Origin of the sequence: Aeromicrobium senzhongii (assembly GCF_014334735.1) — a bacterium.
Lineage (GTDB): Bacteria > Actinomycetota > Actinomycetes > Propionibacteriales > Nocardioidaceae > Aeromicrobium > Aeromicrobium senzhongii.
The window spans coordinates 1014247-1069656 of record NZ_CP060587.1; the positions used below are offsets into that span (position 1 = coordinate 1014247).

56 protein-coding genes and 3 tRNA genes (2 of these 59 cut by a window edge) are annotated in these 55410 nt (G+C 71.0%); 46 read left to right on the top strand and 13 right to left on the bottom strand.

All coding sequences use genetic code 11. From position 1 onward, the window contains the following. The 6 genes in view from H9L21_RS05155 to H9L21_RS05180 are tightly spaced (at most 20 nt apart) and all read left to right on the top strand, a layout consistent with a single transcriptional unit that may run on beyond the window. Positions 1 to 677 carry the 3' portion of an ABC transporter substrate-binding protein gene (locus H9L21_RS05155; RefSeq protein WP_154595402.1) on the top strand. It extends 355 nt beyond the left edge of the window, so 677 of the gene's 1032 nt are visible here — the last part of the coding sequence; its start codon lies beyond the left edge, outside the window; the stop codon is at positions 675 to 677. 10 nt (positions 678 to 687) lie between these two features. Continuing rightward, positions 688 to 1506, top strand: a complete 819-nt coding sequence (locus H9L21_RS05160; protein WP_154595401.1) for an ABC transporter ATP-binding protein — start codon at positions 688 to 690, stop codon at positions 1504 to 1506. After that, entirely contained in the window at positions 1499 to 2341 is an 843-nt protein-coding gene (locus H9L21_RS05165; RefSeq protein WP_154595400.1) for an ABC transporter permease, read from the top strand. Before H9L21_RS05160 ends, H9L21_RS05165 begins: the two co-directional genes overlap by 8 nt. Positions 2342 to 2361: 20 nt before the next feature. Further along, positions 2362 to 3714, top strand: coding sequence for an LLM class flavin-dependent oxidoreductase (locus H9L21_RS05170; RefSeq protein WP_154595399.1), 1353 nt, complete (start codon positions 2362 to 2364; stop codon positions 3712 to 3714). Then, positions 3707 to 4231, top strand: a complete 525-nt coding sequence (locus H9L21_RS05175) for an NAD(P)H-dependent oxidoreductase (RefSeq protein ID WP_154595398.1) — start codon at positions 3707 to 3709, stop codon at positions 4229 to 4231. The genes H9L21_RS05170 and H9L21_RS05175 overlap by 8 nt, the downstream gene beginning before the upstream one ends. Continuing rightward, positions 4228 to 4734, top strand: coding sequence for a flavin reductase family protein (locus H9L21_RS05180; protein ID WP_154595397.1), 507 nt, complete (start codon positions 4228 to 4230; stop codon positions 4732 to 4734). The genes H9L21_RS05175 and H9L21_RS05180 overlap by 4 nt, the downstream gene beginning before the upstream one ends. A gap of 55 nt (positions 4735 to 4789) precedes the next feature. On the opposite strand, the gene H9L21_RS05185 is transcribed toward H9L21_RS05180, so the two are convergent. Together H9L21_RS05185 and H9L21_RS05190 are read right to left on the bottom strand one after the other, a co-directional pair. Then, positions 4790 to 5395 (bottom strand): MBL fold metallo-hydrolase, encoded by a 606-nt coding sequence (locus H9L21_RS05185; RefSeq protein WP_154595396.1) that lies wholly within the window; start codon positions 5393 to 5395, stop codon positions 4790 to 4792. Beyond that, entirely contained in the window at positions 5395 to 6495 is a 1101-nt protein-coding gene (locus H9L21_RS05190) for an S-(hydroxymethyl)mycothiol dehydrogenase (protein ID WP_187411814.1), read from the bottom strand. The genes H9L21_RS05185 and H9L21_RS05190 overlap by 1 nt, the downstream gene beginning before the upstream one ends. A 165-nt stretch (positions 6496 to 6660) precedes the next feature. Here H9L21_RS05190 and H9L21_RS05195 point away from each other — a divergent pair, with 165 nt between their 5' ends. The 3 genes from H9L21_RS05195 to H9L21_RS05205 all read left to right on the top strand — a co-directional run bounded on the left by H9L21_RS05195 (position 6661) and on the right by H9L21_RS05205 (position 9766). Continuing rightward, complete coding sequence (locus H9L21_RS05195; RefSeq protein ID WP_154595394.1) at positions 6661 to 7818, top strand: HNH endonuclease; 1158 nt, start codon at positions 6661 to 6663, stop codon at positions 7816 to 7818. 65 nt (positions 7819 to 7883) lie between these two features. Continuing rightward, positions 7884 to 9308: an AlkA N-terminal domain-containing protein gene (locus tag H9L21_RS05200; protein ID WP_304518453.1), complete on the top strand. Its 1425-nt coding sequence runs from the start codon at positions 7884 to 7886 to the stop codon at positions 9306 to 9308. 11 nt (positions 9309 to 9319) lie between these two features. Further along, on the top strand, positions 9320 to 9766 hold the full coding sequence (locus H9L21_RS05205) for a methylated-DNA--[protein]-cysteine S-methyltransferase (protein WP_304518452.1): 447 nt from the start codon (positions 9320 to 9322) through the stop codon (positions 9764 to 9766). A 21-nt stretch (positions 9767 to 9787) separates the two neighbouring features. Here H9L21_RS05205 and H9L21_RS05210 read toward each other — a convergent pair whose 3' ends face one another. Next, positions 9788 to 10498: an IclR family transcriptional regulator gene (locus H9L21_RS05210; protein ID WP_154595391.1), complete on the bottom strand. Its 711-nt coding sequence runs from the start codon at positions 10496 to 10498 to the stop codon at positions 9788 to 9790. A 56-nt stretch (positions 10499 to 10554) separates the two neighbouring features. Between H9L21_RS05210 and leuC the strand changes: the two genes are divergently transcribed. Genes leuC through H9L21_RS05230 form a run of 4 tightly spaced genes read left to right on the top strand, consistent with a single transcriptional unit; the run spans position 10555 to position 14340 of the window. After that, complete coding sequence (leuC, locus tag H9L21_RS05215) at positions 10555 to 11952, top strand: 3-isopropylmalate dehydratase large subunit (protein WP_154595390.1); 1398 nt, start codon at positions 10555 to 10557, stop codon at positions 11950 to 11952. 11 nt (positions 11953 to 11963) lie between these two features. Next, a complete protein-coding gene (gene leuD, locus H9L21_RS05220) occupies positions 11964 to 12563 on the top strand; it encodes a 3-isopropylmalate dehydratase small subunit (RefSeq protein ID WP_154595389.1) in 600 nt (199 codons plus the stop codon). 41 nt (positions 12564 to 12604) lie between these two features. Continuing rightward, positions 12605 to 13339 (top strand): lysophospholipid acyltransferase family protein, encoded by a 735-nt coding sequence (locus H9L21_RS05225; RefSeq protein WP_154595388.1) that lies wholly within the window; start codon positions 12605 to 12607, stop codon positions 13337 to 13339. Next, a complete protein-coding gene (locus H9L21_RS05230) occupies positions 13339 to 14340 on the top strand; it encodes an NAD(P)H-dependent glycerol-3-phosphate dehydrogenase (protein ID WP_154595387.1) in 1002 nt (333 codons plus the stop codon). Before H9L21_RS05225 ends, H9L21_RS05230 begins: the two co-directional genes overlap by 1 nt. 95 nt (positions 14341 to 14435) lie before the next feature. On the opposite strand, the gene H9L21_RS05235 is transcribed toward H9L21_RS05230, so the two are convergent. Then, positions 14436 to 15464, bottom strand: coding sequence for a trans-sulfuration enzyme family protein (locus H9L21_RS05235; protein WP_154595386.1), 1029 nt, complete (start codon positions 15462 to 15464; stop codon positions 14436 to 14438). 34 nt (positions 15465 to 15498) lie between these two features. Here H9L21_RS05235 and H9L21_RS05240 point away from each other — a divergent pair, with 34 nt between their 5' ends. Next, on the top strand, positions 15499 to 16551 hold the full coding sequence (locus tag H9L21_RS05240) for a D-alanine--D-alanine ligase family protein (protein ID WP_154595385.1): 1053 nt from the start codon (positions 15499 to 15501) through the stop codon (positions 16549 to 16551). Positions 16552 to 16610: 59 nt separating this feature from the next. Here H9L21_RS05240 and H9L21_RS05245 read toward each other — a convergent pair whose 3' ends face one another. Beyond that, positions 16611 to 17474 carry an endonuclease domain-containing protein gene (locus H9L21_RS05245; protein WP_154595384.1) on the bottom strand — a complete coding sequence of 288 codons (864 nt, stop codon included), beginning with the start codon at positions 17472 to 17474 and terminating at the stop codon, positions 16611 to 16613. Between the two features lie 185 nt (positions 17475 to 17659). Beyond that, positions 17660 to 17896 (bottom strand): Lrp/AsnC ligand binding domain-containing protein, encoded by a 237-nt coding sequence (locus H9L21_RS05250; protein WP_154595383.1) that lies wholly within the window; start codon positions 17894 to 17896, stop codon positions 17660 to 17662. Between the two features lie 79 nt (positions 17897 to 17975). On the opposite strand from H9L21_RS05250, the gene H9L21_RS05255 reads away from it, so the two are divergent. Then, positions 17976 to 18932 (top strand): thiamine-phosphate kinase, encoded by a 957-nt coding sequence (locus tag H9L21_RS05255; protein WP_187411815.1) that lies wholly within the window; start codon positions 17976 to 17978, stop codon positions 18930 to 18932. Between the two features lies 1 nt (position 18933). Here the strand turns inward: H9L21_RS05255 and H9L21_RS05260 are convergent, their stop codons facing one another. After that, positions 18934 to 20343 carry an amidase gene (locus tag H9L21_RS05260; RefSeq protein ID WP_187411816.1) on the bottom strand — a complete coding sequence of 470 codons (1410 nt, stop codon included), beginning with the start codon at positions 20341 to 20343 and terminating at the stop codon, positions 18934 to 18936. Positions 20344 to 20403: 60 nt separating this feature from the next. Continuing rightward, a complete protein-coding gene (rpmB, locus tag H9L21_RS05265) occupies positions 20404 to 20589 on the bottom strand; it encodes a 50S ribosomal protein L28 (protein ID WP_187411817.1) in 186 nt (61 codons plus the stop codon). A 109-nt stretch (positions 20590 to 20698) separates the two neighbouring features. Between rpmB and H9L21_RS05270 the strand changes: the two genes are divergently transcribed. Genes H9L21_RS05270 through coaD form a run of 4 tightly spaced genes read left to right on the top strand, consistent with a single transcriptional unit; the run spans position 20699 to position 25481 of the window. After that, positions 20699 to 22294: a DAK2 domain-containing protein gene (locus H9L21_RS05270; RefSeq protein WP_154595381.1), complete on the top strand. Its 1596-nt coding sequence runs from the start codon at positions 20699 to 20701 to the stop codon at positions 22292 to 22294. A 4-nt stretch (positions 22295 to 22298) separates the two neighbouring features. Then, positions 22299 to 24467 (top strand): ATP-dependent DNA helicase RecG, encoded by a 2169-nt coding sequence (locus H9L21_RS05275; protein WP_187411818.1) that lies wholly within the window; start codon positions 22299 to 22301, stop codon positions 24465 to 24467. Further along, on the top strand, positions 24464 to 25003 hold the full coding sequence (gene rsmD / locus H9L21_RS05280; RefSeq protein ID WP_154595380.1) for a 16S rRNA (guanine(966)-N(2))-methyltransferase RsmD: 540 nt from the start codon (positions 24464 to 24466) through the stop codon (positions 25001 to 25003). The genes H9L21_RS05275 and rsmD overlap by 4 nt, the downstream gene beginning before the upstream one ends. 1 nt (position 25004) lies before the next feature. Next, a complete protein-coding gene (gene coaD, locus H9L21_RS05285) occupies positions 25005 to 25481 on the top strand; it encodes a pantetheine-phosphate adenylyltransferase (protein WP_154595379.1) in 477 nt (158 codons plus the stop codon). Between the two features lie 7 nt (positions 25482 to 25488). On the opposite strand, the gene dinB is transcribed toward coaD, so the two are convergent. Continuing rightward, positions 25489 to 26685, bottom strand: coding sequence for a DNA polymerase IV (dinB, locus tag H9L21_RS05290; protein WP_255467344.1), 1197 nt, complete (start codon positions 26683 to 26685; stop codon positions 25489 to 25491). 164 nt (positions 26686 to 26849) lie between these two features. Here dinB and H9L21_RS05295 point away from each other — a divergent pair, with 164 nt between their 5' ends. The 17 genes from H9L21_RS05295 (at position 26850) to H9L21_RS05380 (ending at position 41637) form a co-directional block, all read left to right on the top strand. Next, positions 26850 to 27350 (top strand): YceD family protein, encoded by a 501-nt coding sequence (locus H9L21_RS05295; RefSeq protein ID WP_187411819.1) that lies wholly within the window; start codon positions 26850 to 26852, stop codon positions 27348 to 27350. Between the two features lie 2 nt (positions 27351 to 27352). Next, positions 27353 to 27538, top strand: a complete 186-nt coding sequence (rpmF, locus tag H9L21_RS05300; RefSeq protein WP_078700579.1) for a 50S ribosomal protein L32 — start codon at positions 27353 to 27355, stop codon at positions 27536 to 27538. A 68-nt stretch (positions 27539 to 27606) separates the two neighbouring features. Continuing rightward, positions 27607 to 28287, top strand: a complete 681-nt coding sequence (gene rnc / locus H9L21_RS05305; protein WP_230081291.1) for a ribonuclease III — start codon at positions 27607 to 27609, stop codon at positions 28285 to 28287. Further along, positions 28271 to 29116 carry a bifunctional DNA-formamidopyrimidine glycosylase/DNA-(apurinic or apyrimidinic site) lyase gene (gene mutM / locus H9L21_RS05310; protein ID WP_187411820.1) on the top strand — a complete coding sequence of 282 codons (846 nt, stop codon included), beginning with the start codon at positions 28271 to 28273 and terminating at the stop codon, positions 29114 to 29116. Before rnc ends, mutM begins: the two co-directional genes overlap by 17 nt. Before the next feature lie 35 nt (positions 29117 to 29151). Continuing rightward, positions 29152 to 30372: a deoxyguanosinetriphosphate triphosphohydrolase gene (locus H9L21_RS05315; protein ID WP_255467346.1), complete on the top strand. Its 1221-nt coding sequence runs from the start codon at positions 29152 to 29154 to the stop codon at positions 30370 to 30372. A 47-nt stretch (positions 30373 to 30419) separates the two neighbouring features. Continuing rightward, entirely contained in the window at positions 30420 to 32309 is a 1890-nt protein-coding gene (dnaG, locus tag H9L21_RS05320) for a DNA primase (protein ID WP_154595376.1), read from the top strand. Positions 32310 to 32396: 87 nt separating this feature from the next. Then, entirely contained in the window at positions 32397 to 32996 is a 600-nt protein-coding gene (locus tag H9L21_RS15595; RefSeq protein WP_369412454.1) for a sigma factor, read from the top strand. Continuing rightward, positions 32959 to 33031, top strand: a tRNA-Asn gene (locus H9L21_RS05335). Before H9L21_RS15595 ends, H9L21_RS05335 begins: the two co-directional genes overlap by 38 nt. Before the next feature lie 90 nt (positions 33032 to 33121). Then, positions 33122 to 33195 (top strand) — tRNA-Met (locus tag H9L21_RS05340). A 21-nt stretch (positions 33196 to 33216) separates the two neighbouring features. Further along, a complete protein-coding gene (locus H9L21_RS05345) occupies positions 33217 to 33645 on the top strand; it encodes a phosphatase domain-containing protein (RefSeq protein WP_154595375.1) in 429 nt (142 codons plus the stop codon). A gap of 122 nt (positions 33646 to 33767) precedes the next feature. Then, positions 33768 to 35378, top strand: coding sequence for an ABC transporter substrate-binding protein (locus tag H9L21_RS05350; protein WP_154595374.1), 1611 nt, complete (start codon positions 33768 to 33770; stop codon positions 35376 to 35378). Between the two features lies 1 nt (position 35379). Beyond that, positions 35380 to 36321: an ABC transporter permease gene (locus H9L21_RS05355; protein WP_154595373.1), complete on the top strand. Its 942-nt coding sequence runs from the start codon at positions 35380 to 35382 to the stop codon at positions 36319 to 36321. Continuing rightward, positions 36318 to 38168 (top strand): dipeptide/oligopeptide/nickel ABC transporter permease/ATP-binding protein, encoded by a 1851-nt coding sequence (locus H9L21_RS05360; protein ID WP_154595372.1) that lies wholly within the window; start codon positions 36318 to 36320, stop codon positions 38166 to 38168. Before H9L21_RS05355 ends, H9L21_RS05360 begins: the two co-directional genes overlap by 4 nt. Further along, the gene (locus H9L21_RS05365) at positions 38165 to 38968 is read left to right on the top strand and encodes an ABC transporter ATP-binding protein (protein ID WP_154595371.1); all 804 of its coding nucleotides are present in this window, start codon (positions 38165 to 38167) and stop codon (positions 38966 to 38968) included. Before H9L21_RS05360 ends, H9L21_RS05365 begins: the two co-directional genes overlap by 4 nt. After that, on the top strand, positions 38955 to 39959 hold the full coding sequence (locus H9L21_RS05370) for a LacI family DNA-binding transcriptional regulator (RefSeq protein WP_154595370.1): 1005 nt from the start codon (positions 38955 to 38957) through the stop codon (positions 39957 to 39959). Before H9L21_RS05365 ends, H9L21_RS05370 begins: the two co-directional genes overlap by 14 nt. A gap of 22 nt (positions 39960 to 39981) precedes the next feature. Continuing rightward, on the top strand, positions 39982 to 40974 hold the full coding sequence (locus tag H9L21_RS05375) for an alpha/beta hydrolase fold domain-containing protein (RefSeq protein ID WP_154595369.1): 993 nt from the start codon (positions 39982 to 39984) through the stop codon (positions 40972 to 40974). Between the two features lie 192 nt (positions 40975 to 41166). After that, positions 41167 to 41637, top strand: a complete 471-nt coding sequence (locus H9L21_RS05380) for a DUF3145 domain-containing protein (RefSeq protein WP_439647306.1) — start codon at positions 41167 to 41169, stop codon at positions 41635 to 41637. Positions 41638 to 41757: 120 nt separating this feature from the next. Here H9L21_RS05380 and H9L21_RS05385 read toward each other — a convergent pair whose 3' ends face one another. After that, positions 41758 to 42270, bottom strand: a complete 513-nt coding sequence (locus tag H9L21_RS05385) for a hypothetical protein (RefSeq protein ID WP_154595368.1) — start codon at positions 42268 to 42270, stop codon at positions 41758 to 41760. Between the two features lie 58 nt (positions 42271 to 42328). Between H9L21_RS05385 and H9L21_RS05390 the strand changes: the two genes are divergently transcribed. Continuing rightward, positions 42329 to 43297, top strand: a complete 969-nt coding sequence (locus H9L21_RS05390; RefSeq protein ID WP_154595367.1) for an alpha/beta fold hydrolase — start codon at positions 42329 to 42331, stop codon at positions 43295 to 43297. Here the strand turns inward: H9L21_RS05390 and H9L21_RS05395 are convergent. Together H9L21_RS05395 and aceE are read right to left on the bottom strand one after the other, a co-directional pair. Continuing rightward, positions 43237 to 44319 carry a phosphatase PAP2 family protein gene (locus H9L21_RS05395; protein ID WP_154595366.1) on the bottom strand — a complete coding sequence of 361 codons (1083 nt, stop codon included), beginning with the start codon at positions 44317 to 44319 and terminating at the stop codon, positions 43237 to 43239. The genes H9L21_RS05390 and H9L21_RS05395 overlap by 61 nt on opposite strands. Before the next feature lie 57 nt (positions 44320 to 44376). Further along, on the bottom strand, positions 44377 to 47136 hold the full coding sequence (gene aceE, locus H9L21_RS05400) for a pyruvate dehydrogenase (acetyl-transferring), homodimeric type (protein WP_154595365.1): 2760 nt from the start codon (positions 47134 to 47136) through the stop codon (positions 44377 to 44379). Between the two features lie 117 nt (positions 47137 to 47253). Between aceE and H9L21_RS05405 the strand changes: the two genes are divergently transcribed. The 3 genes from H9L21_RS05405 to H9L21_RS05415 all read left to right on the top strand — a co-directional run bounded on the left by H9L21_RS05405 (position 47254) and on the right by H9L21_RS05415 (position 48353). Beyond that, positions 47254 to 47640, top strand: a complete 387-nt coding sequence (locus H9L21_RS05405; protein WP_187411821.1) for a DUF3052 domain-containing protein — start codon at positions 47254 to 47256, stop codon at positions 47638 to 47640. Between the two features lie 2 nt (positions 47641 to 47642). Further along, positions 47643 to 48110, top strand: a complete 468-nt coding sequence (locus H9L21_RS05410) for a peroxiredoxin (RefSeq protein WP_154595364.1) — start codon at positions 47643 to 47645, stop codon at positions 48108 to 48110. Between the two features lie 169 nt (positions 48111 to 48279). After that, positions 48280 to 48353: transfer RNA gene (locus H9L21_RS05415), tRNA-Val, on the top strand. Between the two features lie 15 nt (positions 48354 to 48368). On the opposite strand, the gene H9L21_RS05420 is transcribed toward H9L21_RS05415, so the two are convergent. After that, positions 48369 to 48983, bottom strand: coding sequence for an NAD(P)-dependent oxidoreductase (locus tag H9L21_RS05420; protein WP_154595363.1), 615 nt, complete (start codon positions 48981 to 48983; stop codon positions 48369 to 48371). A 143-nt stretch (positions 48984 to 49126) separates the two neighbouring features. Between H9L21_RS05420 and H9L21_RS05425 the strand changes: the two genes are divergently transcribed. The 6 genes in view from H9L21_RS05425 to H9L21_RS05450 are tightly spaced (at most 47 nt apart) and all read left to right on the top strand, a layout consistent with a single transcriptional unit that may run on beyond the window. Continuing rightward, the gene (locus H9L21_RS05425; RefSeq protein WP_154595362.1) at positions 49127 to 49450 is read left to right on the top strand and encodes a TfoX/Sxy family protein; all 324 of its coding nucleotides are present in this window, start codon (positions 49127 to 49129) and stop codon (positions 49448 to 49450) included. Between the two features lie 47 nt (positions 49451 to 49497). Then, positions 49498 to 51603, top strand: coding sequence for a RecQ family ATP-dependent DNA helicase (locus H9L21_RS05430; protein WP_154595361.1), 2106 nt, complete (start codon positions 49498 to 49500; stop codon positions 51601 to 51603). Positions 51604 to 51616: 13 nt separating this feature from the next. Then, a complete protein-coding gene (locus tag H9L21_RS05435) occupies positions 51617 to 52477 on the top strand; it encodes a M23 family metallopeptidase (RefSeq protein ID WP_154595360.1) in 861 nt (286 codons plus the stop codon). 25 nt (positions 52478 to 52502) lie between these two features. Further along, positions 52503 to 53627, top strand: coding sequence for a Nif3-like dinuclear metal center hexameric protein (locus tag H9L21_RS05440; protein ID WP_154595359.1), 1125 nt, complete (start codon positions 52503 to 52505; stop codon positions 53625 to 53627). Between the two features lie 10 nt (positions 53628 to 53637). Beyond that, positions 53638 to 54381, top strand: a complete 744-nt coding sequence (locus tag H9L21_RS05445; protein ID WP_255467348.1) for a zinc ribbon domain-containing protein — start codon at positions 53638 to 53640, stop codon at positions 54379 to 54381. Further along, positions 54381 to 55410, top strand: partial view of a bifunctional RNase H/acid phosphatase gene (locus H9L21_RS05450; RefSeq protein ID WP_154595358.1) — the 5' portion only. Its footprint extends 143 nt past the window's final position; 1030 of the gene's 1173 nt are visible here — the first part of the coding sequence; it begins with the start codon at positions 54381 to 54383; its stop codon lies off the right edge, out of view. Before H9L21_RS05445 ends, H9L21_RS05450 begins: the two co-directional genes overlap by 1 nt.

Sequence of the window (55410 nt, forward strand, 5' to 3'; positions counted from 1 at the left end):
GCTCGAACCGGACCACCAACTCGCAGGTCGTCGTCCTGGACGACTCGTCGATCAAGGGCGCCAAGGACCTGATCGGCAAGAAGGTCGCCGTCAACACGCTCGGGGCCAACTCCGAGGCCGTGCTCGACACCTGGTTCGACCAGGAGGGCCTGAGCCAGGCCCAGCAGGACGAGATCACGCTCGTCCCGCTGCCCCCGCTCAACACGCCCGAGGCGCTCGGCAACGGCAAGGTCGACGCCGCCGTGGTCAGCTTCCAGAGCAAGCAGCAGACCGCGAAGCAGTACAGGATCCGGGCGCTGGTCAGCGACGTCGAGGTCGTGGGCGAGCCCTACGCCGGTGGCGGACTGACGTTGCGCGAGGAGTTCATCGAGAAGAACCCCCGGACCTCGCGCCAGATCGTCGAGGGCGTCGCCGCGGCGATCGAGTTCATCGAGACCCACGAGAAGCAGGAGATCTTCGACGTCTACTTCCCGTACCTGGAGAAGGAGGGCTACGGCGACTACATCGAGCCGATCCGCACGAACTTCCCGGGCACGCTCGGCATCGACGCGAAGCCGACCATCGCCGACGAGGACATCCAGCGCTGGGTCGACTGGCTGGACAGCCGGGGCGACATCGACGCCAAGGACATCGACGTCTCGGACGTCTACACCAACGAGCTCAACCCGAACGCCTGAGGAGGCAGCCATGAGTTCACGCATCGAACTGAGGAACGTCGGCCAGACCTTCTGGGTCCGTGGCGACGAGGACAAGAAGCTGCGCGAGTTCGTCGCGCTCGACGGTCTCGACCTCGACATCGCGGCGGGGGAGTTCCTGACCCTCGTCGGCCCGTCCGGCTGCGGCAAGTCGACCGTGCTGGACCTGATCTCCGGGCTGGCCGCGCCCACGTCGGGATCCCTGACGATCGACGGCGCGCCCATCACCGGACCGGGACTGGACCGCAGCGTCGTCTTCCAGCAGTACACCCTGCTGCCCTGGCGCACGGCGGCCTCGAACATCGAGTTCGCGCTCGAGGCCAAGGGCGGGCTGTCCCGCTCCGAGCGGGCGGCGGTCGCCCGGGAGTACCTGGACCTCGTCGGCCTCGGCGAGTTCGCCAACCGGTACCCGCACGAGCTCTCCGGCGGCATGAAGCAGCGCGTCGCGATCGCGCGCAGCCTGTCCTACCAGCCGCAGGTGCTGCTCATGGACGAGCCCTTCGGAGCCCTCGACGCCCAGACCCGCGAGCGGCTGCAGGAGGAGCTGATCCGGATCTGGGAGCACACCGGCACCACGGTCGTGTTCATCACCCACGACATCGAGGAGGCCGTCTTCCTCGGCCAGCGGGTCGCCGTCATGAGCGGACGCCCGGGCCGGATCAAGGAGATCGTCACGGTCTCGCTCGACCGGTCCGCGGCGGCAGAGACCGACCTGCGCGCCACGCCCGAGTTCGCCCACCACCGACACCACATCTGGTCGCTGCTGCGCCAGCAGCAACCGGTGGCGCGCCAGGAGTTGGCCCATGTCTGACCTCATCGCCGAGAAGACGCAGGCCCGGCCGAACCCGCGCCAGGAGGAGGCGGCGAAGGCCAAGGGCGCGTCCCTGCGCAAGACCCGCACGATCGCCGGCACCCGCGGCCTGGCCGGACTGGTCGCCCTGGCAATGGTCTGGGAGTTCGCTCCCCGGGTGGGGCTCGTCGACGCTTACTCGATCCCGCCGCTGCACGTGGTGCTGCAGGAGTGGTGGTCCATGACGACCAGCGGCGAGCTGTGGCGGCACGTGTCGGCGAGCCTGACGCGATCGGTCATCGGCTTCGCGCTGGCCATCGCCACGGCGATCCCGCTGGGCGCCTCGATCGCCTGGTACCGCCCGGTCCGGGAGTTCTTCACCCCCGTGCTGGAGCTGTTCCGCAACACGGCGGCGCTGGCGATCCTGCCCGTCTTCATGCTGATCCTGGGCATCGGCGAGACCTCCAAGATCGCGATCGTCCTGTACGCCTGCTTCTTCCCGATCCTGCTGTCGACGATCGCCGGTGTCGCCACGGTCGACCCGCAGCTGCTGCGGTCGGCGCGCGTGCTGGGCCTCTCACCGGTGACGACGTTCCGCAAGGTCGTCTTCCCGGCCGCGGTCCCGACGATCTTCACCGGCATCCGGATCTCGGGAGCCGCCGCCATCTTGGTCCTCATCGCCGCCGAGATGATCGGCGCGACCGCAGGCCTGGGCTTCCTCATCAACTACGCGCAGTTCAACTTCCTCATCCCGAAGATGTACGCCGCGATCCTCACCACCTCCCTCATCGGCGTGGCCGTCAACTACGGACTCGTCGCCCTCGAACGCCGCTTCTCGCAGTGGCGTGCCATCTGACCTGCCAAAGGAGAGACACCATGACCCGCACCCTCAGCCTCAACGCCTTCCTGCACGACACCGGCCACCACGAGGCCTCGTGGCGCCACCCCGACTCCGCCGCCGAGCGGGTGTTCGACATCGACTTCGCGGTCGAGAACGCCCAGATCGCCGAGCAGGCCAAGTTCGACGCGATCTTCTTCGCCGACGGGCCGGGGGTGTGGTCGGCCACGCCGCACCGTCCCGCCGGTCACCTCGAGCCGATCACGCGCCTCGCGGCGATCGCCGCGCGCACCGAGCGCATCGGCCTGATCGCCACCGCCTCGACGACGTTCTACGACCCCTACAACCTGGCGCGCCTGTTCTCGTCGCTCGACATCTTGTCGAACGGCCGGGCGGGCTGGAACATCGTCACGACCCAGTCGGAGGCGATCGCGCGCAACTTCAGCTTGAAGGAGCTGCCCAGCCCGTCCGAGCGCTACCTGCGCGCCCAGGAGTTCATCGACGTCGTGACGAAGCTGTGGGACAGCTGGGAGGACGACGCGATCCTCGCCGACCGCGAGTCGGGCGTGTTCTTCGATCCCGAGAAGGTGCACGCGATCAACCACGTGGGCACGCACTTCCAGGTCGAGGGGGCCCTCGCGGCACCGCGCTCACCCCAGGGCCGTCCCGTCTACGTCCAGGCGGGTTCGTCGAACGACGGGCGCGCCTTCGCCGGCCGCAACGCCGAGGCGATCTTCACCGCGCACCAGACGATCGAGGACGCGCAGGCCTTCTACGCCGACATCAAGGCGCGCGCCGTGGCCTTCGGCCGCTCGCCCGACGAGGTCAAGATCCTCCCCGGCATCAGCCCGTTCATCGCCGACACCGAGGCCGAGGCCGTCGAGCTGCAGCACTACGTCAACTCGCTCACGGTGCCGGCGTACGGGCTCGCCCAGCTCGAAGGGCTCGCGGGCGTCTCCCTGGCCCACCTCGAGCTCGACGAGGCCGTGCCGCGCGAGATCTTCGGCGAGGCCGGGAACGTCCTGGACAACAACCGCAGCCGCCTGCAGGTCATCGCCAACATCGTGGAGCGCGACCGCCCGACCCTGCGCGGGCTGCTCCACCGCCTCGCCGGCGCCCGGGGCCACAACGTCGTGGCCGGCACGCCGACGCAGGTGGCGGACATCATCACCGACTGGTTCCAGAACGGGGCCGCGGACGGCTTCAACGTCATGCCGCCGCTGTACCCGCAGCTGCTGGAGGCGTTCACCGAGGGCGTCGTGCCGATCCTGCAGGACCGTGGCCTGTTCCGCACCGAGTACACGGGTCGCACCTTGCGCGACCACTTCGGCCTGGCCCGGCCGGAGTCGCTGTACGCGGCGGACCCGACCGAGGAGGCCCACGTTGTCTGACCAGCCGGTGTCCGAGCCCGTCCGCACGGCCGTCGTCGTCGGCAACCCGAAGCCGGCGTCACGCACGCTCTCCGCCGCCACGCACGTGGCCCGTGAGCTGACCGGTGCCGAGCCGGACCTGGTCGTCGACCTCGCGACGCTCGGGGCGCAGGTGCTCGACCACGGCTCGGCCCGGGTCGCCGAGCTGGTCGGGCTGGTCGGCCGGGCCGACCTCGTCATCGTGGCCTCACCGACCTACAAGGGCACGTACACGGGCTTGCTCAAGGTGTTCCTCGACCGCTTCGCCGGTGGCACGGGGCTGCGAGGGCTGGCGGTGCCGCTGCTGCTGGGCGCGGGTCCGCAGCACGCCCTGGCGTCGGAGCTCACGCTGCGTCCGGTCCTCACCGAGCTCGGAGCGACCGTTCCGGGGCGCGGGCTGTTCATCCTCGACACGCAGTACGAGGAGCCGGCCGCCTACGATCCCTGGCTCGAGGAGGTCCGGCCGCTGGTGCGGGCCCTGCTGCAGGCGGTCGCATGACGGCCGCGTTCCCGACCAACCAGGACCTGGACCCGCGCCGGCTGCGCACGGCGTTCGGCAACTTCCCCAGCGGCGTGGTGGCGGTGGCGGCCGAGGTCGACGGGGCGCCGGTGGGCCTCGCGGCCAGCAGTTTCACGAGCGTCAGCCTCGATCCGCCGCTGGTGTCGATCAACCTCACCGCGACGTCCAAGACCTGGCCCGACCTGCGACGCGCGGTCAGGCTGGGGGTCACGGTGCTCGCCAGCCATCACGGCCCGTTGTGCCGCCAACTGGCCGGCGCGGTCGAGCAGCGCTTCACCGGCATCGACTACAGCGTCAGCCCTGAAGGGTCGATCTTCATCGACGACGGGATGGCCACGTTCGACACGACGATCCATCGCGAGGTGCCCGCCGGCGACCACATCCTGGTGCTGCTGGAGCTCCACGCGGTCGAGCATCGCTCCGACGGGGGACCGCTGTTGTTCCACCGCAGTGTGTTCGGTCAGCTGGCGGCAGCCGAGTGACGCAGGGACGTGAGAGGGCCCCGCATCGCCGAAGCGGTGCGGGGCCCTCGACCGTTCACGCGCGGTCGCGCTCTGCGGCGATCGTCGTGTCATCACCGTGACCGGTGTGCACGACCGTCTCGCCCGGGAGGGTGAACAGACGCGCGGCGATCGACTCGCGGATGACGTCGGCGTCGCTGTACGAACGGCCCGTCGCGCCGGGACCACCGTGGAAGAGGGTGTCGCCCGTGAAGACGCAGCCCAGGTCCTCGGCCAGCAGGCACGTCGCGCCGGGCGCGTGGCCCGGCGTGTGGATCGCGCGCAGGGTCGTGCCGCCGACCGTGAGCTCGGTGCCGTCCGTGAGGTCGCGGTCCCAGGACACGTTCGTGTGGGTCAGCTCCCACAGCGGCCGCTCGTCGGGGTTGAGCCAGATCGGGGCGCCGGTCCGCTCGCGCAGCTCGGGGGCGAAGCGGCAGTGGTCGTCGTGCGCGTGGGTCAGCACGATCGCGGTGACCCGGCGGTCGCCGACGATCTGCATGATCGCGTCCACGTCGTGCGGGGCGTCGATGACGATGCACTCGGCGTCGTCACCGACGACCCAGACGTTGTTGTCGACGTCGAACGTCTCGCCGTCGAGGCTGAAGGTGCCCGAGACGACGCCGTGGTCGATGCGCGCGGTCATCAGAGCACCACCACCGAGCGCAGCACGTCGCCGTGGTGCATCTTCTCGAAGGCCGCCTCGACGTCCTCGATGCCGATCTCCTCGGTGACGAAGGCGTCCAGGTCGAGCCGGCCCTGCTGGTACAGGTCGACGAGCATCGGGAAGTCGCGGCTGGGCAGGCAGTCGCCGTACCAGCTGGACTTCAGGGCCCCGCCGCGTCCGAAGACGTCGATCAGGGGCAGCTCGGGGACCGTCATGTCCGGCGTGGGGACGCCCACCAGGACCACGGTGCCGGCCAGGTCGCGGGCGTAGAACGCCTGCTTCCACGTCTCGGGACGGCCGACCGCCTCGATCACGACGTCGGCACCTTCGGCGCCCTCGTAGGTCTCGGCGCAGATGCGCTTGATCTCCTCGACGGGGTCGACCTTCGAGGAGTCGACCGTGTGGGTCGCGCCCATCTTGCGTGCAGCCTCGAGCTTCGCCGGGTCGATGTCGACCGCGATGATCGGGCTGGCGCCGGCGAGGGCCGCACCCGCGACGGCGGCGACCCCGACGCCTCCGCAGCCGATGACGGCCGCCGAGCGGCCCCGGGTCAGAGCGCCGGTGTTGATGGCCGCACCGATGCCGGCCATGACGCCGCAGCCGAGCAGGCCCACGGCCGCGGGCCGGGCCTGCGGATCGACCTTCGTGCACTGGCCGGCGGCGACGAGCGTCTTCTCGATGAACGCGCCGATGCCCAGCGCGGGCGAGAGCTCCGTGCCGTCCTCGAGCGTCATCTTCTGCTTGGCGTTGTGGGTGGCGAAGCAGTACTGCAGGTCACCGCGCTTGCACGCACGGCACTCTCCGCAGACGGCGCGCCAGTTCAGGACGACGAAGTCACCGGGAGCGACCTCGGTGACACCCTCGCCGACGGCCTCGACGATGCCGGAGGCCTCGTGGCCGAGCAGGAACGGGAACTCGTCGTTGATGCCGCCCTGGCGGTAGTGCAGGTCGGTGTGGCAGACACCGCACGCCTGGATCGTCACCACCGCCTCGCCCGGGCCGGGGTCGGGAACGTTGATGGTGACCAGTTCGACCGGTGCGTCCTTCGCTCGCGCGATGACGCCCTTGACCTGCTGCACGGATGACTCCTCGTGTCGGGGGCGGTGATCTGTCGAGCCTGCCAGACGACCGTCTGCGAGCGGTAGTGGGACCCGCTCCCGGCGTCAGGTGACGCGCGGTACCGGATGCTGAGATCGCAGGGAGAAACGCTCGACATTCGAACAGGTGCACAATAAGGTGTGGGTATGGATCCGGGGGTCGATGAGTTGGTCGGTGCACTGCGCGCGGCGGCGCACGCCGTGCGCTCGGTGACGACGTCGACCGCCGATGAACTGCGCGCGCTGGTGCAGGCCCGTGACGCGGTCGAGGCCGCGATGAGCGACCGGTTGGCCGAGCTCGACCGGTCACAGGGGTACGTCGCCGAGGATGCCTCCAGCGTGTCCACCTGGGCGCGGCGTGAGTTGCGTCAGGATGCGCGGCGGACGCGTCAGCTGATCACCGCGGCGGGGACGATGTGTGAGTTGCCGCAGGTGGGGGAGGCCGCAAGGGCCGGTCGGATCTCGATCGATCATGTGGCGCGGTTCTCGTTCGCGTTGGCCCATGTCGACCAGGTCGAGGTGCGGCGGTTGGAGTCACACCTGGTCGCCGTGGCGTTGCTGCATCCGCCGTCGCGGGTCAAGGCGTTGGTCGACCGGTTGCGGGCGATCCTCCATGCCGAGGAGCTCGACGAGGCGTGGATCGCCGGCGCGGACAAGGCGCACTTGACGCTGAACGCGTTGCAGGACGGGTGGCACGTCACCGGGTTCCTGCCGATCGACGTCGGGGCGAAGCTGAAGGTGGTTCTGGATGCGGTGTCGGTGCCGCGGGAGGCGGGAGACCGGCGCTCCGCCTCCGAGCGTCGCATCGATGGCCTGGATCAGTTGTTGACGCGGGTGCTGGCCGAGGGTCTGCCCACCGACGGCACCGTGCGTCCCCAGATCCACGTCATCGTCGATGCCGGCACCTTGCAGCAGGCGCTCGCACCCGACACCCAAGGCGCCTTCGTGCCGGTCGAGCCGGCCGTCCTGCACGGCTTCGGCCACATCGGACCGAACCTGCTGGCGCACCTGACCTGCGGCGCCGACCTGATCCCGGTCCTGGTCGACCACATCGGACCGAACCGCACCGTCCTGGACGTCGGGCGCCGTCACCGGGACGCCACCGCGAAACAACGCCACGCGGTCTGGGTCCAACAAGACGGCCGCTGCGACACCGACCACTGCCGCAACTCGATCGATCATGTCCATCACCGCAGACGGTGGTCCGACGGCGGCCCCACCGACCTGGCCAACCTCGTCGGACTCTGCACCGCCTGCCACCGCCACACCCACCGCCACGACACCGTCCTGGCGAGAGCCGGCTGAATCCCGCGACGGTCATGTCCGATTCCCGCGAGAACTGTTGCCGGGGCTGAGACAGGATGGGAGTCATGGACCCCGTCGACTGCTACCGAGCCGTGAGTGCCCGGGACGCGCGGTTCGACGGCGTCTTCTACACGGCGGTCCGGACGACGGGCATCTACTGCCGACCCTCGTGCCCGGCCATGACGCCGCGCGAGGCCAACGTCGGCTTCTACCGGTCGGCGGCCGCCGCCGAGCGGGCCGGCTTCCGTGCCTGCCGGCGGTGCCGGCCCGACAGCACGCCGGGCTCGCCGGAGTGGAACGTCCGGGCCGACGTCGTCGCACGCGCCGTCCGACTGATCGGTGACGGCGTCGTCGAGCGCGAGGGCGTGAGCGGGTTGGCCGGCCGCCTCGGTTACAGCGAGCGTCAGGTCAATCGCCTCGTCACCGCCGAGCTCGGTGCAGGCCCGCAGGCGATCGCGCGCAGCAACCGGGCCCGCACGGCTCGGCTCCTGCTCGAGACCACCGCGATGCGCGCGGCCGACGTCGCCTTCGCCGCCGGATACGGATCGGTGCGGCAGTTCAACGACTCCATCCGCGAGTCGTTCGGGCTCACTCCGCGCGAGTTGCGTGCCCGGTCGCGCCGCTCGACCCACGACGGTGCCGGTCGCATCCGGCTCGAGCTGGCCGTCCGGCCGCCGTTCCATGGGGCGGGTCTGCTCGAGTGGCTCGCCCCGCGGGCGATCGAGGGAGTCGAGGCCGTGGGCGAGCGCACGTACGCCCGGATCCTCAACCTGCCGCACGGCGTCGGCGCGGTCGAGCTGGAGCTGCACGGCGATCACGTCACGGCCGATCTCGAGCTGACCGACCTGCGCGACCTGGCCACGGCGGTGCACCGCTGTCGCCGGCTGCTCGACCTCGACGCCGATCCCGTCGCGATCGACGAGGCGCTGTCGACCGATCCGCTGCTGGCCGACCTCGTCCACGAGGTCCCGGGCATTCGGCTGCCCGGCCAGGTCGACGGGTTCGAGATGGTGCTGCGTGCGATCGTCGGCCAACAGGTGTCGGTGGCCGGCGCGCGCACGATCCTGGGCCGGATCGCCCGTTCGCGTGGCACCGAGGTGGACCTCGCGCTGGCCCGTCGTCACGGGCTCACCCACGCCTTCGCCACCGCCGAGTCCGTCGCCGAGGCGGCCCCCGAGGAGTTCGCCATGCCCCGCGGCCGGGCCGCAGCGATCCTCGCGGTCGCGCATGCGATCGCCGCGGGCGAGCTGGACCTCGATCCGGGCGCCGACCGCGAGCGGGCGAGGGAGCAGCTCCTGGCGATTCGGGGGATCGGCCCGTGGACCGCCGACTACGTCAGGATGCGGGCGCTCGGCGATCCCGACGTCCTGCTCGACACCGACCTCGTGCTGCGGCGTGTCCTCGCGCGCGAAGGGCTCGACCGGGCACGCACCGACCGGTGGCGGCCATGGCGGTCGTACGCCTCACTGCACCTGTGGAGGACCGCATGAAGACACGTTGGATGGACTCACCCGTCGGCGGCCTGCGCCTGTACGTCGATGCGGGGCTGCTCACCCGCATCGCCTTCGACGCCGAGCCCGACGGGGAGCGCGACGAGGACGACCTGCTGGACGAGGTCGAGCGACAGCTGACCGAGTGCTTCGCCGGTGAACGACGCGAGTTCGATCTGCCGGTCGCCGCCGACGGCACCGAGTTCCAGAAGAAGGTGTGGGCCTACCTGCGCAAGATCCCTTACGGCGAGACGGTGACCTACGGGCAGATCGCCACCGACCTGGGCTACGAGCCCGGCATCTCGCGCGCCGTCGGGGCGGCCAACGGCGCCAACCCGATCCCGATCGTCGTGCCGTGCCATCGGGTGATCGGCTCGGACGGCAAGCTCACCGGGTACGCGGGCGGCGTCGAGCGCAAGACGATCCTGCTCGAGCTGGAGCAGCCCGGCCTGTTCTGAGGCCGGTCTGCTCCGCAGGGGTCAGCGACGCAGGTTCTGCGAGAGCTTCTCGGCAGCCGCCACGACGGCCGGCGCGTGCATGCGACCGGGCTGGCGGGTGAGGCGCTCCAGGGGACCCGAGACCGACACCGCGGCGACGACCTTGCCACTGGGGGAGCGGACGGGGGCCGAGACCGAGCCGACGCCCGGCTCGCGCTCGCCGACGCTCTGCGCCCAGCCGCGCTTGCGCACGGCGGACAGCTCGGCGGCCGAGAACGTGGCCTTCATGAGGCCCTTGTTCATGCGCTCGGGGTCCTCCCACGCCAGCAGGACCTGGGCGGCGGAGCCGCCCGACATCGTCAGCTGGCTGCCGACGGGGATCGAGTCGCGCAGACCGGTCGGCCGATCGGCGGCCGAGACGCACACGCGGTGGTCGCCCTGACGTCGGAACAGCTGGGCGGACTCGCCCGTGATGTCGCGCAGTCGGGCCAGGACGGGGCCGGCGGCGGCGAGCAGTCGATCCTCGCCCGCAGCAGCGGCCAGCTCGGACAACCGCGGGCCTAGAATGAAGCGACCCTGCATGTCGCGCGCCACCAGTCGGTGGTGTTCCAGGGCCACCGCGAGGCGGTGTGCGGTGGGCCGTGCCAGGCCCGTGGCGGTCACCAGACCGGCCAGCGTCGCCGGTCCCGGCTCGAGCGCCGCCAGTACGAGGGCGGCTTTGTCAAGAACGCCGACTCCGCTAGAGTTGTCCATGTCTTGATACTGCCGTATCGCATTGTGAGACGCAACCCCCGAACTGAGAGAGAATCATGGGCAAGACGCTCGCTGAGAAGATCTGGGACGACCACGTCGTCCGTTCCGCCCCGGGAGAGCCGGACCTGCTGTTCATCGACCTCCACCTGCTCCATGAGGTCACGAGCCCGCAGGCGTTCGACGGACTGCGTCTCTCCGGGCGCAGTGTGCGTCGTCCCGACCTCACCTTGGCGACCGAGGACCACAACATCCCGACGACCGATCTCGACAAGCCGATCGCCGACCCCGTGTCGCGCACGCAGGTCGAGACGCTGCGCCGCAACTGCGCCGAGTTCGGCGTCCGCCTGCACCCGATGGGCGACATCGAGCAGGGCATCGTCCACGTCGTCGGGCCGCAGCTGGGCCTGACCCAGCCGGGCATGACGATCGTGTGCGGCGACTCGCACACCTCGACGCACGGCGCGTTCGGCTCGATCGCCTTCGGCATCGGCACCAGCGAGGTCGAGCACGTCCTGGCCACCCAGTCGCTGTCGCAGGCCAAGCCCAAGATGATGGCGGTCGACGTCGTCGGCGACCTGCCCGCGGGCACCACCGCGAAGGACCTGATCCTGGCGCTCATCACCCAGGAGACCACCGGCGGCGGCCAGGGCTACATCGTCGAGTACCGCGGTGAGGCGATCCGCAAGCTCTCGATGGAAGAGCGCATGACGATCTGCAACATGAGCATCGAGTGGGGCGCCAAGGCGGGCCTCATCGCTCCGGACCAGACGACGTTCGACTACATCCAGGGCCGCCCGCACGCGCCGCAGGGCGCCGACTGGGACGCCGCCGTCGAGTACTGGAAGGGCCTCGTCTCCGACGCGGACGCCCACTTCGACAAGGTCGTCACGATCGACGCCTCGCAGGTCACGCCGTGGGTCACGTGGGGCACCAACCCCGGCCAGGGCGTCGCGCTGTCGGGCCTGGTCCCGAACCCGGACGACTTCGCGGACCCGGACGAGCGCGAGGCCGCGGCCAACGCGCTGCGCTACATGGGCCTCGAGGCCGGCACGCCGATGCGCGACATCACGGTCGACACGGTCTTCGTCGGCTCGTGCACCAACGGCCGCATCAGCGACCTGCGTCGCGCCGCCGAGCTGATCAAGGGCAGGAAGGTCGCCGACGGCACGCGCATGCTGGTCGTCCCCGGCTCGGTGCGGGTGCGCCTGCAGGCCGAGGAGGAGGGCCTCGACGTCGTCTTCAAGGAGGCCGGCGCCGAATGGCGTGGCGCGGGCTGCTCGATGTGCCTGGGCATGAACCCCGACCAGCTCACGCCGGGCGAGCGCAGCGCCTCGACCTCCAACCGCAACTTCGAGGGCCGTCAGGGCAAGGGTGGCCGGACCCACCTGGTCTCGCCCGACGTCGCCGTCGCCACCGCCGTCACGGGCCACCTGGCCTCGCCGGCCGAGCTCTGAGGACGCACACCATGGACAAGTTCATCTCGCACACCGGCGTCGGCGCCCCGCTGCGCCGCAGCAACGTCGACACCGACCAGATCATCCCCGCGGTGTACCTGAAGCGCGTCACCCGCACGGGCTTCGAGGACGGTCTCTTCGCCGCGTGGCGCAACGATCCCGAGTTCGTGCTGAACCAGCCCGCCTACCAGAACGCCACCGTGCTGGTCGCCGGTCCGGACTTCGGCACCGGCTCCTCGCGCGAGCACGCCGTGTGGGCCCTGCAGAACTACGGCTTCAAGGTCATCATCAGCCCGCGCTTCGGTGACATCTTCCGGGGCAACTCGGGCAAGGCCGGGCTGCTGGCGGCGCAGGTCGACGAGAAGGTCGTCGCCGCGCTGTGGGCGTACCTCGAGGCCAACCCGGGCGCTCAGATCAGCGTCGACCTGGAGTCGCGCACGGTCTCGGCCGGCGAGGGCGTCGACCGGATCGAGGACTCGTTCACGATCGACGACTACACGCGCTGGCGTCTGCTCGAGGGTCTCGACGACATCGGCATCACGCTGGGCCACGCGGACGACATCGCCGCCTACGAGGCGAAGCGTCCGAGCTTCAAGCCCGCGACGCTCTGACGCTCGCGCCTGACATGGGACGGCCGTACTAGGGTCGTCCCATGTCACGCACGCGTCCCCTGCCACCCGTGCTCCGGGTGGTCGTGTGGATCCTGCGACCGATCTTCATGGTCGTGACCCGTCGCGACTGGCGCGGCGACGAGCATCTGCCGACGTCCGGCGGGTACGTCATCGCGGCCAATCATCTGTCGTACACCGATCCGTTCCTGCTCGGGCACTGGCTCGTCGATCACGACATCCCGCCGCGCTTCCTGGTCAAGGACCCGCTCTTCGCCGTGCCGGTCATCGGCCGGCTGCTGCGGATGGCCGAGCAGATCCCGGTGTACCGGGGCACCGGCCTGGCCGCCGAGTCGCTGCGGGCCGCGATCCACGCCGCCGCGTCGGGCTCGATCGTCACGATCTACCCCGAGGGCACGATGACGCGCGATCCGCAGGGATGGCCGATGTCGGGTCGCGACGGCGCCGTCCGCACCGCGCACGCCGCGGGCGTGCCGCTCGTGCCCGTGGCCCAGTGGGGCCCGCAGGAGATCATGTGGCCGTACCGGCGCGAGTTCCGGCTGTTCCCGCGCAAGACGATCCACGTGTTCGCCGGTGCGCCCATCGACTTGTCCGACCTGGGTGAACACCCCACCCAGGCCCAGTTCCACGCCGCGACCGATCGGCTGATGGACGCCATCACGGCGCTGCAGTCGCAGATCCGTGGCGAGGTACCCACCTCGCCGCGCATCGACGTCCGCACGCTGGGCAAGCCCAAGACCCGATACGAGGAGAGCTGATGGTCACTGCTGCAGTCATGGGAGCCGGGTCCTGGGGCACCGCCTTCTCGATCGTGCTGGCCGACGCCGGCCACGACGTCCACCTGTGGGGACGTCGTGAGGAGACCTGCGCCAACATCAACGAGCGTCACGAGAACACCGAGTACCTCCCTGGTCTCGAGCTGCCCGAGACCATCCGCGCCACGACCGATCCCGCGACGGCTCTGGCCGGCGCCTCGATCGTGGTGCTCGCCGTGCCGTCGCAGACGCTGCGTGCCAACCTCGAGTCGTGGGGCCACCTCATCGATCCGTCGGCCGTGATGGTCAGCCTGATGAAGGGCGTCGAGCTGGGGTCGCACCTGCGCATGAGCGAGGTCATCGCCGAGCTCACCGGCGCCGGTCCCGAGCGGATCGCGGTGATCACCGGGCCCAACCTCGCCAAGGAGATCGCGCGCCGCGAGCCGGCCGCCAGTGTCGTCGCGTGCGCCGACGAGTCCGTGGCGTTGCAGCTGCAGAAGTACTGCCACACCCCGGCGTTCCGCCCCTACACGAACCAGGACGTCGTCGGCTGCGAGCTGGCCGGCACGGTCAAGAACATCATCGGCCTGGCGGTCGGGGTGTGCGACGGCCTGGACTTCGGCGACAACACCAAGGCCTCGGTCATCACGCGCGGCCTGGCCGAGACGGCGCGTCTGGGGCTCGCGATGGGCGCCGACCCGATGACGTTCATGGGCCTGGCCGGTCTGGGCGACCTCGTCGCCACGTGCTCCTCGCCGCTGTCGCGCAACCGCACCTTCGGCGAGAAGCTCGGCCGTGGCATGACCGTCGAGGAGATCACCTCGCAGACGCGCCAGGTGGCCGAGGGCGTGAAGTCCTGCGTCTCGGTCGCCGAGCTCGCTCGCCTGCACGGCGTCGACATGCCGATCGTCGAGCACGTCCGTGCCCTCGTCGACGGCACGATGACCCCGACCGAGCTCGTCGAGACCCTCATCAGCCGCTCGGCCAAGGCCGAGACCCGCTGACTCCCCCGTCCCGAGATTTGCTCCCAAACTGACCTTTGAGCCGGGCTCAAAGGTGAGATGCGGAGCAAATCTCGGGGCTGGAGGGTGTCTGGTGCTCAGCCCAGGGCGTTCTCGATGTCGGCCCAGAGGTCCTCGACGGCCTCGATGCCGACGCTGAGCCGGATCAGGCCCGCGGGGATGGTCTCCGGCTCGGCGGGGAAGCGGCGCCGGCGTTCCCACGTCGACTCGACGCCGCCCAGGCTGGTGGCGTGGGTGATGACGCGGCTGGCCTCCGTCGCGCGCTGGGCGTGCTCGGCGTCGTCGATCACGAAGCACACCATGGTCCCGAAGCCCGGGTAGCGGACCTCGGCGACGGCCGGGTGGGCCTTGAGTCGGTCGGCCAGGATCGCCGCGCTGGACTCGGCACGGTCGAGCCGGACGGCGAGGGTGCGGACGCCGCGGGCGGCCAGGAAGCTCTCCAGCGCACCGGGGATGGCGCCGTGCAGCGAACGGTGCTGCAACAGGCGCTCGAACAGTGCGTCGTCGGCGGTCGCCATGACGCCGAGCACGAGGTCGCTGTGCCCGCCGAGCAGCTTCGAGGCCGAGTGGGCCACGATGTCGGCGCCGTACGACAGCGGCCGATCGCGCAGGGGAGTGCGGAAGGTGTTGTCGACGGCGACGAGGGCGCCGGCGTCCTTCGCGGCGGCGACGAGCGTCGGCAGGTCGCCGACCTCCATCGCCGGGTTGGTGGGCGACTCGAGCCAGACCAGGTCGGCGCCGGCGAAGGCCTCGATGCTGCTCTCGGTGTCCGACGGATCGATCAGGCGCACCTCGTACGGCCCGCTCTGCACGAGGCTCGTCGTGCCGTTGTAGCCATGACGGGGGAGCACCACGACCGCGCCCGGCTCGACCAGTCCCAGGGTGGCCGCGGCCGTCGCGATGCCCGAGGCGAAGGCCAGGGCACGGCCGCCCTCGAGCGCACCGACGACCTGCTCGAACGACTCGTAGGCCGGGTTGCCGTGGCGGCCGTACTCGAAGTCGCCACCGGCGTGGAACGAGCTCGCGAGGGTGATGGGGGCGTTCAGCGGCGTGCCGGGCTCCTTGGCCGGGCGACCTGCGATGACGGTCACGGTGTCGGGCTGCATGGTTCCAGTGTCACAGGCGGGTAGAGTCGAATCGATGCGCACCACGATCGCCGTTGTCTTCGGAGGCCAGTCCAGTGAGCACGGTGTCTCGTGCCTGACGGCGCGGGAGGTGCTCGCTGTCATCGACCGCGACCGGTACGACGTCGTCCCCGTGGGGATCACGACCGACGGCCGGTGGGTCGAGGAGACCGCCGTCTGGGACGACCTCGAGCCCGGCGTCCTGCCGAAGGTCCGCGACGACATGCCTCCGTTCTCGTGGGACCGCATCCGTGATCTCGACGTCGTCTTCCCGCTGCTGCACGGCCCGTGGGGTGAGGACGGCACCGTCCAGGGCATGCTCGAGCTGTCCGGAGTCCGCTACGTCGGCGCGGGTGTGCTGGCCAGCGCCGTGGGCATGGACAAGCCCTTCACCAAGACCGTTTTCTCGGCCGCCGGTCTGCCACAGCTGCCGTACGTGACGATCCAGCCGTGGGAGTGGGACGCCAAGCGCGACCGCGTCCGGGCCCGGGTCCACGCGCTCGGATTGCCGGTGTTCGTCAAGCCCGCGCGCGCCGGCTCCAGTTCGGGCGTCACCCCGGTGCACCACTGGGAGGACTTCGACGTCGCGGTCGAGACGGCTCGGACGTTCGATCCCAAGGTCATCGTCGAGTCGGCGGCGAACGGCAAGCGCGAGGTCGAGTGCGCCGTGATCCAGGACGAGCACGGCATGCCGATCGCCAGCGAGGTCGGCGAGATCGTCGTGGCCGCCGAGGCCGATCACGAGTACTACGACTTCGAGGCCAAGTACCTCGACGGCACCAGCACCAACGTCGTGCCGGCCGACCTGCCCGAGTCGGTGCGCCAGCGGATCCGCGAGTACGCGCTGCAGGCCTTCGACGCGATCGGCTGCGAGGGTTTGGCGCGGGTGGACTTCTTCCTCACCGACAGCGTCGGTGGCGGCCTGGTGATCAACGAGATCAACACGATGCCCGGGTTCACGCCGTTCTCGATGTTCCCCAAGCTCTGGGCGGCGTCGGGCGTGGACTACCCCGAGTTGGTCGAGCGCCTCATCCAGCTGGCCCTGCAGCGCCCCCTCGGCCTGCGCTGACCCCGCGGCTCTGCCGCACCTCCCCGCCCCGTCCCGAGATTTGCTCCATTTCTTCCCTTTCAGCGGCGCTGAAACGTCGAGATGGGAGCAAATCTCGCGCGCTGGAGGGCGGCCACGACCCGGTTCACCACCATCGTCGGGTTCTCCAAGTCGGCGGCGGTGACGACGATGACGCGCCAGCCCTCGCCCTCGAGCACCTCTCGCCGGCGCAGGTCGTGCTGGCGCTGGCGGGCGTCGCGTTCGTGCTGCCAGCCGTCGTACTCCACGACGAGCCGCTCGGCGCGATAGACCAGGTCCCCGTAGGCCAGGAAGCCGCCGTGGCGGTCCGTGATCAGCGCGTTCAACTCGGGTTCAGGGAGCCCGGCGCGGACGAGCTCGAGTCGGACTCGCGACTCCTGGGGCGAAGCCGAGCCGTCGCGGACCCACTCCATCGCGCGTCGCGCCCGCTGGACACCGTCGAAGTGGACGTCGTGGACGAACGCCAGCAGATCGAGCCGCGCGATGAGGCCGGTCGAGATCATCCAGTCACCCACGACGACCAGCTCCCGCCATGACAGGAGGGTGCCGCAGTCGACGAAGGTCCGGGCCGCGCCGACCACGGGCAGCCCGCGGACCTCCTCGAGGAACAGCGGGCCCTGGAACCGATGGACCACGAACCCGTCGGCTGCCCGGTCGACCCGACGGCGGGTGGCCAGGTGCACCGGAACCGCGGCGCGCATCTCGAGTCCACGCCACGCCAGGTTGCTGGTGTGGCTCAGTCCCGCCTCGGCGCCGAGCCAGCCGAGGCCGGAGCGGGCCGCCAGCTCGGGCGTCAGGTCGGTGGTGGCGTACCGGTACCAACCGGGCGCGACCGGCGCGCACCTCGGACCGCGCAGCACGCGATCGGTGAGTCCGGCGGCGAGTGCCTGCCGGCGCGAGAACACCGCGTTCGTGAACTCTTCCGGCAGATCGGCGAGACGGGCCGTGCCCGCCAGCGTGCCGACGTCAGCCGGGCACGTGACCGCTGTCCACAGCCGGACTCACCCGGGCACCGAGATGTGCTCTGATTTCGACCTTTCACAGGTCTTGAAAGGTGTGAATCAGAGCAAATCTCGGGACGGGGGAGAGGTCAGATGCGGACGACGGGGCAGGTCAGCGTGCGGGTGATGCCGGGGACGCGCTGGATCTGCGAGACGACCAGCGTGCCGAGCTCGTCGACGGAGGGGCCCTCGGCGCGGACGATGACGTCGTAGGGACCGGTGACGTCCTCGGACTGCTCGACCCCGGGGATCTGGGCGATGGCGGCGGCGACCTCGGCGGCCTTGCCGACCTCGGTCTGGACGAGGATGTAGGCGTGAACGGCCATGGGGACGTCCTTTCGTTCGGGCCATGACACGCTATCGCAGTCACCCGGGACGGGTGCGCCGGGCTGAGACAATGACCCCGTGACCCAGCGACAGAACGACCAGACCATTGCCGACGTCGGCGAGTTCGCGCTGATCGACCTGGTGCGGGAGCAGCTCGGCACCAGCGACTACGTGCTCGTGGGGCCCGGGGACGACGCGGCGCACATCGCGACCGCGGACGGCACCTACGTCACCGCGACCGACATCCTCATCGAGGGCCGGCACTTCCGTCGCGACTGGTCCACGGCCACCGACATCGGACGCAAGGCCGTCGCGGCCAACCTGTCCGACATCAACGCGATGGGCGGGGTGGCCACCGCGCTGCTGGTGGCGTTCGCCGCGCCCGGTGACACGCCGGTCTCGTGGGTCACCGACCTCGTCAGCGGCATGGTCGAGGAGTGCGCCAAGGTCGGCGCGCGGATCGTCGGCGGAGACATGTCGGCCGCCGACCAGGTGGTCATCTCGATCACCGCCCTCGGTGACGCCGAGCGTCCTGTCACCCGGTCGGGCGCCCAGCCCGGCGACCAGGTCGCGTTCGCCGGCACGCTCGGCCTGGCCTCGGCCGGCTACGGCGCGCTCAGCCGGGGCTTCCGCTCGCCCAAGGCCGCCGTGGACGAGCACCGCGCCCCGCACCCGCCCTACGCCGCGGGTCCGGCGGCCGCCGTCGCCGGCGCCACCTCGATGATCGACGTCAGCGACGGGTTGTTGGCCGACCTCGGCCACGTCGCCCGAGCCAGCAAGGTCGCGATCGACGTCGACCCGACCTCATTCGAGGTCCTCGACGCCGTGCAGACCGTCGCCGGGGCGCTGGGCGGCGTCGACCCGCTGGGCTTCGTCCTGAGCGGCGGCGACGACTACGCCCTGGCCGCCACCTTCCCGGCCGACGCGACCCTGCCCGAGGGGTGGACGCGGATCGGCGTCGTCCGGTCGGGCGAGGGCGTCACGGTCGCCGGGGCCCCGTGGGAGGGCGGCCGCGGCCACCGGCACTGGACCTGAGTCAGTCCTGGATCCGCGCGAAGGGCGAGGCCGCCTCGAGCTCGAAGGCCAGCTCCAGCAGCGTGCGCTCGTCGCCGTGGTCGGCCGAGAAGTGCAGACCCAGCGGCAGGTCCTGCGAGGTGCGTCCCAGCGGCAGGCTGATCGCGGGACCGCCCGAGGCGTTGTTGAGCGGCGTGTAGGCCACGTAGGTGCGCAGCCGGGCGAACGCCTCCTCGAACTCCACGCCGGGGTCGAGCCAGCCGATCTCGGGCGTCCTGTGGCCCAGCGTCGGGCTGAGGACGACGTCCCAGTCGGCGAAGACCTCGCTGTACTGGCGGGCCGAGCGCTTCAACGCGACGAGCGCGCCGGGCGTGCGCCAGAAGTTGCGCAGGAACGCCCGGGCGAGCCCGCGCGTGAACGGGTCGACCTTGCTGCGGTCGAAGTCGCGCGACACCACGAACCGGCCGGTGTAGTCCAGCGAGAAGGCCAGGGTGCGCCAGTACTGGACGAAGTGGCGCTCGAAGGTCGGATCCACCGGGATCGGCATGTCGACGACCTCGTGGCCCAGCGACGAGACGAGGTCGGCGACGCGGAGCAGCTCGCGCGTGCTGTCCTCGTCCAACTGCTCGCCGTGCAGGGTGGCGGTGACGAGACCGACCCGCAGCCGGCGCTTCGCGGGTCCCTCGACCAGTCCGACGCGCGGGAGGCGGGGGACCGGGCGGTACCGCTCGGCGGCGGCCAGGAACACGGCCGTGTCGCGCACGCTACGGGTCATCACGCCGTTGGCGACGATGTCCAGCGGCGCGTCCTTCATCGCCTTGGCCGACGCGAGGCGGTTGCGGGTCGTCTTCAGCCCGACCAAGCCGCAGGCGGCGGCGGGGATGCGGATCGAGCCGCCGCCGTCGTTGCCGTGCGCGATCGGCACCGCGCCGGCCGCGACGAGCGCCGCAGAGCCGCCCGAGGAGGCGCCGCTCGAGTACCGGGGGTCCCACGGGTTGCGGGTGGGCTCGCGGTCGACGAACTCGGTCGAGGCGGTCAGACCGAAAGCCGGCAGCGTGGTGGCGGCGACGACGTTGACGCCGGTCGCGAGGAACTGCTCGGTGAACTCCTCGTGGGAGTCGGCGGGGGTCGCGGGCACGGCTGCCGAGCCCTGCTGGGTGGGCAGGCCCTTGAAGTCGGTGTTGTTCTTGATCAGGCTCGGCACGCCCGCGAACGGGGCGCCCTCGGCGAGCGGCTCCTCGGCCCGGACGGCGGCGCGCGCACGGTCGTCGTGCGCGATGGCGTTCAGCGTCGGATCGACCCGATCGATGCGGGCGAGCGAGGCCTCGAGGGCCTCGGAGGCGCTGATGGCTCCCGAGGAGATGAGCTGGGCCACGGCGACGGCGTCGTGGTCGGCGAGGACGTCGTCGGTGAAGGCATGGGTTCGGGTCACCCCGTGAGAATAGACAACGGCGGCCCGAGGGCCGCCGTTGTCATGAAAAGTGCCGAACGCTCAGCGCGAGACCTTGCCAGCCTTGAGGCAACCCGTGCAGACGTTGAGCCGCTTCGGAGTGCCCTCGACGGTGGCGCGGACGCGCTGGATGTTCGGATCGAAACGACGCTTGGTACGTCGGTGCGAGTGAGACACGTTATGGCCGAAGCCCGGTCCCTTGCCGCACACATCGCAGACGGCTGCCACGGCGACCACTCCTGAACTAGATCGGGGGAAATACAACCTCTCCACCATACCTGACACGACACGGCCAGCGCGAATCGAGTCCCGGCCACTCCTCGATAGGCTCACCCCCATGGCCCTGCGGATCGAGAGTGAGCGCTTCGGCGCCTGGGCCCGCCTGTGCACCGAGTCCCTGGCCGTCGCCCGTGACGAGATCGACGCGCTCAACGTCTTCCCCGTGCCGGACAGCGACACCGGCACGAACGCGTACTTCACGTTCGTCTCGGGGGTCGAGGCGATCGATGCGCTCCCGGCCGAGGCGACGCCGCTCGAGACGATGCGGGCCTTCGCCGAGGGTCTGCTGATGGGCGCGCGCGGCAACTGCGGCACGATCCTGGCCGAGCTGGTCCGGGGCAGCCTGCGGGTGCTGCGCGGCTGCGTCGACGGACTGTCCGCCGACGACGTGGCCGAGGCGCTCGGCGCGGCCTCCGCCGCCGCCTACGCCGCGGTCGGCCGCCCTCAGGAGGGCACGATCCTCACCGTGGCGGCTGCGGCCGCCCGGGCCGCCCGGGCGGCCGCAGCGACCGACGACGACCCCAAGCGCGTGTTCGACGAGGCGGCCGGAGCCGCCCGCGAGGCCCTCGCGCTGACGCCGACGCAGTTCGAGAAGCTCGCGCGGGCCGGCGTCGTCGACGCGGGTGGGCGAGCCCTCGTGGTGGTGCTGGACTCCGTCGCCTTCGCGCTGACCGGTCGCGTCCCGTCGCCCCGGCCCGCCACGGTGCCGGTGCCCCTCATCGAGCCGGGCTCGGACCTGGACGAGGACGGCCCGGCCTACGAGGTCATGTTCCTGCTGCGCACCCCCGACGAGCGGATCCCGGCGCTGCGCGAGGCGCTCGAGCCGCTGGGTGACTGCCTCGTGGTGGTCGGGGGCGAGGGATTGTGGAACGTCCACGTCCACGTCGACGACGTCGGCGCGGCGATCGAGGCGGGCATCGGCGCCGGCTCCCCGTTCCAGATCTCGGTCACCCACTTCGCCGACCAGATCGCCCGCGCCACGCCGGTCACGGGCGGCCGCGTCATCATCAGTGCCGTCACCGGACCGGGCCTGGCCGACCTCACGCGCCGCGCCGGCGGCACCCCACTGCTGTTCGGTCCCGACGAGCCGTTGAGCGTCGCCACCGTGGCCGAGGCGATCCGCGACAGCAAGGCCGACGAGGTGATCTGCCTGCCGAACCGCAGTGGCCACATCGCGATGTTCGAGGCGGCTGCGGCGTCCGCTCGCGACGGCGGCGCACGGGTGGCGGTGCTGCCGACGACCGTGCAGGTCCAGGCGCTCACCGCGCTGGCGGTCCACGATCCCGGGCGCCCCTTCGACGTCGTCGTGGTCGCCATGTCGAACGCGGCGGGCGCGACCCGGCACGGCGCGATCACGATCGCGGCCGAGGACGGCATCACCATGGCCGGACCCTGCCGGGCCGGCGACGTGCTCGGCGTCGTCAACGGCGACTTCGCGATCATCGGCGCCTCGCAGGCCGACGTGGCGTACGAGATCCTCCAACGCCTCGACCTGGCCACCGCCGAGATGGTCACGTTGGTCCTGGGCCGTGACTGCGAGCCGCAGGTCAGCGACGAGCTCGCCGCCCGGGTCCGCCGCGACGCGCCCCACGTCGACGTCGAGGTCCTCGAGGGCGACCAGGGCACCTACTCGCTGTTCCTGGCGGTGGAGTGACCTCGTGATCGACTTCGACACCCGCCTGTCCAAGGTCGTGGGCGACTCGGCCAAGAAGCTCGAGAAGGCGTTCGGACACCGCACCGTCGGCGACCTGCTGCGCCACTTCCCGCGCCGGTACATCGACCTGGAGCACGCCGACTCGTTCGACGATCTCGAGCCCGGCCAGATCGTGGCTTTCGTGGCGACCGTCCTCGACGTCAAGAAGCTGTCCTTCCGCAACAACCCGCGCAAGTTCCGGGTCGTCGTGACGCTGTCGGACGGCAGCTCGACGATGGAGGCCGTCTTCTTCAACCAGTTCGCCATCGCCAAGACGCCGGTGGGCAGCCAGCAGCTGCTCTCGGGCGAGGTCTCGGTCTACCAGGGCCGGCTGCAGCTGGCCTCGCCGCAGATGCGCGAGCTGCCCCCGGGCAAGACGCTGGCCGACCTGGGCCGCGGCGGCACGGCGCTGCCGATCTATCCGGCCGGCTCGGGCCTGACCTCGTGGGACGTCGAGCGCTCGGTGCACCTGGCCCTCGACGTCGTCGACACGTTCCCCGAGCCCATCCCCGCGCAGGTCCGCAGCGAGCGCGGCCTGCTCGACGCGCCGACGGCCTACGAGTACATCCACCGGCCGCGCAAGCGGACGGACTGGGTGTTCGCCCAGACCCGGTTGCGCTTCGAGGAGGCGTTCGAGGTGCAGGCGGTCTTCGCCCGCCGCCGGCTCGACACCCAGCAACGCCGGGCCCTCCCGCGTCCCGGTCGCGGCGACGGCATCCGCGTGGCCTTCGAGGAGCGACTCCCGTTCACCCTGACCGAGGGGCAGGCCAAGGTCGCCGCCGAGATCGACCAGGACCTCTCCGCGGCCCATCCGATGCACCGGCTCCTGCAGGGCGAGGTCGGCTCGGGCAAGACGATCGTGGCGCTGCTGGCGATGCTGCAGGTGGTCGACTCCGGCGGCCAGGCCGCCCTGCTGGCGCCCACCGAGGTCCTGGCCACCCAGCACCACCGCAGCATCGAGCGGATGCTAGGCGACCTCGCCAAGGGCGGCATGCTCGGCGGCGCGGACGAGGCCACCCGCGTGCGGTTGCTGACCGGATCGATGGGCGCGAAGGCCCGCCAGCAGGCACTGCTGGACATCGTCTCGGGCGAGGCCGGGATCGTCATCGGCACCCATGCGCTGCTGGAGGAGACCGTGCAATTCGCCGACCTGGGGCTCGTCGTCATCGACGAGCAGCACCGGTTCGGCGTCGAGCAGCGGTCGGTGCTCTCGGACCGGGCGGCCGCCGCCGACGGGGTCAGCCCCCATGTGCTGGTGATGACGGCGACCCCGATCCCGCGCACCATCGCGATGACGGTGTTCGGCGACCTCGAGGTGTCGACCCTCCGCGAGCTGCCGGCCGGACGTCAGCCGATCCAGACCAACGTCGTGCCCGTGGCCGAGCAGCCGGCGTGGCTCGAGCGCGCCTGGCAGCGCGTCCACGAGGAGGTCGGTCGCGGCCGCCAGGCCTACGTGGTCGTGTCCCGGATCGGCGAGGCCGTCGCGGACGAGGACACCCCACCGCCGGACGACGGCGAGGACGAGAAGCGTCCCACCGTCGGGCTGGTCGAGCTCGCGGAGGCGCTCGAGCAGGGCCCGCTGGCCGGGCTGCGCCTGGGCCGCCTGCACGGCCGGATGCCGGCCGACGAGAAGGACGTCGTGATGTCCGCCTTCGCCGCGGGCGACCTCGACGTGCTCGTCGCCACGACCGTCGTCGAGGTCGGCGTCGACGTGCCGAACGCCACGATGATGATCGTGATGGACGCCGACCGCTTCGGCGTCTCGCAGCTGCACCAGCTGCGCGGACGCGTGGGACGAGGCTCCGAGCCCGGCCTGTGCCTACTGGTCACCGGTTCGCCCGCCGGCACCCCCGCGCGCGAGCGACTGTCGGCCGTCGCGGCCAGCACGGACGGCTTCGAGCTCTCGCGGCTGGACGCAGAACTGCGGCGCGAGGGCGATGTGCTGGGCGCGCGCCAGTCCGGCGTCCGGTCCAGCCTGAAACTGTTGTCGGTGGTGCGCGACGAGCAGGTCATCGTCTCCGCGCGTGACGCCGCCGTGGCGACCCTGGCCTCGGGCGACGTCCCACCCGACCTGGAGGCATCGATCAGGCGGCTCGAGGAGTCCGAGCGCGCCGACTACCTGGAGAGAGCATGACGAGGATCATCGCGGGCCGCTGGGGCGGCCGCAGGCTGACCGTGCCCACGGGCGACGGCACACGTCCCACGTCCGACCGGGTGCGCGAGTCGATGTTCGCGTCCCTCAACTCGCTGCTCGGCGGATTCGACGGCCTGCGCGTGCTGGACCTGTACGCCGGCTCCGGAGCGCTGGGCCTGGAGGCGCTGTCCCGCGGTGCCGTCCACGCCGATCTGGTCGAGTCCCACGCGAAGGCCGCTCGCACGATCCAGCGCAACGTCAAGGAGCTCGGCGCGCCGGCCGAGGTCCACGCCGTCACGGCGCAACGGTTCGTCGACGAGGAGTCCGGCCCCTGGGACCTGGTGTTCCTCGACCCGCCGTACGCGGTGCCGAGCGCCGAGGTCGAGGCGCTCCTCACGGCACTGCGCCCGGCCCTGGATCCGGACGCGGTGGTCGTGGTCGAACGCGCCAAGCGCGACCCGTTCGACTGGCCGGACGGCTTCGAGGGTCTGCGGGACAAGGCGTACGGCGACACCCGCCTTTGGTACGGTCACTGACATGACGCGCGTGGTGTGCCCCGGCTCCTTCGACCCGGTGACCAATGGCCACCTCGACATCATCGAGCGGGCCTCGTTCCTGTTCGACGAGGTCGTCGTCGTGGTCCTGGTCAACGAGAGCAAATCGGGCCTGTTCCCGATCGAGCGCCGGATCGAGCTGATCGCCGACGCCACCGACGAGCTCGAGAACGTCACGATCGACTCGTACTCGGGTCTGCTGGTCGACTACTGCGCCCAGAACGACGTCCAGGCGATCGTCAAGGGCCTGCGGGCGGTCTCGGACTTCGACTACGAGCTGCAGATGGCGCAGATGAACGGCAACCTCACGGGCATCGACACGGTGTTCATCCCCACCTCGCCCGACTACATGTTCATCGCCTCGAGCCTGGTCAAGGAGGTCGCCAAGCACGGTGGCGACGTGACCGGCCTGGTGCCTAAGCAGGTCATGAACGCCCTCGACGAGGTCTTCGGTCACTGACCCCGGCTCACTGCACGGGCGAGCGTGGCTCCCAGCTGCGGTCCAGGTGACTGCCGCGGCGCACGGCGGTGTTCCCGAACCGCTCGGCCACCTGGTCGAGCGTGCGGTCGAGCGCCGGATCGGCCTCGCCGTCCAGCGGCAGGGCCAGCTGGACGCCCTCGTCGTCCAGGCCCGACAGCGCGACCCCGACGAGCGTGATCTGGTCGCGCTCGATCTCGTCGCGGCGCGCCAGCAGCAGCCCGCGCGCGACGTCCGAGACGGCCGTGGTGCTCTCGGTGGGCCGGGGCAGCGTGCGTGACGAGGTCGAACGGCGGTAGTCGCCGAACCGGAACCGGACCGTCACGGTGCCCGCGGTGCGTCCGGCACGCCGCAGGCGCCGACCGACCTTGTCGCACAGGGCCAGCAGCGCGAGGTCGGCCTCGGCGAACGTGCCGCGTCCGCCCAGGGCGTGCTGGGCGCCGATCGACCGGCGGCGCGTGCCTGTCTCGGCGCGGCGCGGGTCGTGTCCGGTGGCCAAGGCGTGCAGGTGATGGCCGGCGGCCCGGCCGACGATGGCCGACAGCTCGGCGGGGCTGAGGCGGGCGACGTCGGCGACGCGGCGCAGTCGTGCCGCGTGCAGCTTGGCGGCCGTGACGTCGCCGACGCCCCACAGCCGCTCGACAGGCAGGGCGTGCAGGAACCGCAGCTCGCCGTCGGTGGGGACGACGAGCAGCCCGTCGGGCTTGGCCAGGGCGCTGGCGACCTTGGCCAGGTACGGCGTGCGGGCGATGCCGACCGAGATCGGCAGCCCCACCTCGGCCTGGACCCGACGGCGCAGCTCGCGGGCGATGGGCAGCGCGGGACCGCGCAGGCGTCGTAGACCCGAGACGTCGAGGAACGCCTCGTCGATCGAGAGCGCCTGGACCAGGGGAGTGGTGTCGCGGAAGATCTCGAAGACGGCCCGGCTGGCCTCGACGTACGCCTCGAACCGCGGCCGGACGACGACGGCCTCGGGGCACAGGCGCAGCGCCTGCCGCCCGCCCATGGCGGTGCGCACCCCGCGGGCGCGCGCCTCGTACGAGCCGGCCAGGACGACCCCGCCGCCGACGATGACGGGGCGACCCCGCAGGGTGGGATCGTCACGCTGCTCGACCGAGGCGTAGAAGGCGTCCAGGTCGGCGTGCAGGATCGATCCGATCCGGTCTCCGTCCGCCTGCTGGTCCACCTTCCGATGGTCCCAGCCGGGTCCGACAGTCCGGCTCGCGCGCCGAGGGGACCGCGATTGGCATCGCCGCGGCGGCGCGGGGTACGATTGACGCTGGCCCGTGTGTGGGCCGTGGTTCTTTCAGTGCATTCGATGAGGGGCTTGACGTGATTTCGGGACCGTTCGTGTTCGACACCCAGGTGTTGAGGCGACAAGTCGGGACCGAGAAGTCGTTCGAGCTCGTCCTCGAGGCACCGGCGGACCTCGGTCTTCCGGTCTTCGGTGTCCCCGAGGGATCGTCTATCGATCTCGAGCTGCGGCTCGAGGCCCTGATGGAAGGTGTTCTCGCCACCGGAACCGCCTCGGTCCACGCCGCCGGCGAGTGTGTGCGCTGCTTGAAGGACGTCGAAGAGGATTTCGACTGCGACTTCCAGGAGCTCTACCTCTACGAGGGCGCGGGCGAGGACGAACTGGCCCTCGAGGACGAACTGCTCGACCTCGAGCCCGTCCTGCGGGACGCGGTGGTGCTCGCACTGCCGCACAACCCGTTGTGTGACCCGGACTGTCCGGGACTGTGCCCCGACTGTGGGGCTCGGCTCGCGGATGATCCCGATCACACACACGGTGACGCGATCGACCCCCGGTGGTCGACGCTGACCCAACTGACCGAACGACCTGAGGAGTAATCGTGGCCGTCCCGAAGCGGAAGATGTCGCGCAGCAACACCCGGCACCGCCGTTCAGCCTGGAAGACGACGGCTGTTGCCACTGTCGACTGCGCGAACCCGGCATGCAACGGCAAGGTGATCTCTCACCGCGCCTGCGCCGAGTGCGGCCAGTACGGCGCCCGTGGCGAGCGTCGCCAGGTCCTCTGACCCACGACGTGCCCGATCTCGCGGCACTGAGTGAGACCCTCGGGGTTCCTGACCTGGATCCCGAGTTGATGACCCACGCCCTGACGCACCGGTCGTACTCGTACGAGAACGGCCAGATCCCGAACAACGAGCGCCTGGAATTCCTGGGCGACTCGGTGCTCGGGCTGGTCGTGACCGAGACGCTGTTCCGGGGTCATCCCGACCTGCCCGAGGGCCAGCTCGCCAAGCTGCGCGCGGCCGTGGTCAGTGCCAAGGCACTGGCCGAGGTCGCGCGCACCTTGGGGCTGGGCGACCACCTGCGCCTCGGTCGCGGCGAAGAGGCCTCCGGAGGGCGCGACAAGCCCTCCATCCTCTCCGACGCGATGGAGGCCGTGCTGGGCGCGATCTTCATCGAGTTCGGCATCGAGCGCGCTGCGGACGTGATCCACACGATCTTCGACCCGGTGATCGCCGACGCCGCCACGATGGGCGCGGGGTTGGACTGGAAGACCTCGTTGCAGGAGATCTCGGCCCTGCACGGGCTCGGGGTCCCCGTGTACGTGCTCGAGGGCACCGGCCCCGATCACGACAAGACCTTCACCGCCTCGGTCCTGCTGAACGACCTGCGGTTCGACGGCGGCACGGGCCGGTCCAAGAAGGACGCCGAGCAGATGGTCGCCGAGATCGCCTGGCGGGCGATCAACAGCGACGCCGACGCCGATGCGCGTGCTTCCGGCAGCGCCGAGAGCAACGGTGCCCGAACTTCCTGAGGTCGAAGTCGTCCGGCGCGGGTTGGACGACCATGTCGTCGGCCGCACGATCACCTCGGTCGAGGTGCTCGACTCCCGGTCGCTCCGCCGTCACGGCGCCGGCCCCACCGACTTCGTCGCGCGACTGGTGTCGCGCCGCGTCGACGGGGCCCATCGACGCGGCAAGTACCTGTGGCTGAGCCTGGACGACGGCTCCAGCGTGCTGATGCACCTGGGCATGAGCGGACAGGCGCTCATCAGCGACGCCGACGCCCCGGCACATCGACACCTGCGGGTCGTCCTGGACCTCGACGACGGCCGCCAGCTGCGCTTCGCCGATCAGCGCATCTTCGGTGGCATGTCGATCAGCGAGACCGACCCGCCCACCGAGATCGCGCACATCGCCCTGGACCCGCTCGATCCCGCGTTCGACGACGCCGCCTTCGTCGCGCGGCTGCGCCGCCGCCAGACCGGGGTGAAGCGGGCGCTGCTCGACCAGGGGCTCGTCTCGGGCGTCGGCAACATCTACGCGGACGAGGCCCTGTGGCGCACGCCGCTGCACTACGCCCGTAACACCAAGGGACTGCGCATCGCCGAGGCGACGGCGCTGATCGGTCACGTGCGCGACGTCATGACCGAGGCGCTGCAGCAGGGCGGCACGTCGTTCGACGCCCTCTACGTCAACGTCAACGGCCAGAGCGGCTACTTCGACCGCTCGCTGCACGCCTACGGCCAGGAGGGCCGCGCGTGTGAGCGCTGCGGCGACATGATCGTGCGCGAGCCGTTCATGAACCGCTCCTCCTACCGCTGCCCGACGTGCCAGCCGCGCCCGCGCAACGGTCGCTGGTGACCTTCGCATGCCTGTCTGCTCGCTAGGGTGACGGCGTGACGGAGTCCATCGGTGTCTACGGCGACGAGGCGCGCGAGCGGTACGTGGTCGAGCCGCCGAAGCGATCCGGGCGCAGCTCGTTCGAGCGGGACCGGGCGCGGATCGTGCATTCGTCCGCGCTGCGCCGCCTCGCCGGCAAGACCCAGGTCATGGGCGCCGGCACCGACGACTTCGTCCGCAACCGCCTGACCCACTCGCTCGAGGTGGCCCAGGTGGCCCGAGAGCTGGGCAAGAGTCTGGGCTGCGACCCCGAGATCGTCGACTCCGCCGCGCTGGCGCACGACCTCGGGCATCCGCCGTTCGGCCACAACGGCGAGATCGCGCTGGACCAGGTCGCCGCGTCGATCGGCGGCTTCGAGGGCAACGCGCAGACCCTGCGCATCCTGACCCGGCTCGAGGCCAAGACGTTCAGCCCGCAGGGGCAGAGCGTCGGACTCAACCTGACCCGGGCGACGCTGGCCGCGTGCGTGAAGTACCCGTGGCGCCGCGGTGAGCGCGACACGGTGAAGTTCGGGGTCTACGACGACGACGTCCCGGTCTTCGAGTGGCTCGGCACGCAGGGCCGGCTGACCATCGAGGCGCAGGTCATGGACCTCTCCGATGACATCGCGTACTCCGTGCACGACGTCGAGGACGGCGTCGTCGGCGGGTGGCTCAGTCTCGTGGGCGACCTGGACACGCCGGGATCGTGGCACGTCGCCCGTGACTGGTACGACCCGACGGCCACCGACGACCGGCTCGACGCGGCGCTCGCCAGGCTCCGCGCGATGGGCGAGTGGCCCGTGGGCCCGTTCACGGGCGACCGGGCGTCCCAGGCCGTCCTCAAGAGCCTCACGAGCGCCCTCATCGGCCGGTTCGCCGGCGCCGCGTACGAGGCGACCGTCAAGCGGTGGGGCCACGGCCCGCTGGTCCGTTACGACGGCCAGCTGGAGGTTCCGCCCGAGACGCTCGACGAGATCAACGTGCTGAAGTCGCTCGCGGCGCACCACATCATGCGCGCCGACCTGCGCGTGCGGGATCTGGAGAACCAGCGCGATCTGCTGCACGCCCTCGTGGCGCACCTGCGGCAGGTGGGGGAGGCCGAGCTGGAGCCCGAGTTCGCCGCCGACTTCCGTGCCGCGCCGGACGACGCGCACCGGCTGCGCGTGATCGTCGACCAGGTCGCCAGCCTGACCGATGCCTCGGCGGTCGCGTGGGGCCGCCGCGTGCTCGGATGAGGCCACGACCCGGCACGGCCTCTGGCGCCGCCGCGTAGGATCACGCCATGGCACGCATCAAGGACGAGGACATCCAACTCGTCCGTGAGCGGGTCCGGATCGACGAGGTCGTCGAGCAGTACGTCACCCTCCGCAACGCCGGCGGCGGCGCCCGCAAGGGCCTGTGTCCCTTCCACGACGAGAAGTCACCGTCGTTCAACGTGCGGCCGGCCCAGGGCTTCTACCACTGCTTCGGCTGCGGCGTCGGCGGCGACGCCATCAAGTTCCTCATGGAGATCGAGGGCCTGACCTTCGCGGAGTCGGTCGAGCGCCTGGCCGACAAGTACGGCGTCCAGCTGCGCTACGAGGAGACCGGCGCCCCCACCGGCCCGCGGCGCGATCCCGGCCAGCGCCAGCGCCTGCTGCTGGCCCACAAGGCGGCCGAGCGGTTCTACGCCGAGCAGCTCATGTCCTCGCCCGAGGCGGCGCCGGGCCGCAAGCTCGTCACCGACCGCGGGTTCGACCAGGCCGCGGCCGAGCTCTTCGGCATGGGCTGGGCGCCGAAGTCCGGGCAGGCGCTCGTGAACCACCTGCGAGGCAAGGGCTTCGCCGAGGACGAGCTGGTCATCGGTGGCCTTGCCCGCAAGTCCGCCCGCGGCCTCTTCGACGCGTTCCAGGGTCGCCTGATGTGGCCGATCAAGGAGATCTCGGGCGAGGTCATCGGCTTCGGCGCTCGCCGGATGTTCGACGACGACTTCATGAGCGGCAAGTACGTCAACACCTCCGAGACGCCGATCTACAAGAAGGCCCAGGTCCTCTACGGCATCGATCTGGCGCGCGACCCGATCCGCAAGCAGAGCCAGGCCGTGGTGGTCGAGGGTTACACCGACGTGATGGCCTGCCACCAGGCCGGCGTCCTGACGGCCGTCGCCACGTGTGGCACGGCCTTCGGCGAGGGGCACGCGCGCGTGCTGCGCCGGCTCATGCTCGACCACGATGCCTTCCACGGCGAGGTCATCTTCACGTTCGACGGCGACGAGGCCGGCCAGAAGGCCGCGGTCAAGGCGTTCGAGGGCGACGAGGAGTTCACGGGCCAGACCTACGTCGCGGTCGAGGGCACCGGCAAGGATCCCTGCGACCTGCGCCTGGCCGAGGGCGACGAGGCCGTCCGCGAGCTGATCGGCTCGCGCATCCCGCTGTACCGGTTCGTGCTGGACAACACCCTCGAGCGCTACGACCTCGACCGGGGCGACCAGCGCATCGACGCGGTGCGCGAGGCCGTCCGGCTCGCGTCGGCCGTCCGCGACACGTCCAAGGTCGACGAGTTCCTGCGCGAGATCGCCACGCGCGCCGGCGTCGACATCGACCTCGTGCACGCCGAGCACCGCAAGGCGAAGAACCAGAAGCCGAGCGCGCCCAAGCTGACCCGCGCCGCCGCGGCCGCCGAGCCGGAGCCGGCCCGTCCCGAGGCGTCCGTGTTCGCCAGCTTCGGGGCGCCCCAGTTCGCCGCCGAGCGCGAGGCGCTCAAGGCGCTGGCCCAGTACCCCCATGTCGCACGGACGGTCGCGGCCGACCTGACGGACGACGACTTCGTGCACCCCGTGGCGCGTGAGATCTGGCGCCACATGGTGGCCCGCGGCCTGCCCGACCACGCCGACGCCGGATGGCTGCCGGCGGTGGCCGACTCGCTGCCCGGCGACGACCTGCGCCGGGTGCTGGGGGTGGCCGCGGTCGAGCCGCTGCACGCCTCCGAGCAGACCGCGGTCACCGTCGTGCCGGCCGTCCTGGCCCACCTCCAGGAGTTGGCCATCTCGCGTCAGATCGGCGACGTGAAGTCGCGCCTGCAGCGCACCGATCCGACCGCTCCGGAGTACCAGGAGGTCTTCGGCCAGCTGGTCGCTCTCGAGCAGCGCCGCCGCGGCGTGCGCGAGCGGGCCCTGGGCGCCGTCGGCTCCTGAGCCGCTGCCTGTGGGCGACGTCGCAGCCGTCCACACCCGGCGCGACGACGCTGTGCCCGCGTGTCCGCACGTCCGAGAGTGGGAGGCGTGTCGCCCTTCGTCTCCTTCGCCCTGGCCCAGGTCCCGATCCCACCCGATGCCGAACGGCTGCTGGCCCGTGCCGCGGCCGATGGCGACCGTGACGCACGCGAGGAGCTGATCTGCGCGGGTCTGCGCAATGTCGCCCTGCACGCGCTGCGACTGGGCCACCGCGGCGACGACCTCGACGAGGCGGTCGCGGCGGGGGTCGAGGGTCTGATCCAGGCCGTCGACCGCTTCGATCCCGACCGGGGGACGCGCCTGGCCACCTACGCCTGGGCGTGGATCGCCCGGGCCATGACGCCCGCCCCGCCCGTCACCGTCAGCGAGCCGCGTGAGCCGGCCTCGGTGGACACGGACCTGCTGGATCGGCTGCCCGCCGACCTCGCCGCGGTGGTCGGACTGCGGTTCGGCCTGCTCTGCGAGGACGGGGTCGGACTGACGATCCAGGAGGTCGCCGACCGGCTCGGACTCACGCGGTGGCAGGTGCGCGATCGAGAGGGGAGGGGCCTTTCGCGTCTGCGTGAGGGACTTGCTAGAGTTACTCGTCGTGCTCCTCATGGGGAGCCGATCCCCCGTAGCTCAATTGGCAGAGCATTCGACTGTTAATCGAAGGGTTATTGGTTCGAGTCCAATCGGGGGAGCGGGACAGGCCCGGTTTTCGTTCGCACGCGAGCGAGAACCGGGCCTTCTTCATGGCGGGACCGCCCGGACTTGTACGCTCGGACCGCGACGGGGAGGTAGCTCAGCCGGTCAGAGCAGAGGACTCATAATCCTTGGGTCGTGGGTTCGAGCCCCACCCTCCCTACCGAGGCGAGACGGAGTCACGATGCGCGAGGCGGCACTGTTCGACCTGGACGGCACCTTGTGCGACACGTCCGCGATCGAGCACCTCACGCAGGGGCCCGATCGCGACTACGCCGCCTTCCACGCGGCGTCGGCCGACTGCCCGCCGCGGGCGGACGTCAGGGCCGCCCTGGACGATGCCCGCGAGCGTGGGCTGGCGATCGTGCTGTGGACCGGGCGGGAGTTCGTCTGGCGCGATCTGACGCTGGACTGGCTCGCCGGTCACGGGATCGCCCACGACGGGCTCTACATGCGCTGGGCGGCCGACTACCGTCCCGCGACGACGGTCAAGGCCGCGCTGCTCGAGGACATCGCCGCCGATGGCCTGCAGGTGGCCGAGGCGTGGGAGGACGACGCAGCGGTCGCCGACCTGCTGCGCGAGTCCGGCGTGACCGCCGTCCACCTCGTCTGAGCCCTGTTCTTCCAGTGATTCCGCGCGAGGTCGCGGGCCTGTGAAGTGCTTGACAGAAAACTCTTGACTCTCGTCCGGCACCGGATCAGTGTGAGTTACATCACACACGGCAGGGGAGTCCGATGAGTCCTTCGATCCGCTCGTTCCGATCCATCCGCGTCGCCGTCGCTGCCCTGGCCGCGTCCCTGGCCCTGGCCTCCTGCAGTGGTGATGGCGGAAGTGACTCCGCCGATGAGGAGAAGGACCACCTGAAGGGGGTGACCGGGACCGCCGAACGAGGCAAGCGGTTGACCTTCGCCATGGAGACGGAGGCGACGTCGGTCAACCCGGCGACCGTCAACATCGCCTTCGTCAACTACACGCTGCTGGCGTACGAGCCGCTGATCTACCGCAGCTCGGACGGCACTCTGAAGCCGGCGCTGGCGCAGGAGTGGGAGATGGGCGACGGCAACACCTCGATGGAGCTCGAGCTGAGGGACGGGGTGACGTTCACCGATGGGAGCCCGGTGAACGCCGCCGCCGTGAAGGCCTCGCTGGAGTACGTCCGGGACGGTCAGGGGCCCAACGCCCACCTGCTGGCGAACGTGAAGAGCATCGAGGCGGAGGACGACGACAGCCTGACGCTGCGGCTCAGCTCGCCCAACCCGATGCTGCCGGAGTTCCTGACGCAGAGCTACGGGGTGGGGCAGATCATCAGCCCCACCGGGGTCAAGGCGCCGGGTCAGCTCACGGCCGACAACCCGTCGCAGGGCGCCGGTGCGTACGTCTTCGACCCGAAGCAGTCGGTCCCGGGCGATCACTACACGTACACCGCGAACCCGGACTACTACGCCAAGGACGAGCGCCAGCACTACGACGAGGTCGTCATCCGCGTCATCGGCGACCAGCAGGCCCGCGTCAACGCCCTGGCGACCGGTCAGATCGACCTCGCGACGGCCAGCCCCGACACCGTCGACCAGGCGACGAGCGCGGGCGCACAGATCGTCTGGATCCCGTTCGTGTGGCAGGGCCTGAGCCTCATCGACCGCGACGGCGAGGTCAGCAAGCCGCTCGGCGACGTCCGCGTCCGCCAGGCGATCAACTACGCGATCGACCGCGAGAAGATCACCGAGGCGCTGCTCGGCAAGTACGGCGTGCCGACCGACACCGTCGTCATGGAGGGCGGTGAGGGCTGGTCCAAGGAGGCGGCCGACCGCTACCCCTACGACGTCGACAAGGCCAAGTCGCTCATGAAGGAGGCCGGCTACGAGAAGGGCTTCCCCCTCAAGGTCCTGTCCATCCGGTTCGCCGAGATCGACACGATGGCCGAGGCGGTCGCGCCGTACCTGGCGGAGATCGGCATCAAGGCCGATCTCAACCACCTCACCGACGAGCAGTCCTACGTCCAGGGTGCGACCGACAAGAGCCACCCGGCGATGTCCGTGGGTTACGGGGCGCAGCCGATGTACCTGCTGGGCCAAGGTCTGTTCCTGCCGAACGCGGGCATCTTCAACGGCTTCGCGACGGAGCGCAAGGAGCTCACGGACCTGTACGACAAGGCGGCCGCGGCCAGCGGCGACGAGCGCGACAAGCTGAACCAGGACATGATCACGTACCTGACCGACGAGGCCTGGTTCGCGCCCGTGTCCTTCGGTCCCGTGCTCTACGCGAGCCGCGACGACCTCGGCGGCGTGGCGGTGTCGCCGAAGGCGCCCGTGGCCACGCCGTTGGACTGGTACAACGTGGCGAAGTGACATGCTGCGCCTGGCAGGTCGATGGGTGCTCACGGCGGTCGCCCTGGTCGTCTCGGTGTCCTTCCTGACCTTCGTGCTGGTCGACCTGGTGCCCGGTGACGCCGCGCGCTCGGTCGTGGGCCTGAACTCGACGGAGGAGCAGTACCTGCAGATGCGCGAGGCCATGGGCCTGGACCGGCCCCTGCTCGAGCGCTACGGCGACTGGGCCTGGGCGGCGCTGCACGGTGACTTCGGGAACTCCCTGACGAACGGCGCCGCGGTGGCGAGCCAGCTGACGACCCGGCTGTCGGTCACGGTGACGCTGGTGGTCGCGTCGCTGCTGGTGGCCACGGTGGTCGGAGTGTCCCTGGGGGTTGCCGCGGCACTGCAGCACGGGTTCCTGGGACGGCTGGTCGACGGTCTCGCGCTGCTCGGTCTGGCCGTGCCGTCGTTCTGGTTCGCCTACGTGCTGGTCTTCCTGTTCGCGATCGAGACGTCCTTCTTCCCGGCGACGGGATACGTCACGTTCGGCTCCGATCCCGCCGGCTGGGCGAGATCGCTGGTGTTGCCCGTCCTCACGCTCGGGCTCACCAGCAGTGCACCCATCGCGAAGCAGACCCGCGACGGCATCCGCTCGGAGCTGGACAAGGACTACGTCTACGCGTTGCGGGTGCGCGGCATCGGCGAACGCTCGGTCATCGGCCGCCACGTCCTGCGCAACGCGGCGGCGCCGGTCATCACGATCATGGGGCTGGTCTTCGTCGGCCTGCTGAGTGGGACGGTCCTGGTCGAGACGGTCTTCGTCCTGCCCGGTCTGGGCAGCCAGGCCGTCCAGGCGACGATGTCCAGCGACCTGCCGCTGATCCAGGCGATCGCCGTGACGTTCACCGTGATGGTCGTGGTGGTGAACCTGCTGGTCGAGTTCGTCTACGTGCTGCTCAACCCCCGGGTGCGTGCCGGATGACCCGCCGCTCCTGGGTGACCTACTTCGTGCGCCAGAAGGTGCCCATGGCGGCCGCCGCCTATCTCGCCCTCGTCCTGTTGCTCGTCCTGTTCGCCGGCGCGATCGCTCCGTACGGACCGACCGAGCAGGACCTCGACGCGAACCTGGCCGGGCCGAGTCGCGAGCACCTGCTCGGCACCGGGCAGCTCGGACTGGACGTCTTCAGCCGCATCCTGTGGGGCGGCCGCACGACCCTGTACGGCGTCCTCGTCGCCGTGGTGGTGTTCGCCGTGCTGGGCGTGAGCGCGGGCCTGCTGGCCGGCTACCTGCGCGGACCGGTCGAATGGGCCGTGCTGCGGACCAGCGAGGTGCTGCAGGCCGTCCCGGCCGCGATCATCCTGCTCGTCGTCCTGGCGGTGTTCCCGGGACGCCAGGTGATCGCCATGGTCGCTCTCGGAGTCCTGGGCGCACCCGGCCTGGCGCGGGTCGTGCGGTCGGTGACCCTCGGCGTGCGCGAGGAGCTGTACGTCCGCGCCGCGCAGACGATGGGCCTGCGACCCGCCACGATCATGCGCCGCCACGTGCTGCCCCACCTGAGCGGCCCGGTCATCGTCCAGCTCTCCCTCTTCGGGGCGGCCGCCGTCGGACTCGAGACCGCCCTGGGCTTCCTGCGGCTGGGCAGCGGCGAGTCGTCGTGGGGCCTGCTGGTGGCCGAGGCGTCCCGGCACCTGGGCGCCCACCCGTGGCTGATGGTCCCCTCCGGGTTCGTGATCATGTCCTTCGTCATGGCGCTGGGCCTGGTCGGTGACGGGGTGCGCGACGCGGTCGCGGCCAGCATGCGCACGCGGGTCGAGACCGGGGTGCGCCCGAGAGCGGTGACCCCGCCGGCCCCCGAGCTGCCGGACCCCGAGGACGCCCTGGTCTCCGTGCGGGGACTGACGGTCAGCTTCCCGCGCGGGCAGGAGTGGATCGACGTCGTCCGCGGCGTCGATCTGGCGGTGCTGCCGGGAGGGGCGTTGGGGATCCTCGGCGAGAGTGGATGCGGCAAGTCGATCACGGCCGAGGCGATCGTCGGGCGCATCCGTGGCGACGGACAGGTCACCGCCGGCGAGGTCCGTCGTCGCGGGCGCGTCGGCTGGGTGGCGCAGGATGCAGCGTCGAGCCTGGACCCGAGCGGTCGCGTCGGCGCCCAGGTGGCCGAGGTCGTGAGCGTGCATCGTCCCGAGGCCGGTCGTGCCGAGGTGCGGGCCCGCGTACTCGAGCTGTTCGAGCGGGTGCGCCTGCCCGAGCCGGAGCGGGTCGCCCGCAGCCGGCCCTGGGAGCTGTCCGGCGGCATGGCGCAGCGCGTCGGCATCGCGATGGCCCTGGCCACCGATCCGGACCTGATCGTGGCCGACGAGCCGACGTCGGCGCTCGACACGACCGTGCAGGCCGAGGTGTTGGACCTCTTCGACGAGCTGCGCGCCGACGGCATGACGCTGGTCCTCATCACGCACGACGTGGGGGTCCTCGCCGCCGTCTGTGACAGCGCGGCGGTGATGTACGCCGGCGAGGTCGTCGAGCTCGCGCCCACCCGCGAGCTGCTCGCCCATCCCGCCCACCCGTACACCGCCGCGCTGCTGGCGGCGGACCCGCGCCGCGGCACGCCGGGGGAGCGGCTGGCCGCGATCGACGGAACCGTTCCGGCTCCGGGGGCGTGGCCGACCGGCTGCCGGTTCGCCGACCGCTGCCACCTCGTGACGCCGGCGTGCCGGCAGGCCTCGGTGCCGCTGTTCGCCGTGGACCCCGACGATCCGACCGATGCCGGCGATCCGCGCGTGAGCCGGTGCCTCAGGTTCGCGGACGTGCTCGACAGGACCCGCGCATGACTGCCGCGCCCCTCGTGGCGACGCGCGGCGTCACGGTGCAGTACGGCTCCGGTCGGCGAGGCGTGGTCGCCCTGGAGGGGATCGACCTCGAGGTGCGGCGCGGCGAGGTGCTGGGCCTGGTGGGCGAGTCCGGCTCGGGCAAGTCCACGCTCGGTGCCGTCCTGGGCGGGCTGCTGGCGCCGACGGCCGGCACGGTCACCTACGACGGAGCGCCGCTGCTCGTGCGGCGGGGACGCCGCTCACGCGATCTGGCCCGACGACGCCAGATCGTGTTCCAGAACCCCCGCAGCGCCCTGAACCCGCTGCGGACCATCGGTGACTCCCTCACCGAGGGCCCTCGGCTGACGCTGGGGCTGGGTCGGGACGGAGCGCGCGAGCGGGCCGTCGACGCCCTCGCGGACGTCGGCATCGAGGCCGACGCGCTCACCCGGTACCCCGACGCGTTCTCAGGCGGCCAGCGCCAACGGATCGCCATCGCCCGTGCACTGGCGATGGACCCGGAGTTCCTCATCTGCGACGAGGTCGTGAGTGCCCTGGATCTCTCGGTCCAGGCACAGGTGTTGAACCTGCTGGCCGACCTGGGACGCCGTCGTCAGCTCACCCACGTGTTCATCTCGCACGACCTCACGGTGGTGCGGCACCTCAGCGACCGCATCGCCGTGCTTGACGGCGGCCGGCTCGTCGAGGTCGCGGGGGCGCAGCAGATCCACGAGAACCCCGTCGCGGACGTGACCCGGCGGCTCTGGCGGGCGATCCCGAGCGCCGTCGTGGGCGAGGGGAGTCGCGATGACCGGCCGTGAGGGTCGACCGACGATCTACGACGTCGCGCGGCTGGCCCGCGTGTCGATCGCAACCGTCTCGCACGTGCTCAACCGTCCGGAGCGGGTCGGTGCCGCCACGCGCGAGCGCGTCCTCGCGGTGATCGACGACCTGCAGTTCGTGCCGAAGGAGGCGGCGGTCTCGCGGGCGAGGCGGGGCACGGGGCGGATCGGGGTCCTGGCGCCCTTCACGTCGTACCCGTCGTACCTGCAGCGGCTGGCGGGAGTCCTGGAGAACCGGTCCGGGCGGACCGAGGTCGTCGTCTTCGACCACGACTCGGTGGCCGCGGACCCGCACCCGCTGCTGGCCTCGCTGCCGGCCTCGGGCCGGCTCGACGGGCTGATCATCATGGGCGTGCCCCTGGACCGTGAGCTGGCCGAGCGGCAGGCGAGGCGAGGGCTGCCGACGGTGTTGGTCGACAGCGAGCACGAGGGCTTCTCGTCGGTGTCGGTCAGCGACGACCACGGCGGTCTGGTCGTGGGGCGGCACCTCGCCGAGCTGGGCCACCGGCACCTCGCCTTCCTGGCCGAGGAGCAGGTCTCGAACGACTACCTCTCGCCCGGGCAGCGTCGGTGGCGTGCCGTCGAGCGGGCGTTCAGCGAGGCGGGCCTGCCCGAGGGGGCGATCCGGAGGGTGGTCTGCGGGCCAGACTTCGCGGGGGCCCGGGAGGCGTTGCACGAGATCCTCGAGCTCGACCCACGGCCGACGGCGGTCTTCGCCCACCACGACGAGCTGGCCGCCGGCGTCGTCACCGCAGCCCGCCAGCTGGGCCTGCGCGTGCCGGAGGACCTCGCGGTCATCGGCTACGACGGGGGAGTGCTGGCCGACGCGTTGCAGCTGACGACCGTCGTCCAGCCGTTGCGCGAGTCCGGCGTCGTCGGGCGCCGCCTGCTGATGGCGCGGCTCGACGGGGACACCACGACGCAGCAGATCATGCTCGAGCCCCGCCTCATGCGGGGCGTGACCACCTGACCACGGACTGTGAGGAGCCACCATGGTGCCGGACGACATGCCGCCGCGGCTGCGCTCGCTGGTCGAACGCGCACTGGCTGCCCAGGCCGAGAGCCCCACGCCACCGCTGCCCGATCCCGAGCCCGCCCCGGGTGAGACCCGCGAGGACTGGGAGCGGCGCGTGGCACGGGTGCGCGCCCAGCACGACGCGCTGGCCCTCGAGACCGCGGCCCGGTACGGCTTCCTGGGCGACCGGGACGACCCGGTCGGGTCGATCGGGTACGTGGACATTCCGGTCGAGGGCGGGACGATCGCAGCGCGGGTCTACCGGCCGATCGACCCCGGGGACCGTCCGCCGGCGATCGTGGTGCTGCACGGCGGAGGCTGGTGGATGGGCGGGGGAGCCCAGGGGTACCGGCTGGGCGACGGCACGTGCCGGATGCTGTGTCACGGGCTCGGGGCGGTCGTCCTCAACGTCGACTACCGGTTGGCCCCGGAGTTCCGGTTCCCGGTGCAACTGCACGACGCGCGCGACGTCGTCGCGTGGCTGCGGCGGGGCGCCGGCCCGCAGGTCGATCCGGACCGGGTCGCGGTCGCGGGCACCAGCTCGGGCGGACACCTCGCCGCGGCGTTGACGTTGCTGCTGAAGGACGAGGGTGAGCAGCAACTGGCGATGCAGGTCCTGGTGGCGCCCGCGGTCGACCTCGCGGAGGACCCGGCCGGCCTGGAGGACCCGCAGGCCCTCCGGGGGATCGAGACGCTGCGCCGTTACTACGCGGGGGACGCCCCGAACCGGGCGATCCCGTACCTGTCGCCGTTGCGGGCGCCGGACCTGAGCGGACTGCCGCCGGCCGTCGTGGTCACCGGAGACTTCGATCCGTTGACGGCGCCGGCGCTGGATTACGTGGAGCGGCTGCGCGAGGCCGGGGTCCGTGTCGACCACGTCTCGGCGCCGGTGACCCACACGATCGGTGCGCAGGAGGACTGGCGGGCGGCCGAGGAGCAGATCCTGGCCGCCTGCCGCGAGCTGCTGTGACGTCGCGGGCGGGCCCCGGCGAGCCGCCGACGGCGCGTCGTGGCGCCCCACCCTTGTCGTGACGGGGTGTTTGGGACACAATGGGCGCAGGTATCACCCGAGATCGCTGGGGAAGGCGCACCTAGGGAGGTACCGATGAACACGGTGAACACGGTCCGAGCCGGCACCCCAATGACCCGGGGTGTCCTTTTCGTGCACTCCGCACCGTCCGCGCTGTGCGCTCACATCGAGTGGGCTGCGGCCGGCGTGCTGGGTGGCAAGGTCGATCTCTCGTGGACCCCGCAGCCGGCCGAGCCGGGCACCTACCGCGCCGAGCTGTCGTGGCAGGCCGCCGCCGGGACGGCCGCCGCGCTGACCTCCGTGCTGCGTGGCTGGGACCTGCTGCGCTTCGAGATCACCGAGGAGCCCACCGCGACCACCGAGGGCGCGCGCTACTCCTTCACGCCCACGCTCGGCATCTTCCACGCCATGACCGGCCTGCACGGCGACCTGCTGATCCCCGAGGACCGCATCAAGGCGTTCCGGGTCAAGGCCGCCCAGGGCGAGATCACCATGGACGAGGCACTCGACGGGCTCCTGGGCGTCAAGTGGGACGCCGAGCTCGAGCCCTTCCGCCTGGCGGGCGAGGGCGCACCGGTGCGCTGGCTGCACCAGGTGATCTGAGAAGTCAGGTCACCGGGTGGACGCTCGCCATGACGAGGAGCGCAGCGACGAGCGGGTCGGCCCGGCGGAGCTCTGCGGAGCCGGGAGTGAGCGCGAAGCGAAGCGAGCGCGCCCGACCCATCAGCCGATCGTGACGGGGATGTCCGGCGTGTTGTCGCCGGAGGCCTTGTCGATCACGCGGAACTTCCGCTCGCCCGTGCGCGACGTGTAGATCTTCGTCTCGAAGCTTCCGCCGTCCCGCGCGGTGACGGTGACCGGGAAGTCGTCCCACGGCCCGTCGCCGTCCTTGACCTGAATCTGCAGCACGGTGCCGGCGTCGACCGACGGCAGGACGCCGACGATCGCGAAGCGCTCGCCGGGGGCGACCCGGTCGCCGGGCACGCGGTTCAGACGCGGCTTGGGCGTGTCGTCCTCCTGCGGCTCCTCCGGCGTGGGCTCCGGCTCGGGGGTGGCCGTGGTCTCGGGCTCGCTGGTGGGCGCGGCCAGGGGCGGCAGGTCGGCCGACGTCACGCCGGTGGCCGTCAGCGCACCCGCGGAGAACAGGCCGAAGCCGATGCCCAGGGCCACACCGATGAGTGCCAGCCAGCCGAAAGCGCGCGCAGCACGATGGCGCAGGTCGGGTCGAGACGTCACGTGGCGAGTCTAGTCGCTTCACCACGTAACCCCCGCCCACCTGACCTACGATGTGAAGATGGTGCTTCCCCCGGAGCGCGGAGCAGTCGACGACGTCGAGTACGTCGTGGTCCACGGTTACCGACGCGCCTACCGCATGCGAGGAACCGGCCCGCCGCTGCTCCTCCTGCACGGCATGGCCTGCGACTCCACGACCTGGTTCCCGGTCATGGACCAGTTGGCCCAGCACTTCACCGTCATCGCGCCCGATCTGCTCGGGCACGGCGAGTCCGACAAGCCCAACGCCGACTACTCCCTGGGCGGCTTCGCCAACGGGATGCGTGACCTGCTGACGATCCTGGGCATCGACAAGGTCACGGTCGCCGGACACAGCTTCGGCGGCGGCGTCGCGATGCAGTTCGCCTACCAGTTCCCCGAGCGCACCGAACGAGTCGTGCTGGTCTCCAGCGGGGGACTGGGCCCGGAGGTCACCCCGTTGATCCGCGCCCTCACCCTGCCCGGGGCGGGACTGGGCATCCGGTTGGCGACCGCCAGGCCGTGGCGCGGTCTCGTGAGCGGCTCGATGCGCGCCCTGTCGCACGTGCCCCTGGCGCGCGACCTGGACGAGGTCGCCCAGATCTACGACGGTCTGGCCGATCCCACCACGTCACTCGCGATCCGCCGACTCACCCGGACCGTGCTGGACTGGAACGGCCAGTTCGTCACGATGGCCGACCGTGCCTATCTGACGCGCCTCATGCCACTGCTGGTGGTGTGGGGGCGCAACGACCACGTCATCCCGGTCGCCCACGCCCAGCGGCTGCCGCTCATGGACAACTCGCACGTGCACGTCTTCGAGGACTCCGGGCACTTCCCGCACAAGGACCATCCGGACGAGTTCGCCCGGGTGGTCGTCGACTTCTGCCGCAGCCAGTCGCCGGCGCAGTACCACCGTGGCAAGTGGCGCGCGTTGCTGCGTCGCGGGGATCAGGCGGGATTGGCCAGCGTGTCGCTGCCGGACGAGGCGTCTCCGTCGGCCGTCAGCTGAATCTTGTGGTGCCGCTGGTGCCAGAAGCCGTTGCCCGTGGCCCAACCGGCCAGGGCGACCGAGATCCAGCCGATGAACGCGCCGGCGATGTCGTCGGCGATGAAGTGCCAGCCGAAGTAGATCGTGGCGATGACCGTGAGGACGAAGTAGACCCACGCGGTGATCTGCAGGTAGCGCGGCTGGTCGGTGCGCTGGAAGAACAGCACGGCCGTCAGCGTCACCGAGACGTGCAGCGACGCGAAGGCGCCGATGCCCCAGATGGGGGCGTTCATCGGATTCTCGAGGTTCTGGGCGGCGTTGACGAACAACGAGTACTGCAGCTGGGTGACGCCGGTGGTGGGCAGGGCGTCGAACAGTGCGGCGTTCGTGTAGGCCGGGCCCAGCGAGGGGAAGATGTAGTACGCGGCGGCGCCCAGGACCCAGTTGAGCGACAGTGCGGTCGCGTACCAGGCGCCCAGCGTGAAGTCGCGGTTCAGGACCAGGAACGCGGCCAGCGTGATGGGGATGAGCGGCAGGTAGCTGACGTACACGGTCGCCAGGACCTGGGCGGCGAACCCGGTGCCGAGCAGCTGGTGCAGCAGGTCGGCCGGGTGGTGGCCGAACATCATCCAGTAGTCCCAGCGCGACAGCATGGTGTCGAAGTTGACGCCCTCGCGCACGGTGGGCAGGAAGCCCTTGATGTTGCGGTAGCTGACGTAGCAGACGTAGAACGTCAGCAGGCCCGTCGCGATGTGGAACACGCGGTTCCACGACCACTCGTCACGGATGATGTCCTTCACGCCACGGCCGAAGTGGCGCACGCCGGCGCGCTTGAGGGCCAGCGGCACGATGCCCAGGGCGAAGAAGCCCAGGCCCATCACCGGGAGCCGGACGTAGGCCGGTCCGAGGAAGCCCTCGGGGTCCTTCAGGGCGATGCCCAGACTGCTCGACATGACGATCGCGGTGATGCCGACGGCGGCGGCCAGGAGGACACCGAAGGTGTAGGGCCATGACCGTGCTGCGCTCCACCACCGTTGGACCATGCGGGACAGTCTACGGGTGGCCGACCGGCCGCCGATGAGGCGGCCGGTCGGCCGAACTCAGGCCCCGCCGCCGTCCTGGTTCCCGCCGCTGGCGGCGGTCGGATCGTCAATCCGCAGGGACTCGAACGCCTCGCGAGCGACCTTCAGGTCCACGCGACCCTCACGGCCCAGCGACGCCAGCACCGCCACGACGATGGACTCGGCGTCGATCTGGAAGTAGCGCCGTGCGCCCGCGCGGGTGTCGGCGAAGCCGAACCCGTCGGCGCCCAGGGACATCCACGCGCCGGGGACCCAGCGAGCGATCTGGTCGGGCACGGCCCGCATGAAGTCGCTCACCGCGACCGTCGGACCACCGTCCTGGAGCTTCGCGGTGATCCACGGCGTCTTCGGCTCCTGGTCGAGGTGGTTGAAGTTCCAGCGCTCGACCTCCTCGGCCTCGCGAGCGAGCTCGTTCCACGAGGTGACGGACCAGACCTCGGCCGCCACGCCGTGCTCCTCGGCGAGCATCTGCTGCGCCTGCAATGCCCACGGCACCGAGACACCGGACGCGAGGATCCGCGTCGGTGCGTCGTCCTCGATGGGCGAGGCGGCGTACCGGTAGGCGCCCTTGAGGATCCCGTCGACGTCGACGCCCTCGGGCTCGGCGGGCTGGTTCAGCGGCTCGTTGTAGACCGTCATGTAGTAGATGACGTTCTCGCCCGTGCCGCCCTGCGGGTTGGGCTCGTCGCCGTACATGCGGCGCATGCCGTCCTGCACGATGTGCGCGATCTCGAACGAGAACGCCGGGTCGTAGTGGACGACGGCCGGGTTCGTGCGCGCCAGCAGGGGAGAGTGGCCGTCCGCGTGCTGCAGCCCCTCGCCCGTGAGGGTCGTGCGACCGGCCGTGGCGCCGATCAGGAAGCCGCGGGCCATCTGGTCGGCCATCGCCCAGATCGAGTCGCCGGTGCGCTGGAACCCGAACATCGAGTAGAAGAGGTACACCGGGATCATGTGCTCGCCGTGCGTGGCGTAGGCGCTGCCCGCCGCGGTCGCCGACGCCATGGCGCCGGCCTCGCTGATGCCCTCGTGCAGCAGCTGGCCCTGCTGGCTCTCCTTGTAGGCCAGCAGCAGCTTGCGGTCGACCGACTCGTACATCTGCCCGTGCGGGCTGTAGATCTTGGCCGAGGGGAACATCGAGTCCATGCCGAACGTGCGGTACTCGTCCGGGGCGATCGGCACGATGCGCGAGCCGATGTTCTTGTCCTTCATCAGCTCCCGCAGCAACCGCACGAACGCCATGGTCGTGGCGATCTGCTGCTTGCCCGAGCCCTTGCGCAGGTCGTCATAGGCGTCCTGCGCCGGCAGGACCGGCGGCTTCGCCTTGACGATGCGCGACGGCAACGGGCCGCCGAGCTGGCGACGGCGCTCGAGCATGTACGTGATGTGCTCGTGGTCCTTGCCGGGGTGGTAGTACGGCGCACCGTCGGGCGACTCGATCTGCTCGTCCGTGATCGGGATGTGCAGCCGATCGCGGAAGTTCTTCAGGTCGTCCGTCGTCAGCTTCTTCATCTGGTGCGTCGCGTTGCGCGCCATGAGCGACTCGAGCAGCCAACCCTTGACGGTGTGCGCCAGGATCACGGTCGGCTGGCCCTTGTGCTTCATCGCCGAGTCGAACGCCGCGTAGACCTTGCGGTAGTCGTGACCACCACGCGGCAGCTTCTCGATCTGCTCGTCCGAGAGGTGCTCGACGATCTTGCGCAGCTCCGGGTCGGGACCGAAGAAGTGCTCGCGGTTGTACGCGCCGTCGGCGATCGACAGGTTCTGGAACTCGCCGTCGGGGACGCGGTTCATCTGGTTGACCAGCGCGCCGGTCGTGTCACGGGCGAGCAGGTCGTCCCACTCGCGGCCCCACACGACCTTGATGACGTTCCAGCCCGCGCCGAGGAAGATCGACTCCAGCTCCTGGATGATCTTGCCGTTGCCGCGCACCGGGCCGTCGAGCTGCTGCAGGTTGCAGTTCACGACGAACGTGAGGTTGTCGAGCTGCTCGCGGCCGGCGACGCTGATCGCGCCGAGCGACTCGGGCTCGCCCATCTCGCCGTCGCCCAGGAACGTCCAGACGTGCTGCTCGCTGGTGTCCTTGATGCCGCGGTGCTGCAGGTACCGGTTGAACCGGGCCTGGTAGATCGAGTTGATCGCCGCGAGTCCCATCGAGACCGTCGGGAACTCCCAGTAGTCGCTCATCAGCCGCGGGTGCGGGTACGAGGGCAGGCCCTTGCCGGCGCCCTGCGAGTGCTCCTGGCGGAAGTTGTTCAGGCGGTCCTCGTCGAAGCGTCCCTCGAGGAACGAGCGGGCGTAGATGCCCGGGGCGGCGTGACCCTGGTAGAAGATCTGGTCGCCACCGCCGGGGTGGTCCTTGCCGCGGAAGAAGTGGTTGAAGCCGACCTCGTAGAGGCTCGCCGCCGACTGGTAGGTGGCGATGTGTCCGCCGACGCCCAGTCCGGGCCGGTTCGCGCGCGAGACCATGACCGCGGCGTTCCAGCGGATGTAGGAGCGGATGCGCCGCTCGATCTCCTCGTCGCCGGGGAAGTCGGGCTCGCGCTCGGGGGGGATGGTGTTGATGAAGTCGGTGCTGCGCAGTGCGGGCATGCCCACGGCGCGCTCACGGGCACGCTCGAGCATCCGCAACATCACGTAGCGGGCGCGGTCCCGGCCGCGCTCGTCGACCATCTGGTCGAGTGAGCGGAGCCAGTCCTGCGTCTCTTCGGAATCCACGTCGGGCAGCTGTGTTGGCATGCCTCCGTGGATGATCGGACGGTCGGGGCCGGATGGGGCCATGTTGCACTCCCTGGGGTGTCGGGATGGACCCTTCCATCAAACCACCCGGAGTTCGCTAGTGTGAGTCCGGCAAGCAACCGATACACCCTGTCGAGAAGCAGGGGAGAAGGAGGTGCGGTGGACGCGGCGAAGCTGGGCTTCGAACCTGACTCCGTCATCCAGGAGCTCGGCTGGGACGAGGACGTCGACGACGAGCTTCGCTCGGCGGTCGAGTCACACACCGGAAGCGAACTGGTCGACGGTGACGTCGGCGAGGTCGTCGACGGAGTGATCCTGTGGTGGCGTGAGGACGATGGTGACCTGACCGATGCGCTGGTCGACGCGACGCAGGACGTCGCGGAGGGCGGCTCCGTGTGGCTCTTGACCCCGAAGGTCGGGCTGGACGGTCACGTCTCCGGCGCCGACATCGGCGAGGCTGCCCCGATCGCGGGCCTCTCGATCACGACCACGTCGGCCGTGGGCCCGAACTGGGTCGCCACCAAGCTGTCCACGCACAAGCGGTGACCATGACCGGATCCCTGGTCGAGGTCGGCGCCGAGGCGCCGGACTTCACTCTCAAGAACCAGCACGGCCAGGACGTCTCGCTCTCGGGTCTGCGCGGGCGCAACGTGGTCGTCGTCTTCTACCCGTTCGCCTTCAGCGGCATCTGCACCGGCGAGCTGTGCGAGATCCGCGACAACCTGGCGGTCTTCAACGACGCCGACGCCGAGGTCCTGGCGATCTCGTGCGATCCGATGTTCTCGCTGCGCGCCTGGGCCGACCAGGACGGCTACGAGTTCAGCATGCTGAGCGACTTCTGGCCCCACGGCGAGGTCGCCAAGGCGTACGGGATCTTCCAGGAGGGCCCCGGCGCGGCGGCACGCGGAACCTACGTGATCGACCGCGAGGGCATCGTGCGCTGGAAGGTCGAGAACGGTCTGGGTGAAGCGCGCGACCTCGCGGCGTACCGTGAGGCACTTGAGTCACTTCCCTGACAACACAGCAATTTTTCAGGCCAGATCGGGCGCGAATAACTCACATTGACCATATGAATCTGGTTTGATGGTGCTACCGCGCCGCCGGGGACCCGAGACCCCGGCGGCGCGGCCTTTCTGTCTCCGGGGTCTCGTCAGACACCCGGTGCGCTAACGTTCACCTGCGTTCGGGCGAATAGCTCAGTTGGTCAGAGCATCCGGTTTACACCCGGAAGGTCGGGGGTTCGAGCCCCTCTTCGCCCACCTTCTGCGCCACGATCAGCTGTTGCTGATCCCGATGGCGGCACCGATGGTCGACGGGTCCTGCACGACCTGGAGCAGATAGGCCGCCAGATCGGCGCGCGTGATCGTGCCGCGCAGGGTTCCCGGCTGGCCGACCTCGAGAGCGGTCCATGCGCCGGTGGAGGGCTTGCGGGTGAGGCCGGTCGGCCGCACGATCGTCCAGTCCAGGCCCGAGCTCATGACGGCCGCCTCCTGGGCGTTGTGGTCAGCCAGGGGGCTGGCGAGCAGGAGCGGGGTGATCCAGCGCAGCACGCCGGGCAGTTGGCGGGCGGAATCGCCGGCGCCGAGCGACGACTGGACCACCAGGCGCCGTACTCCGGCCTGCTCCATCGCGGTGACGATCTCGGCGGTGACAGCCGCTCGTTGGTGGCGAACCCCCTTGGCACCACCGACGGTGACGACGACGGCGTCGGCGCCGGTCACCGCAGCAGCGGCGCTGGCCGGATCAGTGGCGCTGCCGGTGATCGATCGGGCGCCGGCGGGCGCTGAACCGCTGCGTGACAGGACGGTCACCTCGTGACCTGCTGCCGAGGCGAGCCGGGCCAGCTCGGCACCTGTGCCCTGCGAACCGCCGATGATGGTGATCTTCATGGTGCTCCTTCTCGCGATGCGTTCAGGCTAGGCCGCGAGCACGGCCAGTGCTGGCCCCGGGTTGCGGCAGAGCTCCTGTGGCACGGCCATGGCGGGAGGTCGAGGGCTCGAGTCCTTCGTCCCCACCTTTGTAGGCTGGGGAGATGTCGCCGCAGGAGGTGCTCGTGCGCCGCATCCGTCGCGCGCTCGCCGGCCGGCGGGCTCGCGAGGTCTCGATGTTCGGCGGCCTGTCCTTCATGGTCGACGGCGCGCTCGCGGTCTCGGCCGGTGGCGACGGGGGTCTGCTGGTGCGCATCGATCCGGGCCGCCGGGACGAGCTGACGGCGCGACCGGGTGCGCGCCCCGCCGCGATGAGGAACGGTCGTGAGATGGGGGAGAGGTGGTTGCAGGTCGACCCCATCGGCCTCGGCGAGGACGCCGATCTGCGGTTCTGGATCGACGTCGGGCTGGCCGCGCGACCCGGCTGATGCAGCGGGTGCGCCCGGCTGTCGGAGCCGCCTGACACGATCGGGGCATGACGTCGATCGCCACCGCCACCGCCGATGCCGCCCTCGAACGACTCCGTGCGCTGACCGGGCGACCCGACGCGCAGTTCCACGAGGGCCAGCTCGAGGCGATCTCGGCCCTGGTCGACGAGCAGCGCCGCGCGCTGGTCGTCCAGCGCACCGGCTGGGGCAAGTCGGCGGTGTACTTCGTGGCCACCGCTCTGCTGCGCGCCCGCGGTGCCGGACCGACGGTCCTGGTCTCCCCGTTGCTGGCGCTGATGCGCGACCAGGTCGCCGCCGCCGAGCGGGCGGGGGTGCGGGCCGCCGCGATCAACTCGGCCACGGTCGAGGAGTGGGACGACATCGAGGCGCGGTTGGCGGCCGACACGATCGACGTGCTGCTGGTCTCGCCCGAGCGGCTGAACAACCCGACGTTCCGCGAGCGGCAACTGCCGCGATTGCTCGAGCAGATGGGCCTGCTCGTCGTCGACGAGGCGCACTGCATCTCCGACTGGGGCCACGACTTCCGGCCCGACTACCGTCGGCTGGCCCACGTCATCGAGTCGCTGGGGCCGCACGTGCCGGTCCTGGCGACCACCGCCACGGCCAACGCCCGCGTCGTGGCCGACGTGGCCGAGCAGCTCGGCGGCGACGTCCTGACCCTGCGCGGCTCGCTGGCACGTGACTCGCTGCGGCTGGGCTGCCTGACGCTGCCCACCGCCAAGCAGCGGCTGGGCTGGCTCGTGGCCCATCTGGGCGACCTCGACGGCAGCGGGATCATCTACGCACTCACCGTCTCGGCGGCCGAGGACACCGCCCGGCTGCTGCGCGAGGCGGGCTTCGAGGTGCGGGCGTACACCGGCCGCACGGACCCCTCCGAGCGCGAGGAGCTGGAGCAGGCGCTGAAGGAGAACCGGGTCAAGGCGCTCGTCGCCACGAGCGCCCTGGGGATGGGCTTCGACAAGCCCGACCTGGGGTTCGTGATCCACCTCGGCGCGCCCTCGTCGCCCGTGGCCTATTACCAACAGGTGGGCCGTGCCGGCCGCGCCACCGAGCGCGCCGACGTGCTGCTGCTGCCCGGGCCGGAGGACCGCGACATCTGGCGGTACTTCGCCACGGCGTCGATGCCCGATCCCGAGCGCGCGGCTCGCGTCATCGACCAGCTGGGCTCCGAGCCGATCTCCACCCCGGCCCTCGAGGCGCTCGTCGACGTCAAGCGAACCCAGTTGGAGTTGCTGCTCAAGGTGCTCGACGTCGACGGCGCCGTCCGCAAGGTGCGCGGGGGATGGGTCGCCACCGGCCAGCCCTGGACGTACGACGCCGAGCGGTACGAGCGCATCGCGGCGGCCCGTGAGCACGAACAGCAGGCGATGCTGACGTACGAGCGGGGCGAGACGTGCCGGATGCAGCTGCTGCAGCAGGACCTCGACGACCCCTCGGCCGCGCCCTGCGGTCGGTGCGACGTCTGCGCGGCGCCGTTCTATCCGACGGACGTCCCCGAGGCCACCGTCGGCCGGGCCGCCGAGGCGCTCGACCGGGTCGGCGTGCCGATCGAGCCCCGCGGTCAGTGGCCCACCGGTGCCGACCGGCGCGGGGTCGACGTCAAGGGCCGGATCGCGCCGGACGAGCGCGCCGAGACCGGGCGCGTGGTCGCCCGACTGACCGACTTGGGCTGGGGCGGCACGCTGCGTGAGCTGTTCGCCGCGGGCGCTCCCGACCGCGAGATCCCCGAGCCGTTGGTCGGCGCCGTCGTGCGCGCGCTGCGGGACTGGCCGTGGGACCAGCGACCCGTCGCGGTCGTGGCGATGCCCTCGGTCACGCGACCGACCCTGGTGCGCTCCACGGCCGAGACGATCTCGCGACTGGGCCGGATGCCGCTGCTCGGCACGCTCGACCTCGACCCGCACATCCCGCGCGCCGAGACCGGCGGCAACAGCGCCTTCCGTCTCGCCTCGGTGTGGGGACGGTTCTCGGTCGGTCCCGAGCTGGCTGCCGCGTTGGCTGGTCTGAACGGGCCGGTTCTGCTGGTCGACGACCTGGTCGACAGCCGGTGGACGATCACCGTCGCGGCCCGCGAGCTGCGACGAGCCGGCGCGCCCGGCGTCCTGCCCTTCGCGCTGGCCAGTGTCGGCTGACCGCGTGTCGCGGATGTCGAGCCGCGACTCCGGCCGGTGGCGCCGAGCGGTCAGCGGTCTGTTCCCGGTCTGGGCCTGGGGGTTCCTGGCGGCGGTGGTGTCGGGGTTGCTGCCGTCGGTGCCCTACGCCGTCGCGGGACCGTTCACCCTGCTGTTCTTCGCGTTGGCCCTCGTGCGGCCGCCCCATCAGGACGATCGCGACCCGGTGCACGTCGCCAGTCCGGTGCGAGGCCGGTGGACCGTCGTGCACAGCCCCGCGAGTGCCGTGCCCAGCCATGGTGTCCGGGCCTACGGCCAGTCGCACGCCGTGGACATCATCCATCCGCGGCCCGAGGGGACCGCGCCGACGTATCCACTGCTCGGCGGCTTCGAGCGTCCCGACCGGTTCAGCTCGTTCGGTGAGCCGATCTTGGCCGTCGCCGACGGCACGGTCGTCCGGGTGCTGGACGGTCGACGTGACCACCTCTCGCGCACCTCGTGGCTCGCGTTCGCGTACATGATGGTGATCGACGGCTTCCGTGACCTCGGTGGTCCGGGTGCTGTCATCGGCAACCACGTGGTGGTCGATCACGGCGACGGCGTGCACTCGCTCTATGCCCACGTCCGCCGGGGGACCGTGGCCGTCGCGGTGGGGGACCGGGTGGCCGCCGGCGACCTCGTCGGTCAGGTGGGCAACTCCGGCAACAGCTCGGAGCCGCACCTGCACTTCCAGCTCATGGATCGGCCGCAGCCGCTGCGCGCGGCCGGGCTCCCGGTGCGGTTCCACGACCTGGACCAGCCGGTGGGCGCGGTCGACCGTGGGTGGGACAAGAAGCCGCCGCCCACCGACATCGAGCCGGGCCTGCCGGCCAACTTCCAGGTCTTCGAGGCCTGAGCATCCCGCGTGACAGACTCATCCCATGCCTGCGCTGCGTGACGTGATCGCCGTCCTGGACGGCCTCTACGACCCCCGATGGGCCGACGACTGGGATGCCGTCGGCACGGTCGCCGGTGACCCCGACGCCGAGGTCACCTCGATCCTGTTCGCTGTCGACCCCGTGCAGGCCGTCGTGGACGAGGCCGTCGAGCGCGGTGCCCAACTCGTGGTGACGCACCACCCGCTCCACCTCAAGGGCGTCACGTCCGTCGCGGCGACGACACCGAAGGGCCGCGTCGTGCACACCTTGATCTCGCACGGCATCGGTCTGCACACCTGCCACACGAACGCCGACTCCGCCCCGCGCGGCGTCAGCGAGTCGATGGGCCTCGCCCTGGGCCTGACCGACCTGCGCCCGCTCGAGACCGATCTCGAGTCACCGTTGGACAAGTGGGTCGTCTACGTCCCGCGCGACGACGCCGACCGGGTGGTCGCCGCGATGCACGACGCCGGCGCGGGCCGGATGGGCGACTACGACCACGCCCAGTACCGCAGCGACGGGCGCGGCTCCTTCCGCCCGCTCGCCGGCGCCGAGCCGGCGATCGGGTCCGTCGGCGACGTCGAGTGGGTCGACGAGACGCGCATCGAGGTCGTCGCCGAAGCTCGGATCCGCGAGAGCGTGCGCGCGGCGATGCTGCACGCCCACCCCTACGAGGAGGTGGCGTACGACCTGTGGCCGCTCGCCGCCCGGCCCAGCGACCGCGGGTCGGGACGCATCGGTCGTCTCGTCGAGCCCATGACCCTGAGCGCGTTCGCGGAGCACGTCCGATCGGCGCTGCCGTCGCACGCCGGCGCCACCCGCATCGCCGGCGACCTCGACCGGACCGTCGAGACCGTCGCGCTGTGCGGGGGATCGGGCGACTTCCTGCTGGGCACCGCCGACGCTGCCGGAGCCGATGTCTACGTCACCTCCGACCTGCGCCACCATCCGGTCAGCGAGCACCTCGAGCGGCCGGGCGCCTGCGCCGTCGTCGACGTGCCGCACTGGGCCGCCGAGTGGACCTGGCTGCCGACCGTGGCGGCGGCGGTCCGTGAGGCCTTGGGCGATACGGTGAAGACCCACGTCTCCACGATCGTCACCGATCCGTGGAGCCGGACGCTGTCGTGAGGAGTCGTACGTGAAGGCTGAACCGGTCGCCCAGCAGGCACTGTTGGACCTGCAGGGGAAGGACTCGGCGCTGGCGCAGTTGACCCACCGTCGCAAGTCCCTGCCCGAGCACGCCGAGATCGCCGCGGCCGACGGCCGGATCCGCGAGCTCGACGCCCGCCGCATCGAGGTCCAGACCCGCGTGTCGGACCTTGCTCGCGCCGCGGCGAAGGCCGATACCGAGGTCGAGCTGGTCAAGACCCGTCGCACGCGCGACGAGGACCGGCTCTCGTCCGGCGCCATCACGAACCCCAAGGACCTGTCCAGCCTCCAGAGCGAGCTCGAGGCCCTCGCGCGGCGCATCGCCACGCTCGAGGACGAGGAACTCGAGGTCATGGAGCAGCTCGAGGCCGCCCAGGCCGAGTTGGCCGAGGCCGAGGCCGCGCTCGCACAGGAGAACGCCGCCCGTGAGGTCCTCGTTGCCGCGCGCGACGAGAAGGTCGCCACGTTCGACGCCGAGGCCGCTCAGCTCGTCGCGGCGCGCAAGCTCGTGCTGCCGCGGGTGCCCGCCGACCTGCTGGCGCTCTACGAGAAGGTCGCGGGGAGCCACAGCGGGCTGGGTGCGGCCGAGCTGCGCGCGCGCCGCTGCACCGGCTGCCACATCGAGATCAATGGGGCCGATCTGCGCGAGCTCGCCGCCGAGCCCGCCGACACGGTCCTGCGGTGCCCGGAGTGCAGCCGCATCCTGGTGCGCACGCCCGAGTCCGGCGTCTGATGGGCTGGACCGCCGAGGCTGACGGAGGATCTCGCGGCAACCCCGGTCCTGCCTCGTACGGCGCCGCGCTGTTGCGCGACGGCGTGCTGGTGGCCGACCGCGGCGAGACGATCGGGCGTGCCACGAACAACGTCGCCGAGTACCGCGGCCTGATCGCCGCCCTCGAGTTGGCCCGTGAGCATGCCCCGGGCGAGCCGCTCGAGATGCGCATGGACTCCAAGCTGGTCATCGAGCAGATGGCCGGTCGCTGGAAGATCAAGCACCCGGACATGAAGCCGCTGGCGATGCGGGCCCAGGAGATCGTGCGCGATCTCGGGCCGGTCACCTGGACCTGGGTGCCGCGCGCCCAGAACGCCCGGGCCGACGCCTTGGCCAATGCCGCGCTCGACGCCGAGAAGGCCGGCCGCCCAGGTCTGGTCTCCTCGTTCGTCTCGACCGGTCCGGTGCAGCTGGCCGACGAGCCGCCGGAGCCGCCGTCCCTGTTCACCGAGCCGCGCGCCGACGCGCCGGTGCAGGCGCAGGGCAAGAACCCCCTGCTGGGCTGGCGTGGCTCGATGCACGGCGACCCGACCACCGTCATCCTGCTGCGGCACGGCGTGACGGCCCACACCCAGCGCAAGCTGTTCAGCGGCTCGGGCGGCGAGGACCCGCCCCTGGTGGACGAGGGGGTCCAGCAGGCGCGTCGTGCCGCCGACTGGATCGCCGACCACGGGGGCGCCGACGCGATCGTCGCCTCGCCTCTGCTGCGCACGCGTCAGACGGCGGCCGCGGTCGCCGAGCGGCTGCGGCTGCCCGTCGGGATCGAGGAGGGCTTCGCCGAGGCCGGCTTCGGCGAGTGGGACGGCTCCTCGTTCGCCGAGATCATGAAGCGCTGGCCCGCCGAGCTCGACGCGTGGCTGTCGTCGACGGCCGTCCCGCCGCCCGGTGGCGAGTCGTTCGACGCCGTGGCCCGACGCGTCGAGGCCGCCCGCGACCGGCTGCTGCAGACCCACGGGGGTCGCACGGTGGTCGTGGTCAGCCACGTGACGC

Bases quoted from the DNA above. Each gene is read 5' to 3' on its own strand.
- H9L21_RS05160 (WP_154595401.1), top strand. From the start codon at position 688: ATGAGTTCACGCATCGAACTGAGGAACGTCGGCCAGACCTTCTGGGTC.
- H9L21_RS05165 (WP_154595400.1), top strand. From the start codon at position 1,499: ATGTCTGACCTCATCGCCGAGAAGACGCAGGCCCGGCCGAACCCGCGC.
- H9L21_RS05170 (WP_154595399.1), top strand. From the start codon at position 2,362: ATGACCCGCACCCTCAGCCTCAACGCCTTCCTGCACGACACCGGCCAC.
- H9L21_RS05180 (WP_154595397.1), top strand. From the start codon at position 4,228: ATGACGGCCGCGTTCCCGACCAACCAGGACCTGGACCCGCGCCGGCTG.
- H9L21_RS05185 (WP_154595396.1), bottom strand. From the start codon at position 5,395: ATGACCGCGCGCATCGACCACGGCGTCGTCTCGGGCACCTTCAGCCTC.
- H9L21_RS05195 (WP_154595394.1), top strand. From the start codon at position 6,661: ATGGATCCGGGGGTCGATGAGTTGGTCGGTGCACTGCGCGCGGCGGCG.
- H9L21_RS05200 (WP_304518453.1), top strand. From the start codon at position 7,884: ATGGACCCCGTCGACTGCTACCGAGCCGTGAGTGCCCGGGACGCGCGG.
- H9L21_RS05205 (WP_304518452.1), top strand. From the start codon at position 9,320: ATGGACTCACCCGTCGGCGGCCTGCGCCTGTACGTCGATGCGGGGCTG.
- H9L21_RS05210 (WP_154595391.1), bottom strand. From the start codon at position 10,498: ATGGACAACTCTAGCGGAGTCGGCGTTCTTGACAAAGCCGCCCTCGTA.
- leuC (WP_154595390.1), top strand. From the start codon at position 10,555: ATGGGCAAGACGCTCGCTGAGAAGATCTGGGACGACCACGTCGTCCGT.
- leuD (WP_154595389.1), top strand. From the start codon at position 11,964: ATGGACAAGTTCATCTCGCACACCGGCGTCGGCGCCCCGCTGCGCCGC.
- H9L21_RS05225 (WP_154595388.1), top strand. From the start codon at position 12,605: ATGTCACGCACGCGTCCCCTGCCACCCGTGCTCCGGGTGGTCGTGTGG.
- H9L21_RS05230 (WP_154595387.1), top strand. From the start codon at position 13,339: ATGGTCACTGCTGCAGTCATGGGAGCCGGGTCCTGGGGCACCGCCTTC.
- H9L21_RS05235 (WP_154595386.1), bottom strand. From the start codon at position 15,464: ATGCAGCCCGACACCGTGACCGTCATCGCAGGTCGCCCGGCCAAGGAG.
- H9L21_RS05240 (WP_154595385.1), top strand. From the start codon at position 15,499: ATGCGCACCACGATCGCCGTTGTCTTCGGAGGCCAGTCCAGTGAGCAC.
- H9L21_RS05250 (WP_154595383.1), bottom strand. From the start codon at position 17,896: ATGGCCGTTCACGCCTACATCCTCGTCCAGACCGAGGTCGGCAAGGCC.
- H9L21_RS05270 (WP_154595381.1), top strand. From the start codon at position 20,699: ATGGCCCTGCGGATCGAGAGTGAGCGCTTCGGCGCCTGGGCCCGCCTG.
- rsmD (WP_154595380.1), top strand. From the start codon at position 24,464: ATGACGAGGATCATCGCGGGCCGCTGGGGCGGCCGCAGGCTGACCGTG.
- coaD (WP_154595379.1), top strand. From the start codon at position 25,005: ATGACGCGCGTGGTGTGCCCCGGCTCCTTCGACCCGGTGACCAATGGC.
- rnc (WP_230081291.1), top strand. From the start codon at position 27,607: ATGACCCACGCCCTGACGCACCGGTCGTACTCGTACGAGAACGGCCAG.
- dnaG (WP_154595376.1), top strand. From the start codon at position 30,420: ATGGCACGCATCAAGGACGAGGACATCCAACTCGTCCGTGAGCGGGTC.
- H9L21_RS05345 (WP_154595375.1), top strand. From the start codon at position 33,217: ATGCGCGAGGCGGCACTGTTCGACCTGGACGGCACCTTGTGCGACACG.
- H9L21_RS05350 (WP_154595374.1), top strand. From the start codon at position 33,768: ATGAGTCCTTCGATCCGCTCGTTCCGATCCATCCGCGTCGCCGTCGCT.
- H9L21_RS05355 (WP_154595373.1), top strand. From the start codon at position 35,380: ATGCTGCGCCTGGCAGGTCGATGGGTGCTCACGGCGGTCGCCCTGGTC.
- H9L21_RS05360 (WP_154595372.1), top strand. From the start codon at position 36,318: ATGACCCGCCGCTCCTGGGTGACCTACTTCGTGCGCCAGAAGGTGCCC.
- H9L21_RS05365 (WP_154595371.1), top strand. From the start codon at position 38,165: ATGACTGCCGCGCCCCTCGTGGCGACGCGCGGCGTCACGGTGCAGTAC.
- H9L21_RS05370 (WP_154595370.1), top strand. From the start codon at position 38,955: ATGACCGGCCGTGAGGGTCGACCGACGATCTACGACGTCGCGCGGCTG.
- H9L21_RS05375 (WP_154595369.1), top strand. From the start codon at position 39,982: ATGGTGCCGGACGACATGCCGCCGCGGCTGCGCTCGCTGGTCGAACGC.
- H9L21_RS05390 (WP_154595367.1), top strand. From the start codon at position 42,329: ATGGTGCTTCCCCCGGAGCGCGGAGCAGTCGACGACGTCGAGTACGTC.
- H9L21_RS05395 (WP_154595366.1), bottom strand. From the start codon at position 44,319: ATGGTCCAACGGTGGTGGAGCGCAGCACGGTCATGGCCCTACACCTTC.
- aceE (WP_154595365.1), bottom strand. From the start codon at position 47,136: ATGGCCCCATCCGGCCCCGACCGTCCGATCATCCACGGAGGCATGCCA.
- H9L21_RS05410 (WP_154595364.1), top strand. From the start codon at position 47,643: ATGACCGGATCCCTGGTCGAGGTCGGCGCCGAGGCGCCGGACTTCACT.
- H9L21_RS05420 (WP_154595363.1), bottom strand. From the start codon at position 48,983: ATGAAGATCACCATCATCGGCGGTTCGCAGGGCACAGGTGCCGAGCTG.
- H9L21_RS05425 (WP_154595362.1), top strand. From the start codon at position 49,127: ATGTCGCCGCAGGAGGTGCTCGTGCGCCGCATCCGTCGCGCGCTCGCC.
- H9L21_RS05430 (WP_154595361.1), top strand. From the start codon at position 49,498: ATGACGTCGATCGCCACCGCCACCGCCGATGCCGCCCTCGAACGACTC.
- H9L21_RS05435 (WP_154595360.1), top strand. From the start codon at position 51,617: ATGTCGAGCCGCGACTCCGGCCGGTGGCGCCGAGCGGTCAGCGGTCTG.
- H9L21_RS05440 (WP_154595359.1), top strand. From the start codon at position 52,503: ATGCCTGCGCTGCGTGACGTGATCGCCGTCCTGGACGGCCTCTACGAC.